At 48.6% G+C, this 45,475-nt stretch carries 39 protein-coding genes; 28 read left to right on the top strand and 11 right to left on the bottom strand.

The features are described from left to right. The 5 genes from ABDK92_04565 to ABDK92_04545 form a co-directional block, all read right to left on the bottom strand. The coding region (locus tag ABDK92_04565; GenBank protein ID MEN3185896.1) for a VOC family protein at positions 1 to 208 on the bottom strand (208 nt) is incomplete at its 3' end. 19 nt (positions 209 to 227) lie between these two features. Then, positions 228 to 1,202 carry an ABC transporter permease gene (locus ABDK92_04560; GenBank protein MEN3185895.1) on the bottom strand — a complete coding sequence of 325 codons (975 nt, stop codon included), beginning with the start codon at positions 1,200 to 1,202 and terminating at the stop codon, positions 228 to 230. Between the two features lie 10 nt (positions 1,203 to 1,212). Then, complete coding sequence (locus ABDK92_04555; GenBank protein MEN3185894.1) at positions 1,213 to 2,232, bottom strand: ABC transporter permease; 1,020 nt, start codon at positions 2,230 to 2,232, stop codon at positions 1,213 to 1,215. A gap of 1 nt (position 2,233) precedes the next feature. Next, positions 2,234 to 3,730 (bottom strand): sugar ABC transporter ATP-binding protein, encoded by a 1,497-nt coding sequence (locus ABDK92_04550; GenBank protein ID MEN3185893.1) that lies wholly within the window; start codon positions 3,728 to 3,730, stop codon positions 2,234 to 2,236. A gap of 67 nt (positions 3,731 to 3,797) precedes the next feature. Continuing rightward, complete coding sequence (locus tag ABDK92_04545) at positions 3,798 to 4,802, bottom strand: autoinducer 2 ABC transporter substrate-binding protein (protein MEN3185892.1); 1,005 nt, start codon at positions 4,800 to 4,802, stop codon at positions 3,798 to 3,800. An 860-nt stretch (positions 4,803 to 5,662) separates the two neighbouring features. Between ABDK92_04545 and ABDK92_04540 the strand changes: the two genes are divergently transcribed. From ABDK92_04540 to ABDK92_04475, 14 genes are all read left to right on the top strand, one after another. Further along, entirely contained in the window at positions 5,663 to 7,024 is a 1,362-nt protein-coding gene (locus tag ABDK92_04540; GenBank protein MEN3185891.1) for a PocR ligand-binding domain-containing protein, read from the top strand. Beyond that, the gene (locus ABDK92_04535) at positions 7,017 to 8,633 is read left to right on the top strand and encodes a response regulator (protein ID MEN3185890.1); all 1,617 of its coding nucleotides are present in this window, start codon (positions 7,017 to 7,019) and stop codon (positions 8,631 to 8,633) included. The genes ABDK92_04540 and ABDK92_04535 overlap by 8 nt, the downstream gene beginning before the upstream one ends. A 119-nt stretch (positions 8,634 to 8,752) precedes the next feature. Next, entirely contained in the window at positions 8,753 to 9,856 is a 1,104-nt protein-coding gene (gene ald, locus ABDK92_04530) for an alanine dehydrogenase (GenBank protein ID MEN3185889.1), read from the top strand. Between the two features lie 60 nt (positions 9,857 to 9,916). Continuing rightward, positions 9,917 to 11,224 carry a DegT/DnrJ/EryC1/StrS family aminotransferase gene (locus ABDK92_04525; protein ID MEN3185888.1) on the top strand — a complete coding sequence of 436 codons (1,308 nt, stop codon included), beginning with the start codon at positions 9,917 to 9,919 and terminating at the stop codon, positions 11,222 to 11,224. A gap of 67 nt (positions 11,225 to 11,291) precedes the next feature. After that, the gene (locus ABDK92_04520) at positions 11,292 to 12,266 is read left to right on the top strand and encodes an autoinducer 2 ABC transporter substrate-binding protein (GenBank protein MEN3185887.1); all 975 of its coding nucleotides are present in this window, start codon (positions 11,292 to 11,294) and stop codon (positions 12,264 to 12,266) included. Between the two features lie 55 nt (positions 12,267 to 12,321). Then, positions 12,322 to 13,821 carry a sugar ABC transporter ATP-binding protein gene (locus ABDK92_04515; GenBank protein ID MEN3185886.1) on the top strand — a complete coding sequence of 500 codons (1,500 nt, stop codon included), beginning with the start codon at positions 12,322 to 12,324 and terminating at the stop codon, positions 13,819 to 13,821. After that, positions 13,818 to 14,789, top strand: a complete 972-nt coding sequence (locus ABDK92_04510) for an ABC transporter permease (GenBank protein ID MEN3185885.1) — start codon at positions 13,818 to 13,820, stop codon at positions 14,787 to 14,789. The genes ABDK92_04515 and ABDK92_04510 overlap by 4 nt, the downstream gene beginning before the upstream one ends. Before the next feature lie 16 nt (positions 14,790 to 14,805). Then, positions 14,806 to 15,783, top strand: a complete 978-nt coding sequence (locus ABDK92_04505) for an ABC transporter permease (GenBank protein MEN3185884.1) — start codon at positions 14,806 to 14,808, stop codon at positions 15,781 to 15,783. Between the two features lie 13 nt (positions 15,784 to 15,796). Further along, positions 15,797 to 16,591 (top strand): glucose 1-dehydrogenase, encoded by a 795-nt coding sequence (locus ABDK92_04500; GenBank protein MEN3185883.1) that lies wholly within the window; start codon positions 15,797 to 15,799, stop codon positions 16,589 to 16,591. A gap of 2 nt (positions 16,592 to 16,593) precedes the next feature. Continuing rightward, a complete protein-coding gene (locus tag ABDK92_04495; protein ID MEN3185882.1) occupies positions 16,594 to 17,355 on the top strand; it encodes an SDR family oxidoreductase in 762 nt (253 codons plus the stop codon). A 20-nt stretch (positions 17,356 to 17,375) separates the two neighbouring features. After that, positions 17,376 to 18,068, top strand: a complete 693-nt coding sequence (locus ABDK92_04490; protein MEN3185881.1) for a cyclase family protein — start codon at positions 17,376 to 17,378, stop codon at positions 18,066 to 18,068. Positions 18,069 to 18,081: 13 nt separating this feature from the next. Further along, positions 18,082 to 19,122, top strand: a complete 1,041-nt coding sequence (locus tag ABDK92_04485; GenBank protein ID MEN3185880.1) for a Gfo/Idh/MocA family oxidoreductase — start codon at positions 18,082 to 18,084, stop codon at positions 19,120 to 19,122. A gap of 438 nt (positions 19,123 to 19,560) precedes the next feature. Then, positions 19,561 to 20,811: a putative DNA modification/repair radical SAM protein gene (locus ABDK92_04480; protein MEN3185879.1), complete on the top strand. Its 1,251-nt coding sequence runs from the start codon at positions 19,561 to 19,563 to the stop codon at positions 20,809 to 20,811. Beyond that, positions 20,792 to 21,553 carry a TIGR03915 family putative DNA repair protein gene (locus ABDK92_04475; GenBank protein ID MEN3185878.1) on the top strand — a complete coding sequence of 254 codons (762 nt, stop codon included), beginning with the start codon at positions 20,792 to 20,794 and terminating at the stop codon, positions 21,551 to 21,553. Before ABDK92_04480 ends, ABDK92_04475 begins: the two co-directional genes overlap by 20 nt. A 318-nt stretch (positions 21,554 to 21,871) precedes the next feature. On the opposite strand, the gene ABDK92_04470 is transcribed toward ABDK92_04475, so the two are convergent. The 3 genes from ABDK92_04470 to ABDK92_04460 are packed head-to-tail and all read right to left on the bottom strand — an operon-like array spanning position 21,872 to position 24,414. Beyond that, entirely contained in the window at positions 21,872 to 23,053 is a 1,182-nt protein-coding gene (locus tag ABDK92_04470) for a hypothetical protein (GenBank protein MEN3185877.1), read from the bottom strand. 20 nt (positions 23,054 to 23,073) lie between these two features. Further along, a complete protein-coding gene (locus tag ABDK92_04465; protein ID MEN3185876.1) occupies positions 23,074 to 23,910 on the bottom strand; it encodes a carbohydrate ABC transporter permease in 837 nt (278 codons plus the stop codon). Positions 23,911 to 23,928: 18 nt separating this feature from the next. Beyond that, entirely contained in the window at positions 23,929 to 24,414 is a 486-nt protein-coding gene (locus tag ABDK92_04460; protein MEN3185875.1) for a sugar ABC transporter permease, read from the bottom strand. A 65-nt stretch (positions 24,415 to 24,479) separates the two neighbouring features. On the opposite strand from ABDK92_04460, the gene ABDK92_04455 reads away from it, so the two are divergent. Continuing rightward, complete coding sequence (locus ABDK92_04455) at positions 24,480 to 24,650, top strand: hypothetical protein (GenBank protein ID MEN3185874.1); 171 nt, start codon at positions 24,480 to 24,482, stop codon at positions 24,648 to 24,650. Positions 24,651 to 24,877: 227 nt separating this feature from the next. Here ABDK92_04455 and ABDK92_04450 read toward each other — a convergent pair whose 3' ends face one another. Continuing rightward, a complete protein-coding gene (locus ABDK92_04450; protein MEN3185873.1) occupies positions 24,878 to 26,119 on the bottom strand; it encodes a sugar ABC transporter substrate-binding protein in 1,242 nt (413 codons plus the stop codon). Between the two features lie 703 nt (positions 26,120 to 26,822). Here ABDK92_04450 and ABDK92_04445 point away from each other — a divergent pair. The 11 genes from ABDK92_04445 to ABDK92_04395 all read left to right on the top strand — a co-directional run bounded on the left by ABDK92_04445 (position 26,823) and on the right by ABDK92_04395 (position 40,159). Then, a complete protein-coding gene (locus tag ABDK92_04445; GenBank protein ID MEN3185872.1) occupies positions 26,823 to 29,078 on the top strand; it encodes an extracellular solute-binding protein in 2,256 nt (751 codons plus the stop codon). A 79-nt stretch (positions 29,079 to 29,157) separates the two neighbouring features. Further along, the gene (locus ABDK92_04440) at positions 29,158 to 30,204 is read left to right on the top strand and encodes a substrate-binding domain-containing protein (protein MEN3185871.1); all 1,047 of its coding nucleotides are present in this window, start codon (positions 29,158 to 29,160) and stop codon (positions 30,202 to 30,204) included. Between the two features lie 53 nt (positions 30,205 to 30,257). Beyond that, positions 30,258 to 31,766 carry a sugar ABC transporter ATP-binding protein gene (locus ABDK92_04435; protein ID MEN3185870.1) on the top strand — a complete coding sequence of 503 codons (1,509 nt, stop codon included), beginning with the start codon at positions 30,258 to 30,260 and terminating at the stop codon, positions 31,764 to 31,766. 7 nt (positions 31,767 to 31,773) lie between these two features. Next, positions 31,774 to 32,712 carry an ABC transporter permease gene (locus ABDK92_04430; protein MEN3185869.1) on the top strand — a complete coding sequence of 313 codons (939 nt, stop codon included), beginning with the start codon at positions 31,774 to 31,776 and terminating at the stop codon, positions 32,710 to 32,712. A 12-nt stretch (positions 32,713 to 32,724) separates the two neighbouring features. Next, positions 32,725 to 33,666, top strand: a complete 942-nt coding sequence (locus tag ABDK92_04425) for an ABC transporter permease (protein ID MEN3185868.1) — start codon at positions 32,725 to 32,727, stop codon at positions 33,664 to 33,666. Between the two features lie 34 nt (positions 33,667 to 33,700). Beyond that, a complete protein-coding gene (locus tag ABDK92_04420) occupies positions 33,701 to 34,963 on the top strand; it encodes a uroporphyrinogen decarboxylase family protein (GenBank protein ID MEN3185867.1) in 1,263 nt (420 codons plus the stop codon). Positions 34,964 to 34,995: 32 nt separating this feature from the next. Next, positions 34,996 to 36,072 (top strand): Gfo/Idh/MocA family oxidoreductase, encoded by a 1,077-nt coding sequence (locus ABDK92_04415; GenBank protein MEN3185866.1) that lies wholly within the window; start codon positions 34,996 to 34,998, stop codon positions 36,070 to 36,072. Between the two features lie 18 nt (positions 36,073 to 36,090). Then, the gene (locus ABDK92_04410; protein ID MEN3185865.1) at positions 36,091 to 37,008 is read left to right on the top strand and encodes a sugar phosphate isomerase/epimerase; all 918 of its coding nucleotides are present in this window, start codon (positions 36,091 to 36,093) and stop codon (positions 37,006 to 37,008) included. A gap of 540 nt (positions 37,009 to 37,548) precedes the next feature. Continuing rightward, entirely contained in the window at positions 37,549 to 38,484 is a 936-nt protein-coding gene (uvsE, locus tag ABDK92_04405) for a UV DNA damage repair endonuclease UvsE (GenBank protein MEN3185864.1), read from the top strand. Continuing rightward, positions 38,481 to 39,689 carry an MFS transporter gene (locus ABDK92_04400; GenBank protein ID MEN3185863.1) on the top strand — a complete coding sequence of 403 codons (1,209 nt, stop codon included), beginning with the start codon at positions 38,481 to 38,483 and terminating at the stop codon, positions 39,687 to 39,689. Before uvsE ends, ABDK92_04400 begins: the two co-directional genes overlap by 4 nt. Before the next feature lie 5 nt (positions 39,690 to 39,694). Next, entirely contained in the window at positions 39,695 to 40,159 is a 465-nt protein-coding gene (locus ABDK92_04395) for a staygreen family protein (GenBank protein ID MEN3185862.1), read from the top strand. 147 nt (positions 40,160 to 40,306) lie between these two features. Here ABDK92_04395 and ABDK92_04390 read toward each other — a convergent pair whose 3' ends face one another. Together ABDK92_04390 and ABDK92_04385 are read right to left on the bottom strand one after the other, a co-directional pair. Further along, the gene (locus ABDK92_04390; GenBank protein ID MEN3185861.1) at positions 40,307 to 40,705 is read right to left on the bottom strand and encodes a bacteriohemerythrin; all 399 of its coding nucleotides are present in this window, start codon (positions 40,703 to 40,705) and stop codon (positions 40,307 to 40,309) included. Positions 40,706 to 40,708: 3 nt separating this feature from the next. Further along, complete coding sequence (locus ABDK92_04385) at positions 40,709 to 42,013, bottom strand: HD domain-containing phosphohydrolase (protein MEN3185860.1); 1,305 nt, start codon at positions 42,011 to 42,013, stop codon at positions 40,709 to 40,711. Between the two features lie 375 nt (positions 42,014 to 42,388). On the opposite strand from ABDK92_04385, the gene ABDK92_04380 reads away from it, so the two are divergent. Continuing rightward, on the top strand, positions 42,389 to 44,662 hold the full coding sequence (locus ABDK92_04380) for a methyl-accepting chemotaxis protein (GenBank protein ID MEN3185859.1): 2,274 nt from the start codon (positions 42,389 to 42,391) through the stop codon (positions 44,660 to 44,662). A 387-nt stretch (positions 44,663 to 45,049) separates the two neighbouring features. After that, positions 45,050 to 45,475: pyridoxal-phosphate dependent enzyme (locus ABDK92_04375; protein MEN3185858.1), on the top strand; the 426-nt coding region annotated here is incomplete at its 3' end.

Genomic DNA, 45,475 nt, shown 5'->3' with positions numbered 1-45,475 from the left:
GCTCGATCTGCACCGATCCAGCCTGCGCTAAAGCGATGCGAAAGGTATGGTCTGAGGGTTTTCCCCAGGCGGTGGAACGCTCCAGGGCTGGTGGAGCAAAGGTGTAAATAGCCCAGGGTTTGATACCCAGGGTTTCCACGTAGAACTTCATGGCTCCCTCTAAATCCCGCACCACATAGGCTACCTGAATGAGATCACCTTCCTGCATACGCACACCTCCTTAAGGATTACACTTTAACACGTTTTCGTTCCCGCCGGGTGTAAAAAGAGTTTGCCACCATGATGGCTAAAAGCATACTTCCATAAATGAGACCTCGGGCATAGGGGGTGATGGCAAAGAGGGTAAAGGTGCTAGAAAGCGATTGAAGGAGAAGGATACTCAAAAGAACCCCACTAATTTTTCCTACGCCCCCATCCGGAGTAATCCCTCCCATAACCGAAACAAGAATAGCCTGCAAAAGATAGGTATCACCGTAGCCGACTCTGGCTGAATTCACCCGAGAAATGAGCACGATCGCCGAAACTCCGCACATGAAACCACCCAGTAAATAGGTGAACACAATGGTTTTCGTAACCCGAACCCCAGAAAAGAGTGCAGCCACGTAATTGCTCCCCACCAGGTATACGCTTTTTCCCCAGACCGTTCGTTCCAGGGCAAGTCCAACCCCAATGAAGACCAAAATCATGAGAAGAAGCGGGGCTGGAATCCCCATCAAGCGAGCATTACCGAAAACCATGAATGCGTCTGGGAAACCCACCACTCCCCGGCCACCGGTGATGGCCATTCCGATACCCGAATAGAGGAGCATGGTGCCGATGGTGGCGAGCATCGGGGGAACTCGGATAAACCCAACGAGCACTCCGTTAAGCATCCCACAGATGAGCCCCACCAAAAGTGCAGTCAGAACAGCGAGAAAAATGACCATACCCACCCCAAGGCGCTCAAGAAGCGACGCATTGGTCAAAAGGAGAGCCGCCAGAATTCCCGAAAGGTTCATATTACCGATAACGGAGAGGTCAATGCCCCCAGTCAACATGGCTAATGACATCGCCAGAGCCAGAAAACCAAACTCGGGAATTTGAAAGCCCATAGAAACAATGTTCCGGGTGTTGAAAAAACTCCCACCCAAACTCAGCGCGATAACCAAAAGCACAAGACTGAAAGCCGCAAGAAGAATTATCGTGTTTACCGATATCCGCATGCGAAACACCCTACGAGAAAATTAAATTCCGTTCGTTCTCCCTCTTATTCCGATACGAAGTCACGCCTACACTGAGGAGAATGATGATCCCAATAAAAAAATCATTCCACGACGATGACAATCCAATGAGAATGAGGGTGGTATTCAAAATGGACACAATGAGTACCCCTAGAACCGTTCCAAGGACCGTTCCGCTCCCACCAGTGAGCTTAGCCCCTCCGAGTACCGCCGCAGCGATGATGCTCAGTTCCTGTCCCACCAGGGAAATGGGGTTCAAAGAGCGCACTTCAGCGGCATAGACAATCCCCATCAACCCCGCCAGAAACCCAATATAAGAGTAGGCAAAATATCGCAAAAAGGCAATGTTAAGACCGGCTCTCTGTGCAGCGACTGGGCTACTCCCCAGAGCATAGATACTGCGCCCCAGTAAGGTATAGTTCAGGATGAACCAGGTCAGGAAAACAGCTATGGTCACAGGAATAAGAAAGGGTGTCAATCCTGCCGCACCTCCTGAAGCCAGGGGTATGGCAAAAAGGGGTCGGGTTCCAAAGCGGACGATGGTTTTGGGCATCTGGGCAACGGGGATGAACTTGGTACCAAAAACCACCGACAAAACTCCGATAAAAATATTCTGGGTACCCAACGTCACAATGAGAGGTCGAAGCTGAAACCGATGTACCAGCACTCCGTTCACAAAACCTAAAAATAGTCCAATTATCGCCGACATCACGAATGCCAAAAGAAGATGGTCCACTTTGTAAACTAGCATGAACCGGATGGTAGTATAACCACTGAAGATGGCAATCGCGGTGAAGGAAACGTCAATTCCTCCAGAAATGAGCACCACCAGAATTCCCATGGCCAGAATCATCATTCCCGCACTACTTTTGACCACGTCGAAGATGTTATCCAGCGATAGAAAAACTGGATTGACCAGAGTCACAAAAACACAGTAGGCAACGAGAATGAAAAGAAGAACCGTTTCCTGTTTTTTTAGCGCCTCTTGGAGCAAAAACCGTTTTCTCCCCACTTCATATCCTTCCTTCGACGAGGTCTCTTAACATCTCTTCGCTTGTTTTCTGAACATCGAGAATGCTCACCACTCTCCCATCTCGCATGACCACCACCCGGTTACAGTTGTGGTAAATCTCCGAAACTTCATCAGAAATGAGGAGTACCGCAATACCGCTGCGGGCCAGATTCTGGATGATCTCGTAGATTTCCGCTTTCGAGCCTACGTCGATACCCACCGTGGGGCTATCGAGAATAAAAAGCTTGGGGTTGGTAACCAGCCACTTTCCTAGCACCACCCGCTGCTGGTTTCCTCCTGATAACGCTTCCGCAACAGTATCAAGGGATGGAGCCTTGATGTGGAGTTCTGCAAAGATTCGTTGGCTTTCTCTTTGGGCCTTCACGAAATCGATGGCCAAAAAGCGTTTTAAGCGTTCCAAAATTGAGGAAATCAGATTTTCCATGATGGGTTTGGTGCGAAAAAGACCCTGAACATGACGGTCTTCAGGCAACAGTACGATACCCATCTCTCGAGCCTGGGCCGGGCTTTCGATAACCACTTCTTTCCCCTGATAGATGACCTTCCCAGAATGGGGCCGATTGAGTCCAAAAAGAGAAAGGGCAAGCTCTGTCCGACCAGCTCCTAAGGGTCCGATAAGTCCCACAATCTCTCCTTCCCGGATACAAAAGGAAATATCGGTAAAATGGGGCTTTCGAGAGAGATTATGCAACTCTAGAACACATGGACGTTCTTTCTCCGGTGGGGTAAACTGCTTGTACTGGATTTCCCTCCCTGTCATATAGAATGATAGCTTCCGTTCATCCAGCTCCTGGGATTTGAAATCCCCAATCTTTACTCCATCACGGATGACCGTGATCACATCAGCAATGCGAAAGACTTCGTCGAGCTTATGGCTCACAAATATGGAGGAAATTCCTCGCCCTTTCAATTCCATGATGGTTTGCAGCAAGGTATCGATTTCTTTCCGGGTCAAAGCGGTGGTGGGTTCGTCAAAGACAAGTAACCGAGCATCAAGCGCCAAGGCCCGAGCAATGGCCACGATTTGCCGCTGACTCATGGATAAGTTACTGACCCGCTCCCTAAGGTCAATGGACACTCCCAGACGCTCTAACTCTTCTTCAGCTCTCCGGAGGTACTCCTTCCGGTTTACAATCCAGCCCGACCGTTCTACCAGCCAGTTGAACATCACGTTCTCTCCCACGGTAAGGTCCGGAAAAAGGGAAAGGTCCTGATAGATGACCTGAATCCCTTCTCTCATGGCCTGGGGAACGGTAAGACCTCTGTAGGAATTACCATTCACGGTAATGGTCCCACTATCCGGCGAATCTACCCCGGAAATGATACGAATTAGTGTGGATTTCCCCGAGCCATTTTCCCCTACCAGACAGTGAACTTCCCCATGGCGGACTTCCATGCTCACATCCTTCAGGGCCTGTACGCCGGGGAAGGTCTTATTAATACGTTCAAGCTTTAAAATGACCCGAGAGTCTGGCATATTCACTCCCTCTGCACCCCAGTTCCCATCCCACATGGTGGGAACTGGGGTAATTGAGGCCACAAACTCAGAATGGATACTCGTCTACGTTGTCCTTGGTCAATACCAGCGGTGCATTTCCATAAATAATGCCATCTTCGGTAACCGTGACACTTTCGTAACCAGGTTTACCTAAATTCATCCCGGTTTCGATGGGTTCACCCTTCAGGATTTTGTAGGCGATCATAGCGCAGACATATCCAGCATCAAAGGGTCTCCAGCACTGACCCTGGCGAAGGGCACCAGACTCAAGGTAGGCCTTCCCCGTGGAGGGAAGTGAAAGCCCCACCACAGCGATTTTGTTCTGCAATCCCAATTCTTCCACCGCCTGAGCTTGCATGATGGTGGAAGATACCGAACACCCAAACATTCCCTTAATGTTAGGGTAAGCACGCAACAACTCTTTGGCCCTCTGGTAGGCAACCTGTTCAGTGTTAAAGTCTTCCACCGGTTCCTTAAGAACAAACTTCATCTTCGGATACTTCTCCTCTACGTATTTGCGACCGGCTCCGTACCACTGCATATGGGTTTGCATGGTCAAAGCACCCACCATCCCCACGTACTCTCCCTCGTAGTTCATCTCCCGGGCCAGGGTTTCAAACATGAGTACCCCAAAATCTTCATTCCGGAAGGCTTCCATGTCGTAATCCACAATTCCTTTGAGTTCTTCTGCTTCATGGCTTATTACTACAATCCCAGCGGCTTTCGCTTTTTGAATCACCGGAATCATGGCCTTGGGGTCATTGGGAACCACGAGTATAGCATCCACACCCTTAGCAATCAGGTCCTCAAACATCTGTACCTGTTTGGCCGGGTCTCCGCCCTCTGGGGCAATCTGGTAGGCAGTCACATCAGGATGTTCCTTACCGAAAGCTTCCACCCCAGCACGCATATCATCAAACCAGGCAATACCTTCGTGTTTAGCCACCATGACAATCTCGTACTTCTTCTCCTGAGCAAAAAGAGAAGCATTCAACCCAAAAACAAGAACAAGCACCACCACTACTCCCAACCAGGACAGCTTTTTCATCATCCTACCCCCTTTCGGCATTCCTTGGAACGCCGCCGATTACTTGCCACCTATACTATCTGAGCGACCCCCCCTTGTCAATAGTTTCGTAACAAAGTATCATGTGTATTTGCTCAAATGTACGAGACTTGTCACGAAAAAGTCGAAAGCAGTCCTGGTTGCGCTTTGAGAAATAAGCAATAAAGCAATATCAAAGTTCAGAAAATAGCTAAACCACCGAGCCCCGTACCAAAAAAGAAGAAAATTTCACCCTTGCCTGGCCAATGTATGAGAAAACGTTCATCCTCAAAAGAAACGAATCTTTCTTTACCCGACGCCCCAAAAAGACAACCAATAAGAAACTTTTCACGGTCAGGAATCAAAAGTAAAAAAACCTGGAATCGTACGTTTTCTAACCAAGTTATGTTCAGCATAGCCAATAGAAAGGCAAATGGGGAAATCGCATTAGCAAGGAGAGTAATACAGCTAAGAAGAAACGCCTTACAAAATGCTTTTTTCGTCACGTTCAGCACCTCGTGTTTGCAAAGGCTCGAAGCCCGACCCAAACCGTCAGAAAACCAGAAAAGACTATAAGGATTTTACCATCGTTTCATCAAAACCCTATTGCTTGAGATCAAAAAGGCATGTGCTCCAGGAAAACGTTCTTTGGATAGACTGTATTCTTCAAATCGATGGTAAAATCTAAAACGACAAAAATGAACACCGCTCGTAACGAGGCAATTCCTGTCTTTCACGAGATTGCAACGCAAAACTGGAATTGACCGCGGTTACTCTCTTAAAGAGAAATCTCTTTTGGGAATAATCTTTGGTAATATAAAATATACTTTCCATAGAAGGAAAAATCGTGTCGTGCGCTGCTTTTATTGAAGATAAGGAGGGGTTGCACTATAAGCCAAGGGAAAACAAATTCGAAATCGGACTTTTTCGGTTTAGTCCGCATTGTCGGTAGTAGCAATTTACTCCAAGAGTTATTGGATGCTTTTTGCAAAACCACCGGCCTTTATACCGCCATCCAAAGCATAGATGGGGAACTCATCATGCCGGCACCCCCAGAGAATTTTTGTCTTTTTTGTCGACGAATGTTTTTTTCTCCAGAAGGTCATACACGATGCATGAAATCTGGTATTGAAGGAGCCCTCAAAGCTTTTCAAGCTGGGAGCCCTTTTATCTACCATTGTCATGCAGGTTTAGTTGACATTGCTGTTCCTATCGTTGTAGAGGGATTACACATTGGTTCGGTCGTTTGTGGCCAAATTTTACTCAAAAGCCCTGACGAACGATACAGGGCGCGGGTACGAAAATGCCTCGCTCTTTTTCCAGAGACCTTCATAGAGGAACAGGTTCAAGCGTTGGATAAAGTACCTATTTTAGACCTGCCCAAAGTAAAAGCCATTGCACGGCTGCTTCACGCAATCGCCGACAAAGTGGTTAATTTAGTCGTTCAGAGTATAAGAGAAAAAGAGCGCAACGCTCGCAACGTTCAAAAAATTGACGAAATGAAGGCAATGCTTCTTCTTGAAAAACGCATTAAAAACGCAGAAATTCGTTTGAAAGAGACAGAATTGAAGGCTCTCGAAGCACAAATCAACCCTCATTTTCTCTACAATGCGTTAGATTCCATTCAATGGTTGGCAACCCTGCACGGAGCAAAAGACATCCAAAAAGTGGTATATGCCTTAGGCAAATTATTGCGTTACAGCCTGGATCGCAAGGGTGGCATTGTTACTCTTCGCGAGGAGCTTGAACATGTGGAAAACTATCTTTTGATTCAAAAAATACGATATGGCGATAAAATATCTTACGTTATTAATGTCCAACCAACGATACTCAGTTTTCCTTTTCCCAAGTTCGTTTTGCAACCGCTCGTCGAGAACGCCATTGAGCATGGAATCGAACCCAAGGGCGTGTCTGGTACAATCACCATTTCCGGGTGGTTGGAAGAAGAAAGTAAGGCCGTACTTGAAATATCAGATAACGGGATCGGAATGTCAGACGCTTTACAAAGATCCCTAATGATAAAGAAGGAATGCGAAGAAGAGGAATTGATTAGCAGAGACCATACCACTCAACGCCGCCGCATTGGTTTGGTGAATATTCAAAAACGAATGGCCTATTATTATGGGAGTAAGTACCAATTTGCCATAGAGAGTATTAAAAATGTGGGTACCACGATTCGACTTTGTATCCCTTTCGCCTTGAGGCGAGGCGGATGGATCGATGGGTAAAACTATCTCTATTCTTGTTGCCGACGATGAAGAGCTGGTGCGGAGAGGTATTCGGTACCTTTTGGCCGACTCGAGAGACTATAAAGTGATTGGTGAAGCTGAAAACGGTCATGATTTAATAGACAAAATAATAGCGCTCCGACCTCAAGCAATCATTCTGGATGTGAGGATGCCAATTATGGATGGGCTAACGGCCCTCGAAAAAATCAAAGTTTCCTTTCCCGAAGTCAAGGTAGTCATTCTGAGCGGGTACAACGACTTCCAATTGCTCAAAAAAGCGATACAATTAGGGGTAACAGATTACCTTTTGAAACCGTGCAATCCGGAGGAACTCCATAGAGTCCTCGAAAAAGTGCGGTCAAGTCTTCTGCGAGAAGAACAAGCTCGCTTGGAACGAAAAAAGTTAGAAATCAGAGTGAAGAACTGCTCGTCCGCGTTTTTAGAAAAAACCTTTCATCAACTCATCAAAAACGAGCTTTCGCCTCTGGATTTCAAGAGAAGAATAAAACTGCTCAATATAAAAACCGAAGAGGCGATCGTGCTCGTTGCGACTATCTATGATTCCTATCAAGTTTTATCTATGGATACACGGCGCTACAGGAGCTTCTGCTCTAAAGTGGAAAACAACATTCGATCTATCCTTGAGCAAATGGGAGGCAAAACGATGTCAATCTTTCAGGAGGATAACGGTACTTTTGTAACTATCCTTTCTCCTCCCTTCCCCAGTTCTATGCCTCTTTTTACGCACATTCTTTGTGATGAGCTGCAGAAGAGAGTGTCTCAGGTTTTTTTAGTAGCTTACAGTGACCGAGTGACACTCTTTAATCTTGACAAAGCGTACCAACAAGCAATGAATTCTTTAAGACCAAAAATCTTTTTAGTTTCCATGGAAACACAGGAATCACCATTGCCCATAATAACCTTCTTCCCGGAAGAAGTGTGGAGGAATTTACTCCATTATGTCCGGCTCGGTAATAAATCCATGGTAATGCAAAAATTAACAGAAGTTTTTGACTGTTTAGACAGAAATCGTGGTGATCCCCCTCAATATGCTCAACTAACATTTTACGTAGCCGCGATGGCATTCCGTTTTGCTCTCGAAGAGAAGGTACCCATACCAAATGCCCTCAACCCTTTTATACGGAGCAGGGAAATTGAAAAGCTCCACACTCGGGACGATCTTTTCATCTGGCTCCAGAAATACCTTGAAGCCATCCTCGAAGTGTTTCAGAAAAACAATATCGGCTCTTCTGTCGTCGTACGCAGGTGTCTTCAATTCCTCGACCAACATTGCTGTGAGAACATGAGCCTGACAAAACTTGCCCATGTGGTTGACTTAAGCCCCGCGTATTTGAGTTTCTTAATTAAGCAAGAAACGGGGAAAACGTTTTCCCAACACCTCGCCGAAAGAAGAATGGCTATAGCCCGAAAGCTTCTCTGTCAAGGAAATTTCAGTGTATCGGAGGTTGCAAATCGTGTGGGATCCGAAAATGTCCGTTACTTCAGCGAGGTGTTCCGTAAGTTTGAAGGCATGACTCCGCAGCAATTTCGCAAAGGAAAAAATTGTTTTTCAAAAAATCAAAAAATTTCTGACAAAATCAAAAGATAACCTCGTTTTCTTCGCTCTTTCCTCCTTACTATACTAAAACACGGAGTTTTGATTCTCCTGTGTTTTTCTGGTACTTCTTGGGAGTCCTGAGCCTGGGCTCAGAAGGAGGAACGCTCATCATGGTTATTGGAGTGCCCAGAGAGATTAAGGATCATGAGTACCGGGTCGCGATGACACCAGCGGGCGTTATGGCTCTCTCAAAGAAAGGACACCGAGTAATCATTGAGAGAGGCGCAGGACTGGGTAGTGGTTTTTCAGACCATGACTTTGTCCGTTCAGGAGCTTCGATTGTCGAGAAAAGAGAGCTTTTTGAAAACGCCGAGTTAGTTCTAAAAGTAAAAGAACCTTTGCCAGAAGAACTTGATTTCCTGCGTCCCAACCAAATCCTTTTCACGTATTTACATTTGGCCTCCAACAAAGCTCTCACCGAAGCCCTCGTAGATAGCCGAATTATTGGTGTTGCGTATGAAACAGTGGAAGAACATAAACGCCTTGTGCTGTTAGAACCAATGAGCGAGGTAGCGGGTCGGGCTTCAGTGTTAATTGGCGCCCTCCTTCTCTCTAAGTTTTACGGTGGAGAAGGAGTATTGATAAGTGGTGTTCCAGGAGTACCACCGGCAAAGGTGGTCATTCTTGGCGGTGGAACAGTAGGATTAAATGCAGCAAAATTAGCCGCTGGCCTTCGTTCACACGTGGTCATATTTGAAATTGACGAAGAGAGAATGCGACAGCTTGAAAACATTCTGCCTCCCAACGTTTCCTTCCGTAAAACCTCAGAGTACGACCTCACAGAGGAGTTGACTGATTGTGATCTTTTGATTGGGGCAGTTCTTCTTCCCGGCGCAAAAACACCGAAATTGGTGACGAAAGAGATGGTCGCTACCATGAGAAAGGGATCCGTCATCGTCGATGTTTCCATCGACCAGGGTGGCTGTGTAGAGACCTCTTTACCCACTACCCATGAAAAACCAACGTATGAAATGCATGGTATCATCCACTACTGTGTTACGAACATTCCTGGCATCTACCCCCGTACCTCTACTCTCGCTCTATGCCAATCAACACTTCCCTACGTTATGAAGATTGCAACGCATGGGGAAGAAATCTTCAAAATTGACCGAGCTCTGGCTAAAGGGGTAAACGTGTACAAGGGGGTTCTCACGAATCGTGCAGTCGCAGAAGCACATCACTTGCCTTACCAAGCGTTGGAAGAGGTTATTTGAGAGATCAGAATCAATGTGTTTGGGACAAAAATCTCGAGAAATAAGAAGGGAGTGAAAAAGATGGGAAGAACACCTTCTGATTTTCGTTATGACACTGGTCCAGCAAAGGTTCCCTGGGCCGCAGTAGGTGAAAACTACAATGCGGATGACGTTATTGAACTGGTTCGATTTCTTCTGCAGAAGAACACCGATGGCTACGATGAAGCCTTTGAAGAAACGAAAAAAGCAATTTACCGGCTCAGCAACTTTAGCAAGGCTCCCGGAAAACTCTCTTTGGGAGCAAAGGTACTCGAGCTTGAGGAAACGGTGAAAAATTACTTAGGAGTAAAGTATTGTGCTTTTCTCACCAATGCAACGGCCGGCTTTGAAATCGCTTACAAATACGCCAACTTAGGACCGGGGGATGAGGTCATAGCCCCTGCAATCACATTCATTGCAACCATTGCCTATCCTCTCTCGGTTGGTGCCAAGGTCGTATTTGCCGATGTCGATCCACGTTCCATCAATATGGATCCCGCGGATGTGGAACGAAAAATTACTAAACGGACCAAGGTCATTATTCCCGTCCACATTGGTGGTTGGCCAGTGGATATGGATCCTATCATTGAATTAGCGGAAAAACACAATCTCGTGGTCATCGAAGACGCAGCGCACGCTTTCGGTGCAGAGTACAAGGGGCGAAAAATCGGCACCATTGGCCATTTTGGCGTTTTTAGCTTTCACGAGGTAAAAAACATCACCTCATTTGGAGAGGGTGGTGTCATCTGTACCAATCTCCCCATTGGTGAGCATTTTGGAAAATGCCGTTTTTTGGGCCTCGATTTGAGTCGAAAAATCAAAAATTGGTTGTATGACGTGATCGCCCTGGATGGCAAATATGGTCCCTTTGTTGCGGGCAATAGTTCTTCAACAGAAATACAAGCGGTTGGACTTTTACAACAAATGAAACGCCTGGATGCTGTCATTTCGGAAAGGCGCCACAATGCTGAATATTTAGTGGAAAGGTTCAGAGCAAATGACGCAATTATTCTCCCCCCTATGGATACCATTGAGACCCGTTCCGCACACCATTTGTTCCTGCTCCAAATTGATCCCAGAAAAGCCGGGGGAGACGTGCAAACTTTGAAACAGAAACTGAACGAAAAAGGTATTACCAATATTCCCCACTTTGCACCCCTTTATAAATTTGAAGTCGTGAAAAGAATGGGATATCCGATAGAAGAAATCGAAGCCAGTTGTCCGGCAACCGAAGAAGTTTTTAACCACCGTTTTACCCATCTTCCGTTGTACGGCCTTAATGAAGAACAAATGCAATACATGGCCGATGGGGTACTCGAAGCCGTCTCCGAAATGCAACGTGGTGTGTAAATAAGGAGAGGTGGGATGGTCGTCACACCGACGATAAAGTCGGGACTAAAACAAGGAGGTGTTCGGTATGAAGAAAATCGGGTTTGGTTTGGTGACGGTGATCCTCTGTTTAGGTCTTGTGTGGACAGTGGGAGCAAAAGACGTTGAAATTGCTGTCATTCCCCTTTCTCTAGGACATCCTTGGTGGGTTCGATGTGAAGAGGGAGCAAAAAAAGCGGCTCAAGATCTCGGTATCAAAGTTGTTTTTACGGCACCGGAACGCGAAGACGCAGCCCGTCAACTTGACTTTTTTAAAGACCAGGTAAATCGGGGCGTTGATGCGATTGTCTTAGCTGCTGTAGATGCCGAAGCAATGGCGAAGCCGATATCAGATGCCATTAAAAAGGGTATCCCCGTTTTTGGTTTCGATATCGGTGCCCCTGGAACGGAGGTGATTTGGACTGCATCTGGTTGGGAACCAACCCAGAGTGGGATCAACATTGGAAAAGGGCTAGCAGAAGAAATAGGATACAAAGGGAAAGTAGCCATTTTGACCGGCGGTTTAGGTTCGCCGTTCTTAGCCAAAAGACAACAAGCCATAGAGAAGGTGCTGAGCGAATATCCTGAAATCAGCATCGTGGGAGTTTTTGCGAATGATAATGATTACGAAAAAGCACTCAGCCAGTGTGAGTCAATCCTCCAGGCCCATCCTGATCTTGCCGGTTTTGCCAGCACCGTTACGACCGGTGTCCCTGCCGCCGTGCAGGCATTAGTGAATGCCGGCTTAGCGGGGAAGGTCGCTGTTTGGGGTGTTGCACTTCCAAAACAAAACGCAGAAGCAGTGAAGAAAGGCTGGGTGAAAGGAGCGTTGGCGCTCGACCCAGCTCAAATGACGTATCTCGGCGTTCAAATTGCCTACAATTACTTAATCAGCAAATCTCTCCCCGAGCCCGGACAGGATTTCGGTTGGGCAGGCGTCCCGGTTACGATACCGGAAGAACGCTTCTCATACGTTCCTGATACTCTGTTAACCCCGGAGAACGTCGACATATTTGATTTTTGAGCATGAGGTTAGCGTGTAAGGGAAACATTAGACCTCCCTTACACGCTCCACGCTTATGGCAAACATCATGATCGCGTTCGACCACATTTCAAAAAGCTTTCCCGGTGTACAAGCACTCAACGATGTGTCTTTTTCAATTGCAAAGGGCGAGGTCCACGGCTTGGTCGGTGAAAACGGGGCAGGAAAAAGTACTCTCATCAAGATATTGTCGGGGATAATCACCGATTACGAGGGGCGGGTTTTTATCGATGGCCAAGCTGTGGCATTCCGTTCGCCCCACCATGCTCAGAGTTTGGGTGTCGCAACGATTTTTCAAGAGCTCACCATGATTCGAGAACTCCCTGTTTTTGAAAACATTTTCTTGGGCAGAGAACCAGTGCTTCGAGGAGGCATAATCGATCGGAACTCTATGCGTGAGCAAAGTCAAAAGGTTTTGCGTTATTTGGACTCAACGATCCACCCGGATGACCTCGTTGGGCGGCTTTCGATTGCTAATCAACAAATAGTGGAAATCTGCAAGGCATTGGTTCTCAACGCCAAAGTCATCGTCATGGATGAACCGACCTCATCCTTGACGGAGCACGAGGTGGAACAACTCTTCTCGCTTATTCAACGTCTTAAAGATTCAGGAATCACTGTCATTTACGTGTCACACAAAATAGAGGAAATATTCCGCATTTGCGATATGATTACAGTGCTCAGAGACGGGAAGTACATCGGGTCAGTTCAAAAGAATGCCTCCAATCCTGACGAAGTCATCCGAATGATGGTAGGTCGCTCAATGAACGAACGTTTTCCCTTTCGGGAGAGAAAACGGGGACAAAAACTTCTGGAGGTACGGAATCTCTCGCGAAAAGGCGAATTTGAAGAAGTCAGTTTTTCCCTTTACCAGGGAGAAATTGTCGGTTTCGCAGGATTAATAGGAGCTGGTAGAACTGAACTAGCTCGAACCCTTTTTGGAGCCACGTACCCACATGCTGGAGAAATTCAGGTGAAACAAAGAATATTCCCCGGATTTTCAAACCCTCGAGAAGCTTTTCAAGCTGGAATCGCCTATCTTCCTGAAGATCGAAAAGGAGAGGGTTTGGTACTGTGTCTTCCTGTACGAGAAAATATTGCTCTCTCAATCTTGCGTAGGCTCTCTTCCCGCTTGTGGGTTGACCGTCAAACCGAGTCAAGGGTAGTTGACCGATTCATCAAAGACTTGCAAATCAAGGTGTACCATCCAGACCAGATAGTGGAAACCCTCTCTGGAGGGAATCAACAAAAAGTTGTTATATCAAAACTCCTTGCGACAAAATCCGAAATTTTCATTTTTGACGAACCGACCCGTGGCATCGATGTGGGGGCCAAATACGAAATCTATAAAATCATGAACGACCTCACCCAGGAGGGAAAGGGTATAATCTTTATTTCGTCAGAGCTTCCCGAAATCATGGGAATCTCGGATCGCATATACTGTATGAGGGGTGGACGCCTAGTGAAAGAATTTCGGCGGGAAGAAGTAACCCCAGAAAAAATCATGTATATTCTTACCGGAGGAAGGGAGCAATGACTGGAAAAAGAATCGTTCTTTGGCATCTATTCGACAGGGCCAAGTTTCGTGAACTTCCTATTTTGCTCTACATTCTTCTTATGGTTGTGTTCTTCTCGTTCACTACATCTGGTTTTTGGGCTGTGAGAAATTTTGAGAATCTCTCCAGACAAATTGCGGTGGTGGGAATCATCTCTACAGGTATGACGCTTGTAATCCTCACCGGTGGAATCGATCTTTCTGTAGGCTCAATCCTTGCCTTTTCGATCAGCATTGGTGGAGCAGGAATTCCTCAAGGGAGGCCAATCTGGCTGATTTACCCCCTGATTCTCTTCCTTGGAACTATACTGGGCTTCACCAATGGTATCCTGATTACCAGGATTTCGGTCCCGGCACTCATCATTACACTCGGTACAATGAATATCTTCCGCGGAATCACTATGGTGATTACTCGAGGAATTTATATTACCCCCATTCCCGCAGCGTACACAATCGTTGGAAGAGGTTACCTCCCTTTCCTCTTCCTCCTGGTCGTTATTTTGGTATTTATGTTTATCACTCTGCGCACCCGTTTCGGAAGAAATATATACGCCATTGGAGGCGGTGAACAGGCAGCTCTCTACTCAGGCGTACCGGTAATAAAATACAAAGTTATCGTCTACACACTCTCCGGATTTCTTTCCGCTTTCGCCGGTCTCATTTTAATTGGTCGAAGTGGTTTTATTCAGCCTCAAGCAGGTGTGGGATATGAGATGAACGCGATCGCAGCAGTGGTGATTGGTGGAACGAGCATCTTTGGGGGCACAGGAAGTATTTTAGGAACCTTTTTTGGTGCGACCTTAATGGGTCTCATTTTGACTGGTCTGACCATGCGAGCAGTCGATCCGTATTGGCAAGGTCTGGTAACCGGCATTCTTGTGGTGTTGGCTATTTCCCTTGACTCGCTACGGCAGATGAGAAGTCACGGTCAACCCTTTGCGGAACGATAGCAGGAGAAACGAACCGATGAGATACGCATTGACCAGCCAGACAAAGATCATTATTGCACTGCTTTTGGTAAACGTGGTCATTATGTTTTCGCTCTCTTTTCTTTCTCCGACCTTTTTGACCTATGGGAATATCTCATCCCTGCTCACTCGAATGAGTGAACTCGGAGTGTTAGCTACGGCAGTGACAGTGACTTTCATTAGCGGTGGCTTTGACCTTTCAATCGGAGCGGTTATGGCTTTGAGTGGTATGATTGCAGGTTATTCCGTACTCTCAGGTCTACCCCTCTTTTTTGCCATTTCCTTCTCGCTTTTAGCGGGGGTGTTGGTCGGCTTGATGAACACTCTGTTCATCATTAAGCTTCGTTTACAACCCTTTGTGGTCACTTTAGCGACGATGACCATGGTGCGTAGCATCGTATACGGGTTTATGCGGGGTAAGACCATCACAGCCTTTCCAGAATCTTTGCTCAGTCTGGGAGACATGTATGTTTTTGGGATTCCCTCTCTGTTTATCATTTTAATCATTTGCGCTGCATTTACCGCTCTCCTCCTAAAAAGAACGATTCTGGGCCGATACATCTTTGCCCTGGGGGGAAATGAACGCACTGCGTTTCTCTCTGGAGTACCAGTGAATACAATAAAGTGTTTTGTGTATATCTTCAGCGGGCTCTTGTCGGCTCTGGCGGGCCTACTCCTAGTGATTCGAATTCGGGCAGCGATTCCTGACGCCGGTTTAAATGCTCCTCTTGAGGTGATCACTGCAGTCGTCATTGGTGGTACATCCATTAAAGGTGGCAAGGGTTCCTTACTCGGTTCGCTTTTGGGTATTTTCGCCATGTTCCTCTTGATTAACGGTTTCAGCCTCTTAGGCTTGAACCCGTTCTGGTCCGTCATCGTATTAGGAATTATCCTCATCGTCGTGGTTGGTCAAGAAGGAATTATGATGCCTCTTATTACTTTTTTTCTTGGGAAAACTCGCCATCGAGTGGATTAGGGGGGATGCAATTGTGATAAGGCGTTTTATCCATAAGGTAGTTCTGGTAACTGGCGCAGGTTCCGGCATCGGTCAGGCCATTGCGGTGCGTTTCGCCCAAGAGGGCGCCATTGTGGGTATTAACTATCATAAAAACAGGGATGGAGCGGAAAAAACCTTAGAAATGGTGTTTACCCAGGGAAGCGAGGGCATGATGCTCCAAGCGGATGTAAGTGTGGCCCGTGAAGTCGACGAAATGGTATCGGCGCTCATTGAAAAATATGGCGTAATCGATGTGTTAGTGAATAACAGTGGAATAGGAAGTCCCTCTTCTCCAGACAGGGTACATGAAATTACAGAGAAAGATTGGGACCGGGTAGTCGAAGTCAATTTAAAAGGATATATGCTCACTGCCAAAGCGGTGCTGCCCCACTTCATTGCTAGAAAGAAAGGATCGATTGTTAACATCGCCTCTATCCGAGGATTATTGGGTAGTCCAATGTTAGCCTCCTATTGTGCCTCAAAGGGGGGAGTAGTTCTTTTAACCAAGGCCATGGCCCTTGATTACGCCAGTCATGGAATCAGGGTGAATTGTATCTGCCCAGGCTTTATCGAGACCGAGATGTTCCGCAACTATCTGAGTCTTCAAAAGGATCCGCATGCCACCCGAGATAAGTTTGCTAAGATGGCCCTAATAAATCGGATTGGACAACCCGAAGAGATTGCCTCAGTATGCGCTTTTTTGGCATCCGATGCTGCTTCGTTCATCACCGGTGTTGCCTTACCGGTTGACGGTGGCTATACTGCAAATGGTGTAAAGGAGATATGACGATGATTTTCAATCAAAAGGTAATTGTAATCACTGGAGCAGGGTCAGGGATCGGGAGAGCGACTGCTCTCCTGTTCGCGTACCGAGGGGGGAAGGTGTGTGTTCTTGACAAAGATTTTATCCGTGCGAAAGAAACCGTGCATTTAATCCAGCAAGAAAATGGTGTGGGCATACCCTTGGAAGTTGACGTCTCGAATTGGGATACGGTCATGGAAGCCGTGAATGCAGTGATAGAACACTTTGGCAGGATTGACGTGCTGGTCAATAATGCTGCTTTAGAATTCAGCGCTGATTTGTGCCATACTCATGAAGAGGAATGGGATAAAATTATGGCGGTCAACCTCAAAGGGTGTTTCCTGGTGGCAAAAGCAGTTTTACCCCTCATGATGCGCCAGCGCAGCGGGGTAATCATCAATATTTCCTCCATTTCTGGTCTTCTCGGATGGCCGAACTCAGCGGTATACTGTGCTTCCAAAGGTGGCGTGATTCAATTGAGTCGTCAGATGGCAGTCGACTATGCACCATACAACATCCGCGTCAATTGCGTGTGTCCTGGTACGACCCTTACCCCGATGATTGAAAGGCTATTCCGCCTGGAACGGGACCGCGAAGAAGCCATGCGAAAGATCGCCGAAATGCATCCCTTGGGGAGGTTTGCCCAACCTGAAGAAATTGCCGAAGCCATTTGTTTTTTGGCTTCTGAAGACGCCTCTTTCGTAACCGGAGCGGTACTGCCGGTCGATGGTGGATACACGGCAAAATAGAGATGATGGGAGGGTTCTTTATGGGAAAGTTGTTTGACCTCACCGGTCCCATTGAGAATGGTCTGTGGGGATACCATGAGTTACCAGGCTTAGAACACATCGTCCCACGTGTCGAGATCAACCATATTGCCTCAATCGACAATAATGGATTTTTTGCCTCAAAGGTGGTGCTGTCAACGATTTCTGGGACCTACCTTGAGGCTGGATCCCATATTCTCAAAGATGGAAAAACTCTAGACCAATATCCGCTTGAACGTTTTTATCTCTCTGCAAAAATTCTCAGGTTACCAACGCAACGAGAAAAAAGCATCATTGGCCGCCAAATTTTAGAAAAAAACACTCCCCCAATTTCTCCAGGCGAGGCACTTTTGATTGACACCGGATGGGGAACACGATGGAATACTCCAGGGTATGTGTTGTCTTGCCCCAATTTTGATGAAGAAGCTCTCCTCTGGATAATTGAACAGAATATAAGCCTTCTCGGCGTCGATGTGCCCTGCATTGAATCCGCCTGGTCAGATGATGAGGAAGGCGAAAAAGGGAGTATGTTAGGTAAGCTTTTCGCTCACGACATTTTACTGCTTGCCCCTCTGATCGGATTGGAGAGGATCTCCTCTCCACGAGGGACGTTAATTTGTTTGCCCATCAACCTCAAAGGAACGTCCGGGGCGCCATGTAGAGCGATTTTTATTGAAAATGATGACCACGTTTGAGGAGGTGAGTGCCTTGTCAGTCCGCTGGGGAATCATTGGGGCAGGAGGAATTGCCCGACGAAGGAGTATTCCAGAAGTTGTGCATTATGCTAAGGAGAGTACCGTCGTTTCAGTAATGGACGTCGAAGAAAGAGTCCTGCGGGAAATAGCGCAAACTTTTTCCATTCCTTACGCGACGACGTCTGTTGAAGAGCTTTTACGGAGTGATTGCGAAGCGGTATACATTGCTTCTCCGGTTTTTGCCCATTCAAAGCAGTGCAAGGACGCCCTCAAAGCAGGGAAACACGTGCTGGTGGAAAAACCGATGGCGATGAAAGTCGAGGAAGCTGAGGAAATCATCGCCCTGGCAGAGGAAAAAAGGCTGAAATTAGGCGTTGCTTTTATGATGCGTTACAATGTCTACCATCGTTTGATTAAAAGGATGATTGGAGAGGGAAAACTCGGAACCGTGGTTGGTGCACGGGCCCAACTCACCTGCTGGTATCCTCCTTTACCCGGGGCATGGCGTCAAAAAAGAGAGCTCGGGGGTGGAGGGTCACTTGCCGACATGGGTTGTCACTGTATCGACCTTTTAGAGTGGTTCCTGGGCGAGGCGCAGGAAGTCATTGCCTCCACTGCTTCCACAGTTCACCCTTATGAAGTCGAAGACACGGCGACGGCTCTGCTCCGTTTTCCAAACGGTGCACAGGGGATAGTCGATACTTTCTTCAACGTTCCCGACGAAGCCTCACGCAATGTCCTCGAAATTTATGGAACCCTTGGTGCGGTACTCTGTCGACGAACCATCGGCCAGGATGGGGGCGGAGAAATGGAAGTCTTTCTCAAAGAAGCGGAGGGAGGGTACAACGCCGCTCAGGTACGGACTGCGGATGGATTTTACAAAGTAAATCTTGACCCCAAACCCCTGTACGCCGAGGAGTTTGACGCCATGAGCGTCTGGATCCAGGGAGGAGAAAAGCCACTCATCCACTCCGAAATCGGTTTGCGAAACCTGAAAGTCGTCGAAGCCGCGTATACCTCTTCCCGTACGAAACGGTGGGTAGAGATACGATGACAAGATGCGAGCATCGATGAACACAGAGCAAGCGTGCGCGTGACTTTGCCACCCATCGGGAGCAGCAAAAACTTTTCCTTTTCCAGAGCTTCCCCAGCGATGTACAACGTTCCTTGGGATATCCAGATTCCTTTAGTGTATCACACTCGATGTTGACCGTTAATCGCCCTCTTAAAATTGCCCGAGAGGATTGTCGTTGTACCAGGATTTTTTCACCATAGGGATGAACGCCGCGAACCGTTATCTATGGCTTTTTTGAAAACGTGTCTCGCGTTCTTGACGTACAGACGTAGCCCGTAGCCGAGCTTTAAAAAGCTCCATTTTCTTAATCTGGTCAATTGCGCTCGATTTTTTCTCTTTTTTAGCAAACATGTTGAGTCAACACGACTTATTGACCGGTAAAAACCTTTGGGATACACTTTTGGGGTGGTGTCGTCAATGGCAGAAGCGCGCTCCCAGGGTCCTTTGATTTTGGTACCCAAAAGTGACCTTTTGACCCGGCTTTCGGTTCTGGCGATGTCTGCTCGCTACGATAACTCCTGCAGTAGTTCTGGAGGAAGGCGAGAAACCCATCCTTACGGATTGGGAAACTCGCACCTCAGCGGAATATGCCATACGTTCTCTGCGGATGGACGGTGCGTGTCGCTTCTCAAAATCCTCATGACGAACTTCTGTGTCAATGACTGTAAATACTGCCTCAACCGGGTTTCTAACGACGTCCCCCGAGCCATGCTTACCCCTGAAGAAATTGCCACCATCACGGTTGAATTCTACCGCCGCAACTACATCGAGGGTCTTTTCTTGAGTTCCGGAATGCACCGACACCCCGATGCAACCATGGAGCTGATGATTCGGGCAGTCAAAATTTTGCGCCAGGCGTACCGGTTCCACGGCTACATCCACCTCAAACTCATCCCTGGAACGTCCCGGGAACTCATCGAGGAAGCCTTTCTCCTCGCCGACCGGGTGAGTACCAATATCGAGTTTCCGACCGAAACCTCACTGAGACGACTGAGCCCTCAAAAAACGCTTCCTGAGCTCTACAGGCCCCTGCAGATTGTGCGAGAAATTTACCGAGAGCGGACCCGTAAAGCTCCAGCGTCGACCCAGATGATCGTGGGAGCCACACCAGATACCGACAGAACCATGCTCTCCTTCGCAGAAGTCCTCTATCATAAGCGCTTCGTTCGACGGGTCTACTACTCTGCCTACATCCCGGTTAATCAGGACGAGACCCTTCCAGCCCTGGTTGAACCACCTTTCTTGCGTGAACATCGACTCTACCAGGCGGATTGGCTTCTTCGATTTTACGGATTCACCACGGAGGACCTCTTCGAAGAGGGAGAATATCTCTCCCTTGATACGGATCCCAAAATAGCCTGGGCCCTGAGGCACCCGGAACTCTTTCCGGTTGAAGTGACCACCGCTTCGTACCAAAAGCTCATTCGGGTGCCGGGAATTGGCCCAGTTTCAGGGAAACGAATCCTTCAGGCTCGCCGTTACGGAACCCTCTCGGAAGGGGTATTGCAAAAGCTTGGGGTGGTTCTCAAGCGAGCACGTTACTTCCTCACTCTACGAGGAAAACCCCTTGTCACGCTCTCTGGTTCACGAAGAAAAGCCCTGGAAACGCGGCAACTCTCGCTTTTCCCGGAACTTATGGAAATACCCCATGTCAGTGGTCACCTATGATGGGACATTTGAAGGATTCTTGACCCTTCTGGCCACTCTTTTCCCGAGGGAACGGTCCCTGGAAGGATTACAGGTAGTGAACGAACGACTTAACCCAGAGAACGGTGACTTCTTTGCTGAACCCACCACCACTCAACCTCAACTGGCGCAGGAGTTCTATAGACAGCTTAAGGTCATGCTGCCCCGAGAAATCTTCCTCAAACTTCCGCTCTTTTACCTCTGTGACCAAGCCCTGGTGGAAATTTCCCTCGTTCGGCTTCTCAGAGAGAGCGTACAACAACCTCAGGTCTGGAAAGACCTGACCAATGAACATGTCCTCCATCTTTACCGGGCCGAAAGAGCCTTCCATCGTGAGCATCACCGCTGGTTGGGGCTTCTGCGGTTTGTGGAACTCAAGAATCGTTTTCTCTTTGCCCGTTTCGAACCGTCTTTAAACGTCCTTCCCCGGCTTTATCAGCACTTTGTCCGCCGTTTCCCCAACGAAAATTTTCTCATTTTCGACTCCCGACGAAGGCTCCTCTTTTCCTTTCAAGACAAGCAAACCGCCCTACTGTGGGTGGACGCCATACAACTCGACCCATCCCCTGGAGAAGACCCTTTTTTAACCCTCTGGCAAGCATACATCACCGAAATCGCCGTTCCCGAACGGAAAAGCCATTCCCGACAACGGATGAGGTTACCTCTTCGAGTCAGACCATTTCTAACCGAATTCTGGCCCAAAAACCCATTCCCCTTCCTGTGAAATCCCCTCTCAGGGTTTTAAAGGGGTAAAGTATTTGCCATCGTTCAAAAGTATTTCCTCCTCAGGAAGGAAACTCTCGCCCTAACTTTTCTCCAGAACCCAGGATTAGAAAGAGCCCTATTCAGAGCTTCTTACTCTGCACCGTCTTTGTTTTGGACAGTACCAGGGAGTACTCCCTTTGACGAATCCATCCACCGTTCGCACATCCAGAAGGTTCACAACCGCTCTTCAGAGAAAAATACCCAACTCCTTTCACCCAGGGAAGGTCCTCTTGCGCAAAGAACCGCTCTTTCTGACCATTTTAGTTCGGAAAGGGTTTTACTCTTCCTGAAGCCACCAGTATACTCCTTCCCATCCGTAGTGACCGAGGAGTTCTTTAGCTTCTTTCTCGCTCTCGCAATTGACCGAGATGAGAAGTCCTTCGGGACGAAGCGCGCTTACCACGAGCTCAACCTCTCCTGGAGCACAGTACACGATGATTGCTTTGCTCCTCGACTGGATTTTCTGATAGAGAGGAATCCACTTGGCTACCCCGGTTGTGCTTTCCCCCGCACCAGCGACCCACTGAACGGCGTTCAGTTTAGGAATGTCAAGAATCATCTCCAGGTGGTGGAGGGCTCCCTCTCCGTCCAGGTGGTAAATCGAGTAGTCTAAATAATTGATTTCGTTCACCAATTCCTCCAGGAAGAATTCTCGGTATAGGTCGGTGGAAATCAAGAGCGAGAGGTCATTTTCCACTGGGTAGAACTTCCCTGGCGCCCAGAGGTTAATCCAGGCAGTAGTTCCCTCTTGTTGGCCGAGAATCAGACTGTAGTAAGTCTCCTCATAAACCCTCACCCAGGCGTTCCAGAGGAAAACCATGGCTTTCTTAACCCCCTCCGGGTTATCGACAAGGTCGAGGCAGAGGTTTTGAGGGCTCCCGCGCAAGACCGCCAGAGCATCCATACTGGGGTGGATGTCGGTGGCACCCACAAAGAATTCCCCTCGTGAAATTTCTAAGACCCGAGTAACGAACTCTTTGGTCTTCTGCCAGTACACACCGTCTTCGTGGATGCGCAGTTGGGAGAGATCGGTATAGTCAGTGAGCACAGGGTGACCCCACTTTGCCCAGGAAACTGGGATGACACCCTCCTTGATGAACGAAGGTCCAGTGGAAACGGGTGGAAAGGAATCGGAGAACTCAATTTCGGCCCCTAAGTATGCAGAGAACACATCAGTCCCAAAATTTGGAAAGTAGCAGGGAAACGCCAGACCACCATAGAACGTTGCTCGGAGTATTTCTTGGGCGTTTCGAATGACTTTTTCACTGTCGAATCGTTCTTCCTTACCGACCCAGAGACTTTTCCCAGTGAGGATTTCCAGCGATTGGGGATCGTCCCTAGGAGCAGTCACCCAGAGAGGAATACGATCCAAGAAGTCATTATTCCACCAATAGAGGTAGTACCTCTTGATGGTCTCCCAGGCCTCTTTATTGACCCTTCCTTCTTTTTCTTCCTGCATACTCTTCACCCCCTCAACAATTAGCCTTTCACCGCACCAGCAGTAAGACCCCTTACTAAGTACTGCTGGGTAAAAAAGGTGATGATGATAGAGGGAACCACCAAAAGAGTGGCCATGGCGGTGAGCCCCTGCCAATCCACCTGGACAAAACCAATGAACTCGGAAATGACCACCGGTAACGTTTTAGAAGAAGCCCTGGTGAGGACCAGAGCAAAGAGAAATTCATTCCAGGACCAGACGAAGGAGAGAATGGCAGTTGCGGCAAGCCCAGGGGCAACACTGGGAAGCATGATGCGGTTAAAGAGAGCGAAATAGGAGCAACCGTCAATGAGCGCTGCTTCATCGAGGTCCCTCGGTATTTGTCTGAAAAATCCAGCCAGCATGAAGATAATAAAGGGTAAGCCATAAGTGGAATGTGCAAAGATCACAACCTGGCGGGTATCGATGATACCGAAGCGTGAAGCAAAAAGGAAGAAAGAAGGGAGCAAGGCAATGGGAGGAAACATCCGGGCAGCAATGATGGCCAGAGAAACCCAATTGTAGCCACGGAATTTCCACCTCGTCAGGGCATAGGCTCCAAGGGCGCCAAAGTACATGATGATGAAGGTGGTGCTTGTGGCAACGATGAAACCATTCAAGAGATATCGGGAAAAATCCTGGAGTCGGAAAACTCGCTGGTAATTCTCCAAGGTGGCTCGGAAAAAGAGCACCGGTTTTTCGGTGTATACATCGATTCTTTGCTTAAGGGAAGTCGTCACAATCCAGAAAATGGGAAAGAGGACAAAGAAAACAATGATGCAAAGTGCGCTGTAGAATCCTATCCACCAGAGCAGGCTTTTCGACTCAGGGCCCTTCACGCTTTTCCATCCCCTCTCTCATTTGACCTGTTCAAGAAATTGCAATTGCAAGACTTTGATGAAATACCAGGATATAAGAATTACCGCACCAAGAATGAAAATGGCTATTACTGAACCTCTTCCCATATTGAAGTGTCGGAAAATCCATTCATAGCTTAAGAATCCTAGCGTCGCCGTTCTTCCCCCCGGCCCTCCATTGGTCATCACATACACAAGGTCAAAGACCCGAAACGTATCCACCAGACGAATGATGAGGATAAGAAGGAAGCTCGGGATAAGGAGCGGGAAAATAATCCTCATGAATATCTGCCATCCTGTCGCTCCGTCGATACGGGCTGCTTCTAAGGGCTCATTCGGAATAACCTGGAGGCTAGTATACAGAACCAAAAAGACAAAGGGAATATAGAGCCAGATATCAGCAACTGCGACAGCATAGAGGGCAAAACGCGGATCCGCAAGCCAAGCCTGCCTCGTGCCTCCAAAAAACTGGACAAAGTAGTTCACTGCCCCCCCACTGCCCATCGAAGAGGAATTTCCAGCAAAGAGCCGAAGCGATCGGAGCAACCATCATGGGAAGCAGAATCAGGGAGAGGAAAACATTCTTCCCCGTGAAATCCCTATTGAAGAGGATGGCAATGATAAGGCCCATAAAGATCGAGAGCACAGTGGAAACGAGCATAAAAATCAAGGTATTTTTGAGGGCCTGCCAGAAGTCGGGGTGGGAGAATACGCTCACATAGTTTTTGAGACCAATAAACTGCATAGGAATATTTGGCTTATTCAAAAAATACCTCACAAACGATAAGAAAAGAGTGCTAAGGAGCGGAAAATACACCAGTATGAATAGACCGACTAATATGGGTAAAAGCATTATGTAAGGAGTAAGCCTTTTCTCAGCCATGGCATTCAATTTTAAACGGGAAAAACAGTGGCACCGTCTGTTTTTCCCGTTTCTTTAGATTAGGGTTTATTTGTAGTAACCGGCTTCGTCGAGAATTTCTCTCACCTTGACCGCTGCTTCGTCCAGAGCATCCTTGACACCGGCCTGCCCTGTAACCACCTTAGAAACGGCAAGTCCCCACACATCGATGATGGAAGAGATTTCAGGTATTCCAGGTCTTTCTTTGGTATCCTCAAAACTGATATTTACTGCTCTTTGCCAAGGAATTTGCGATTCCAAGGTTTGAATGATTGAAAGGCGACATACCGGAACTCCTTCAGGAACGTGGATTTTCTCCACCATCTCCCTGGAGTTGAAGAAAGCCAACCACATGTACGCCCATTCTTTGTTCTTGGAGAATGCCGACACCGTCCCTCCCCACGAACCCAACCGTGGAACTCGCTTCACCTTTTTGGGCATCGGTGCATAACCAACTTTTCCGACTACTTTAGACTGGGTGGGATCCTCCATCGCAGCTCCCAGGTAGGGCCACATCTGGAGCATGGCCAAACGCCCTTGCTGAAAGGCTGCACCAGATTCTTCGTTACCCCAGTTCGGCGCATCAGGAGGAGAGAATTTATTCACTGCTTCCGCGTAAGCTTTAAGAGAATCGACTCCAACCTGGTCATTAAAAATGGGATTCCATTGCTCGTCAAAGTACTCTCCACCCCACGACCAAAGCCAGGTGCTCCAGGTGCTTGAAGCCCACTCTCCCTGTTTTGGAGTCGTACCAAAGCCCCATACATCGGGAAAATTGGGGTTATTGGTGAACTTACTTGCTAAATCAAACAAGTCGTCGTATGTCGCAGGCAGCGTTGCCCCTGCTTGTTCAAAGAGATCCTTACGATAAAAGAGGACTTGGGTGCTTCCGTGATGGGGAATCCAATAGGTGTTCCCCTGGTAGGTAAGCAGGTTCACAATGCTTTGGGGGTAGTCTTCGATGTCAAAACGCGGGAGATTAGGGTCGTTCCAATACTTATTGAGAGGTTCGATATAGCCTGCATAGATGAACTCCAGAGACCACAAGCCTGGGATGAAAATAATATCGTACGTTCCCGTCCGAGCAGTAAGGTCAACGATGATTTTTTCGTGGAGATTTGCCCAGGGAATAGCATTCACTTCCACCTTGATTCCAAATTGCTGCTCAAAGAGCTTGCTTACTTCCAGGGCAGCCTTTTGCTCTACTGGCTCGTAGAGAACCACGGTGAGTTTTTCTGGCTTGGGTGCAGCAGGAACTTTACTGAAGTCGGGTTCTGCGGCAAGGACCATCCCCACACCGAGGGAAAGCAAAACAACACAAAAAAACCCAGTCCACCAAAGCTTTTCCTTTCATATGTATCCCCCCTTAAATATATAATGAATTAATTTTAATGAAGACTATTAATGTTTGTCAACATTAGATGTTTTAGAAATAAATCGGACTCCGTTTCCAGTGCTTCAAAAAGGAAAGATCAGCAAAAAGCGGGGTCCCCCCGATTACCATCGGTACAAGACCGAAGGGGTCGGCCTTGAAGAATATCCATTCCATGAAACATTACACGGATCATTCTTTCCCCTCATCATTTCACAGGTGAGTCGATTCTGGAAAACTTTCTCACGGATATGAAAAGAGGAACCTCTATTTCTCTATACTGCACAAAGAAGCAGTGAAAATTCTGACAAAGCTCAAAAAATTAAAAGGCGCACAGGTATCCCGAACCAGACCAGTAAAGATGGTTGTAAAGAGACTTTTCCCTCAATAAATCGATACCAGCGCAATCGTTTAGATAAAGACATGCTCACTGCGATAAAAATGAACCTTTAAACCAAAGAACTACAAGCCCCTCGGCATCGTTGAAAACTTACTATAATCATTTCAAAATCTCGTGAACACCTTTTATTAATTATTTGATTTTTTAAATACTCCTTGACAAAAATTAATCTCCTTTATACTATTTTAAAAACGAAGTATAAAACGGTTTTAAAACGTTTTATGAAGAACTCTGGTCGAGTAACCATTCGAGATATCGCCAAAATAGCCGGGGTTTCTCCGGCAACGGTTTCCAATGTTCTGAATAATCCGAAAAAAGTGAGTCTTGAGAGTCGTCGCAAAGTTGAAGAAGTGCTCCAGCAATGCGATTTTCGGCCCAACGTTCATGCTCGAGCCCTAAAATCCCAGCTGACTCCTACTTTTGGTCTGATTGTACCGACGCTCGAAGAACCGTACTATGCCCAGATTGTTCAGGGATTTGATGACTTTCTTAAAAACCACGACTATGGCTTTACCCTGTTTCTTACCCAGGACCTTTGGGTAAACGAGGAGCGAGCGCTTCAGGAAATTGTTCAACAGAGAATGGCCGGTATGGCGAGTATCCCTTCCTCAGTCCAGGAAACTCTCTTTTTCGACCGCTTACAAGAGACTTCTCTGTCTTGGGTATGCATCGATCGGGTACCGCTCGATGCCCTCGAACATAGAGGAAACTTCCTTTCGGCTGATTATCAGGCGTTAGCCCTATTCACGGCTTCTCTGCTCCGCGCAGAGAAACATGTTCGTCGAATCCTTTTCCTTACTGCAAGCCGTGTTTTTTTCTGCGAGCAGATCTTCTACGAAACTTTTCTCAGCGAACTCGATACGTTAGCCTCCTTGGTAATCCATGTTGACGCTCCGTTAGGGTGGACAGCTGCATTTCAAAAATTCTTCCCGATTTTGCGGGATAACCCTGATGTCAGCCATGTCGTCGCAACCAATCACGTTCATGCCAGGGCAATCATTGACGCTTCAGATTACTTGGGTCTCGCCACTAAAGTCTACTATTTAGGCCGAGAAAATTGGAAAGCCGTCAAAGAGAGTCGCAACGTAGTAGAAATCAGTCGTCCTGGTCTTAAAATTGGACGCCGGGCTGCCGAAATGCTGGTGCAGGCAACCCAGAGTCTGGTGGACCGCCCTCGCCGAGAGGTAACCCCGGTATATCTGGAACGCTTTTTCGTCCAAAAAGATTCTCTGAGCATAAAACGACCAAGAAAATCGACTGTGTCGATTCGAGTGGCTATGCTGTCTGACCCCTGCTACGATGCCATCCAGTCTCTGATCCAAGATTTCCTTGCTCGTTCTAAAACCAAGGTGTTTTTACAAGCGTTCCCTTACGAAGAACTGTATCAAGAAGTGATGAAAAACCCGGAAAGCGAATTCGATGTGTTTATGGTGGATGTCTCTTGGCTACCAGAGTGTGTGTATGCCAATCGTCTCTATGACCTCACACCCATGATTTCCCTGACTTCCGAACCCTTCTACGGCTTTATTCCTGGAGTCTTAGAAAGCTACGCCTTGGTCAACGGGCGCTACTTTGCGATACCGTTTTATTTTGGAGTGCAACTCCTCTTCTATCGACGCGACCTTTTCGAAGATGGTCGGATGAAAACCCTATTTTACGATCAATATAAAAAAGAACTGGTACCCCCGGGTGACTGGGACACCTACAACCAGGTTGCTCGTTTTTTCACCCGACAATTCAATCCTCATTCTCCGGTAGAGTACGGAACCACAGTCGGAGCACTGAACGACACCGCCATCATGTGTGAATTCCTTCCCCGTCTTTGGAGTTACGGAGGGGAAATTTTTGACCGCACTGGTCACCCCACGATTGCGTCCCCTCAGGGAGTCGAAGCCCTACGGGCGTACCTTGAAACATTCCACTACGCGCCACCACCCAGTAACTGGTGGGGAAAACAGGTTGAACATTTCGCCAATGGCAAAGCAGCCATGATGGTGATGTTTACGTCCAACGTGAATCTGGCGTTCCATCATCAGTCATCCAGAGTCTACGATCGAGTCGGCATTGAAGAAGTTCCTGGAAGGGTTTCGGTGCTCGGTGGCTGGTCACTGGGAATTCATGCCAAGAGTCGATACGTCGACGCTGCTTTTGAATTCATTCGCTGGGGATGTTCCTCAGAGCTTGCCATTCCTTTCTCACTCCTTGGTGGTTGCACCGCCCACTTCAGCGTGTACCAGTCTGCAGAACTGGTTCGTGCCCTCCCCTGGGCTCGGTTAGCAGAAAAGGCTTTCGCCAAAACTAAGAAAAGAGCGGCAGTTCCGCATCTGGGAATTGAAGTTGTGGAACAGAAGTATTTAGAGCACGTGATTGGGTGCTGTATTCAAGAAGCCCTCCATGGGCAGACGAACCCAAAACAGGCCCTTCAAAAGGCACAGGAGATGATGAATGCCTTTTCCTTCCACTACGTAAGGAGGTGATGTGCAGCGTAACGTCCAGAGCCAGGTCTTTCAGTCAGTTTTGGTGGTCAATCAACAATCAAAAAGGGGGTAGGGTCACGTGGTAAAAAAGCAAAGTGGAATGGTATGGTTCCTGGGAATTTTCCTCACCGTCACGCTTTTCACAGCGGTGGCACTGGGAAAGGGGTTTGTGATTGCAGTCAGTAACGGGTATATTGGAAATAGCTGGCGAACCCAAATGATCGCTGCAATCGAAGAGTTGGGAAAGAAGTACCAGGAAATGGGTATCGTGGACCGAATCATCGTCAAAAACTCTGGCCTCGACATTCAGGCTCAAATTGCTGACTTTCGCAACTTGATGAACATGCAACCCGATGCAATTCTTTTAAACCCGAACTCTCCAGATGCATTGAACCCAGCCATTGAGGAAGCCGTCTCTCGAGGAATTCTGGTTTTGGCAATTGACCAGCCAGTGACGAGCGAAGAAGTGGCCTGTAACGTCACCATCAATCAGTACGAGTGGGGGAAGAAACTTGCCGAGTGGACGGTTGAAAAACTCAATGGTCGAGGAAAAATCATTCGTATTGACGGGTTAGCCGGTCATCCGGCAAACGTGGAAAGAGTCAAAGGAGCGACCGACGTTTATAAGAACTATCCGGAAATTCAGATTGTGGCCACAGCAAACGGTGATTGGGATCAAGCCAGGGCACAACAGGTGATGTCCAACCTCCTGGCTGCGCATCCGGACGTTGATGGAGTTCAGTCCCAGGATGGAATGGCCCTGGGAGTGATCCGTGCATACTTAGCTTCGGGTCAAACTTTGCCAAAAGTGCTCACTGGAGAGACCATGGTGGCCTTCCTGAGAGAATGGAAACGGCTCAAGGATGAAATGGATTTTGATACCATCGGTATTACCAATCCTCCAGGTGCGGCTGGAGCCTTAGGGCTGGGTTTTGCCGTGCGGCTTCTCCAGGGAAAACAATTCAAACCCGGTGTTCTTCGGGACGGGAAATACTACTATATCCCGGTCATGGTCGTGACTAACGAGAACTTTGACCAGCTCTACGAGACGGTGAAGGATAAAGAGGATTCGTATTTCTTGGATCAGATTCCTACCGAAGAAGAACTGGACGCCCTTTTTCAGTAATCGATTAAGGTTCTCCCCTCTCCATTTCCGGAGAGGGGAGAGGGAGGAAAAAAATGAGAGAATTACGCATTGATGGGATAGAGAAGAGTTTTGGAGCAATCAAAGCTTTAGGTGGGGTTTCCCTCTTTTGCCAAAGTGGTGAAATTTTGGGACTGGTGGGCGCCAACGGTTCAGGGAAAACCACCCTGTCGCGTATTATTACGGGCACCATTCGTCCCGATTTGGGAAACATCTCGATCGATGGACAGAGGGTACAATTCCATCATCCTCGGGAGGCTCGAGCACTGGGAATCCTTATGGCCCACCAAAATTTGAGCTTGATTGAAAGCATGAGCATCTGGGAAAACGTCGTGCTGGACCACGAATTCCTCACACCGAGAAAATTACTCGACAACCAGCAATCTCGGGCCTTTACGGCAAAATGGCTACAAAAATTTGGCTTATCAATCGATGTAAACCTCAAAGTCGAAAAACTATCTCCCGACCTTCGTCAAATGGTGGAAATCATCAAAGCCATGTCCTGGGACCCAAACGTTCTCCTTTTGGACGAGCCCACCGCCTCTTTAGACCATGAAAAGGTGAAACAAGTATTCGAAGCGATTCGAGAAGAGAGAGAAAAGGGGAAACTCATCATTTTTATTTCCCATCGTATCAATGAAGTTATCGAGATTTGCGACCGAGTAGCGGTGCTCCGAAATGGAAAGAACGCAGGAGAAATCGATCTTCGAAACAACCACTGCGACCAAAGAAAAATCGTGGAACTCATGGTCGGTGAAGTGGAACAGAGCGAGCAGAAAAAATCTTGTCCCGAGCCTGGAACAACCAAACAAACTCCAATGACGATCTTAGAAGTCATCCATCTCAAGGTGGGCGATAAAGTCAAAGATATTTCTCTGACCCTCCGTCAGGGTGAATTCCTAGGCATCGGTGGTTTACAGGGTCACGGTCAAGAAGAGGTTCTGCTAGCCCTCTTTGGAGCAATATCCAAAAGTTCAGGAACCATAAAGCTCAATGGTCAGGAAACTCATTTCTCCCATCCGTCTGAAGCCATCAATGCCGGCATTGTTCTCATCCCCGGCGATCGACAAAAAGAAGGGCTATTTCTGGAACAGAGCATCCTCTTTAACTTTTTCTATCCCTCTTTGAATACTTCGAAAAAACGATGGGTCCCATACACCGACCATAGGCAAAAAGCGAAAGAAACCTTCGAACAACTTCGCCTTGTCTATGCCCATTTAGACCAACAAGTCCGTTACCTGAGTGGAGGAAATCAACAAAAAGTGGTTATCGGCAAATGGCTTACACTTCAGCCCCGCATCATCCTTCTCAACGACCCAACCAAAGGAGTTGATGTTGGAGCAAGAAAAGAAATTTACGACCTCATCCACACCATGCGGGCAAAAGGTTTAAGTGTTATCCTTTTTGCCAGTGATAATCGAGAACTAATTGAAAATTGTGATCGAGTGCTCGTCATGTACGGTGGCCGGATCGTAGACGAAGTTGATACCGAAGAAATATGCGAAAGTCGGCTCATTGCATCGAGTTTATGTGTGGAATGGTGAGAAAAACATGAAAAAATCCTGGCACTTTTCAAACTATCCTGCTCTTTCCAGTTTATTCGTTTTTCTGGTCATTTTTTCCATTAACGTGTACCTACAACCTCGTGTCCTTACTTATCGTGTTCTCTACTCCAATCTCAGCACCTTCACGCCTCTTGTGCTCGTAGCGATGTCCCAGGCAGTAGTCATTTTGAGCGGTAACATCGACCTTTCGACCGGGGCAATGCTGTCGCTCCTCAACGTCGTTATGGCAACCCTTTTCCAAAACACACTGGGCAGCGTTCTTGCTGGTATCATCATCGCCTTTGCGATTGCCCTTCTAGGAGGCATGGTCAACGGGTACTTCGTGGGATACTTACGCCTTCCCCCTATCGTGACCACCTTTGCCACCGCCTTCGTTTGGAGCGGTATAGCCCTCCTCATCATGCCTCAACCGGGAGGACACGTCCCAAAATGGCTCTATCGGCTCTTTCAGAGCGGACGTCTACAATTCCCCTTACCTCTTTTTCTTATCGTTGTAGCACTTCTCATCTGGTGGTTGACGGTGCGAAAACCCTTAGGGAGAAAAATCTATGCAGTTGGTGGAAATCGCATCTCCAGCGTTCTCTCGGGAATTGATCACCGTCAGGTCATCCTTATGACCTACATGTTGAGCAGTTTCTTTCTGGCCCTGGCGGCTGTAGCATTGACCGGTCTTGTTGCTTCGGGAGATGCTCGAGTGGGCACACCAGTAACCTTAACCTCCATTGCGGCTGTGGCCATCGGTGGCAATTCTCTCCGCGGGGGAAGAGGTGGTGTGATTGGACCAATGCTGGGAGCGATACTTCTCTTTTTTATCAGTAACATTATTCTTTTGGTGGGTGTACCATCGCTTTATCAGGACTTCATCAAAGGAACGATCATCGTTGGAGCCATTGGTCTTGCTGTGCTGACCCAATATCGACGTTAGGGGGGTACAAAGGTGTTCAAGAATGCGTTCAAACAGTATTTTCCGGTTTTTCTGCTCATAGTTTTGCTCTTTCTGCTCGGCTCTTTCATCAATCCCGGTTTTTCTTCTTTTTCCAACATTGGCAATATTGTAGGAATATCGGCCTTTCTTGGCATCGTAGCCATGGGTCAGACTCTGGTGGTGATTTCGGGCAACGAAGGAATTGATCTCTCCGTTGGTTCTCTGGTTTCCCTAAGTGCAGTCTTAAGCTCGCAACTCATCGTGGGAAACAACCTTCGCCTTCTCATCGCACTCCCAGTCGTTTTGGGAACTGGAGCCTTTTTCGGTGTTTTGAACGGTATTGGCATCGCCTACGTTCGAATCCCTCCGGTGATCATGACACTCGGCATGGGGAGTTTGGTGCAGGGTTTTGTGCAGATTGTATGCGGAGGACAACCCACCGGAAGGGCAAGTAACATCCTCCTTGCTCTGGGTACCGGTCGTAGCCTGGGTTTTCCCAACATGCTCTTTTTTTGGTTGGGGCTTTCTCTCCTTTTCACCATGGTTCTCCGTTACAGCCGTTTCGGGCAACGGATTTATGGTATCGGTGCGAACCCGGTCGCGGCTTTTTTCTCTGGTACACGCATTGCTCCACAGCTTGTACTTGTATACACCCTGAGTGCTTTGATGGCCACCGTCGCTGGGTTTCTCCTTCTTGGATACACGGGAACATCCCACATGGACCTTGGCGCCGCTTACACCTTTCCTTCCATCATTGCCGTCGTGATTGGTGGTATTTCTCTGCAGGGCGGAAAAGGTTCTTATGGAGGAGTTTTGCTAGGAGCTACTTTTCTCACCGCTCTTTCCAGTTTGCTGGTCACCCTCAATCTGGGAGAAGGGGGACGACAAATTGTTTACGGTATTGCTCTGCTCATTCTACTTTTGGTGTATGCTCGAGAAGAGAGTGTAATATAGACCTCGAAAGAGGGAGGAGGATGGCAAAATAACAATGAAACCAAGAGAAAGGATCATAAGAGCGCTTAACCACGAGGAAACCGACAAGTTACCCGTTGATTTAGGATCGACGATGATTACTGGTATCCACGTTTCAAGCCTGCATAAAATAAAAGTGGCCTTAGGACTCATCGCTCCCGAGGACCCCGTCAAAGTCGTCGACCCGTACCAAATGTTAGGTGAAGTGGACAACGCCCTGCGCGAAGTTTTAGGGATTGACACCGTGCCGTTAATGCCCCAGGCAAATTTTTTTGGGTACCGGAATGAAAATTGGAAGCCCTGGACATTTTTCGATGGCACTCCCCTCTTGGTCCCTGAAAAGTTCAACACCGTTCCTGAAGCCCATGGAGACATCTGTCAGTATCCTCAGGGAGATATGTCATGTGCTCCATGTGCCAAAATGCCCAAAGGAGGATTTTACCACGATGCCCTGATTCGCCAGGAACCATTTGACGAAACTAATCTCCGCGTCGAAGACCAAATTGAGGAGTACAACCTTCTTACCGAAGAGGAACTCTCCTACTTTGAGAACGAATCCCGACGACTTTTTGAAGAAACTGAGTATGCGATCGTTTCTTCAGGTGTTCCTGGCACCAATTTGGGAGATATCGCCTTCGTTCCTGGACCCTCCCTGAAAGCACCCAAGGGTATTCGTGACATCGAAGAATGGTACATTTCCTTGGTGAGCCGTCAAGCATTTCTCCAGGAGGTTTTTGCTCGCATGACCGAAATTGGTCTCAAAAACCTCGAAACGTTCCACCAGGCGGTGGGAGAACGAATACAGGTAATCGTCATATCTGGAGCTGATTTCGGGTCACAACACGCGTCCTTCATCTCTCCCAAACTTTACCAAGCTCTGTTTAAACCTTTCCACACCAAGATCAACGCCTGGGTCCATGAACACACTACCTGGAAGACGTTCATCCACACCTGCGGAGCGGTATATGACCTCCTTCCAGACCTCATGGAAGCCGGATTCGACATCCTCAACCCAGTACAAATTTCGGCTGCTTCAATGAACCCAGAAATCCTAAAGCGCGAGTTTGGGCACCACTTTACCTTCTGGGGTGGAGGAATCAACACGCAAACCACTCTCCCCTTTGGAACACCTGAAGAAGTACGAAACGAAGCTCGACGACTCATCGAAATTTTCAAAAAAGGGGGAGGATTCGTGTTCGCCAGTGTCCACAACATCCAGGCGAACATTCCAGTCGAAAATCTTTTGGCACTTTTTGAAACGGTAGCCGAGTACCGATAGAGTGAAAACGAAGATGTAAAGGGGGTTTGTGTATGGATGTCCATTTTGAACTGCAGTACATCCCGGAAATGGGGAAAAAAAACGACTTTGGCATCGGAATTATTGGTTCGGGATTCATCGTGAGGAGCTGCCACCTTCCAGCATACCGGGAAGCAGGATACCAGGTGGTGGCCATCGCCACTCGTCCTGAAGACATTGCCCAGGCGGAGGATCTGGCTCGAACGCACCAAATTCCTCAGGTGTATGACGATATCCGGAAACTTGCTGCGAATCCAGATGTGGAAATCGTGGACATTGCTTATCCACCTCACCTCCAACTTGAAGTGATTGAACAAATTCTTCCTTACCGGAAAAAGGGCATTTTAGCCCAAAAGCCACTGGCCACTAACTATCAAGATGCAAAAAAGATTGTGGATCTTTGCCAGCGACACGGAGTGACGTTAGCGGTGAACCAGAATGGACGCTACGACCCTGCGGTTCAGGCCACCCGTTTCCTGTTACAAAGAGGGCTTCTGGGAAAACCGGTGATTGCCACTATTGAACTCCGTTTCAAACCTCACTGGCAACATTACATACTCGATTACGAACGACTCATGTTCCTTAACATGAGCGTGCACCACCTTGACCAGTTTCGTTACTGGTTTGGTCTCCCCGAGCGGATTTATGCCCATGGCACGACCTACCCGGGTTGTCCATACAAAGGGGAGTATCTCGGAGCCTATATCCTGGAGTACAGTGACGGACTGCTGGCTTCGGCCTGGGATGATGGTTTCACCTGGGATCCACCTGGTTTCGGCGTTTTTTACAAAATTGAAGGCACGGAAGGCGTCGCCAAGTTGAGTATAGGCTGGCCCTCCGGGGGACCGAGCACCATGAGTTTCTACTCTAAAAAAATTGGTGAAGCGTGGATTACCCCTGATCTCAAAGAAACCTGGTTTCCTGGAGCTTTCAAGTACACCATGGGAGAACTTATGAAAGCCCTGGAACAAGGCACTGAGCCGGAAAATAGCGGCACCGATAACCTCAAAACCATGGCCATGGTGGAAGCGTGTTACGTATCTCATCGTGAAAAACGGGCTGTACCGTTAAGGGAAATTCTCGAATCGTAGATTTCGGAGGTGATATTGATGATTCACGTGGGTATTTTCAACGGGTACTTTCCTTATTCGCTCCACCAAACCATCCAACGCATTAAAGAGCTGGGCTTCACCACCGTTCAGCTCGACCTCACTTTCCGGGATTTTGACTTTTCCACTCCGGAGGCCATTACCAGGGAAAAGTGCTGGCGGATTCGTGATGCCTTTCGAGAGGCAAATTTACCGATTTGCGTGGTTTCAGGGTACACCAATATCGTCCATCCCGATCCCAAAGAACGAGAGAAACGCCTCGCCTACTTAAAAACCCTGATACGTCACGCTCGTGACCTTGGTTCACCGTACGTGGTCAGTGAAACCGGAACGTTTAATCCAGAGAGTGACTGGGTACACCATCCCAAAAACAAAACTGAAGAAGGATACGAGGAAGCACGGGGAATAATCCTCGAACTTGCGCAACTCGCCTACGATTCTGGAGCTGTTTTTCTGGTGGAAAATTACGTCAACAACGTCATTGGATCCATCGATGAAGTCATACGACTTTTCGCTGACATTGGTTATCACCCTGGCTTGGGAATGCTTTTAGACCCCACCAACTTTTTCGATGAATGCACCATTCAAGATGTCGACGGTACTCTCAACCGGATCATGGACCTTGTGGACATCTTTCAAAACAAGGTGAAGATTGCCCATGCCAAAGACATCAAGAAGGCCGAAATCCTTGAGGAGAAACACGCTGCACTGGATGCTCCAGAATCTCACACCTTCCGAGGTGCGGGGGCGGTGGAGTTACCAGCTCCCGGACTAGGCATCCTCAACTACGAACTCTACCTCGGAAGATTGAGTAAAAATCATCCCAATATCCCCCTAATTATCGAGCACCTTGATGAAGCCGATGTTCCCCGGGCCAAGCAGTTCGTGGATGGGATACTCAAAAAAGTGGGTGTTTGATGAATTCCTAAAAGCAAAGATCTTTAAAGCCAAGCCCTACAGGGCTTGGCTTTTTCATTAAAGCGACCGCATACACTCTTTTTTTTCGTGCTCTTCCTACACGTATTGAGAAGGCCTCAGGGCACCCTCAAACGGTACGCATTGGCAAAAACACTTGCGGGTTTCCGGCTAAGGAAAACAAGATCGTAAACGGTGTGGACCAAGTCAAACCACCTGGAATTCCCTTTCTGGAGAACCCCGTGTGCCTATTTTGGAGTTTTTGCGTTCTCACTGGGGTATGTGATTATCCACTCTCATCGTATCCGCTCGGCTATCAAAAGCCATCCTCCACCATCCTCAAGACCCCAGAAGGTCATTGTGTTTTTTAACCCTGTTATCTACAATAAAGGGTGGACCTTACTCCAGTAAGGACCAGGCCAGTCGGGGAACGAAGCCCATGCGGGAACTCAAGGAAACAGGGCTTTGGGCGAAAGACAATTTGGGAAGAGACAAGACAGAAAGAGGGATAGTGAAAAGAGGGTAGAAGGAGCGGAGAACCCGATGCGCATCGGTTATCCCTGTATCAATCTGGGTCTTTCCTGCCGCCCTGACCGAACCTTTCGGTTAGCCTCCCTCTCCTGGGAGCGCTTGCGGGAGACGGTGGCTCAGAATTTAGCCTGCCTTGAGGAAATCATCCGCTGGAACGCCCAGCGGGGACTCCTTTTTTTACGTATCACCTCTGACCTCGTTCCTCTTGCCTCCCATCCCAGGAATCGGTATCCCTGGGAAGAGGAATTCGCCGAAACGTTCAGCCGAGTTGGAACCCTGGTTCGTCTTTACGGTATGCGCATTTCCATGCACCCAGGGCAGTACACCGTTTTAAACTCTCCCAGGAGAGAAACGGTGGAAGCAGCCATCGCCGACCTTGTTTATCACAATCGGGTTTTGAACCTGATGGGCTTCGACCAAACGGCCAAAATTCAAATCCACTTAGGAGGACAGTACGGGAATAAGAAGGCCGCTTTAAGCCGTTTTATCGAAACATTCCGTTCCTTAGACCCAACCATTCAGGAACGGTTGGTGGTGGAACACGACGAACGACTCTACACCTTGGACGATTGCCTCTCTGTGAGTGCCGTTCTGGGGGTGCCGGTGGTGTTCGACGTGCTCCACTGGCGCTTGAACCCCGACCATCACTCCTTTTCGAAAGCACTTGAAGCGGCCTCTAAAACCTGGAAAGAAGGCGATGGCATCCCCATCGTGGACTACTCGTCTCCACTTTTTGCAGGTCGCACGGGACGTCATGCCCTCACTCTGGATGAAGCCGATTTCCAAAGGTTTTTGGAAGAAAGCCATCCTTACGACTTCGATTTAATGTTAGAGATCAAAGACAAGGAGCAAAGCGCTCTCCAGGCGTTAGCGATCGCCCGATCCTTCGGCGATGAACGCCTTGTCACTCAGTTTCGGGACATATCCAAAAAGGAGGAAGAGTTATGAAACGAGAAAAACTCCCGCTGGTGCTCATTACGCTTTTTGTTTTTGTAGACGTACTGGGTTTCAGCCTGATCTTACCCCTCTTACCCTACTACGCCACCACGTTTGGGGCGACTGCTGAAGTGGTGGGGCTCATCTTAGGGGCCAATGCTTTCGCGCAACTTGTAGGAACCCCAATCATCGGTCGCCTTTCCGACCGTTTTGGGCGAAAACCGCTTCTTCTTCTCTCCCTTGCCTCCACGGTGATTGGGTTTCTCTTACTGGGTTTGGCTCGCTCATTGCGGATGATTTTCCTCAGCCGCATCGTGGATGGTCTCTTTGGAGGGAATATCTCTTTGGCCCAGGCCTACGTGAGCGATGTTACCCAGGACAGGGAACGCACGCAAGGGTTTGGGTTACTCGGCGCGGCGTTTGGTCTGGGTTTCATCTTTGGCCCCTTCCTGGGAGGGGTTCTCTCTTTCGGGGAAAACTATGCTCGACCAGCTCTCTGGGCAGCGGGTCTCTCGCTCCTTAACCTTATCGGCGTATTCCTCTGGCTCCCGGAGTCGCTGCCCCAGGAAGAGCGAAAACGACGGGCTCAGGAACCCCGAGCGTCTTTTTCCCTCAAAGCCCTTTGGGAAGCCCTGCGATTACCCTGTGTAGGACCGCTTTTACAGGTCCAGCTTCTCTATAGTTTAGCTTTCACCATTTTTGAGACGGCTTTTGCTCTTTTTGCCCGCGCTCGTCTGGGTCTTGATGCCCGAACCACAAGCTATGTGTTCACCTATGTGGGGATTCTGGTGGTCGTGGTGCAGGGCGTGGGCATTCGGTTTCTCACTCGGCGACTCACCGACAAACAGATGATTTTTGGTGGAAGCGTGCTTTTGGCCCTCTCACTCCTCAGCTGGGCCCTGACCCCTTCTTTGCCCTGGTTACTCCTGGTACTTGTCCCCCTATCTTTGGCCGGAGGTACCGTGAGGATCGCCATCAACAGCGCTCTCACCCGTTCAGTGTGGCCGGAAGAGGTGGGAGGTACCCTCGGTCTCTCCGCAGCACTGGGGAGCTTAACCCGAGTTCTCTCTCCCACCATCGGGGGATTTCTCCTGGGTCGAGTTGGAACCGTAGCACCTGGAGCATTGGGAGCAGTGATAATGGGTTGGCTTGCCTACTATAGCTGGCGGCGAGTCCTCTTTGTCCCAGATGTAGCCTGCCCAGAAGCACAGAGATAAAAACCATGGGGCGACTCCGAACAGAGAAACTCCATGTCCGCTTCATCGGCGTGACCGAAAGGGAACCAGTTCTGCCCCGTCGCTACACCTTGACCCACTCTGATGCCACCGGAGACCTTTTCCTCACCATAGGAAAGGAGTACAACCATAAAGCGCTTTCTTCCCTCAAGAGTAAATTCATGCGTGACGAAGTGCTGGGAGAATGGTTACAGGACTTGGAAGGCTTGGCCCTCCATCTCTACTGCCACGTAGGCGGAGGGCTGGTTTTCGGTTCCTTAGCCCTAAGGGATGCCATATTCCGCCGGGAGTTGCCTTTAGTCCTAGAAACAATCCGTTTCGGCGACCGGTTGTTTTTCGAAGAGCATTCAGATTTGGACCATGCGCCCATTCTCGTCCATTTCCAAGCCCCACACCCAAAGTATCGGCGTGTAGAGCTCTGGGGTACTCCTCAAGCATACAGATGGGATTAATCCGAAAACTCTCCCTCCGCTACGGGAAGGATCTCCATAACCACCGCGCATCAATGAAGTTACTACCGAGGCACTCCAAAGAAAGAAAACCCGGAGTGGTTTATGGTATACTCAGTCGCTTTCCCCCAGAGGCAAAGATGTGATGACCTATATCTTATCCCGGATGAATTCAGCCATTTTTTTGTCAACTCGATTGATGTGGTTAATCCACCAATCAATCAAGAGGTTATTCATTTTAACGGTCAGGCTCAGACTGGCCCCCTCCTGGTCGATACCCTCTTTCAACGTTTTGAACTCTTGCGAGTACTGATCATGGGAGTGTTTGTGGTTTTCATAGTCAGGGTAGTGAGACTTGACCATGAGCTTCTGTTCCGTTTCGAAGTGCGTGATGATATAGTTTTGCAAAAAGGTGGTGATTTCCCGTACCTTTTCTCGACCCTTTCCTGCAGAGTCTAGAAGTTCATTGATTCTCCTAAAAAGTTCCCTGTGTTGGTCATCGACAATGCTAACTCCAGTCAGTAACGAATCGTTCCACAGTAACGGCATATTCTACACCTCCACGTCAGAATAAAAAGCATCAAACCTCTTTATACTTTCTTCCTTTATGGAAGAGAGCTTTTCTACGATGTAGTCGCTTTCTGCCTCCAGGACTGAAAAGACGTTTTTGTCGATTTTGTCATCCCCAACCAGGCCTTTGATGTATCCGAGTGCATCACTTACGCTTAACCCGCTCCGATAAGGACGATCCTCGGTTAAAGCGCTAAATATATCAGATACCGCCATAATTCTCGATCCCAGCGGCAAATCTTCTCCTTTAAGGCTAAAGGGATACCCACTTCCGTCCAGTTTTTCATGATGGAAAGAACCCCAAATAGTGATCGTTTCCAAGTCCTTGATTTGTTGAAGAACCCGGTAGGTATAGTACGCATGACTCTTAACCAAGGTGAATTCTTCTTCAGTTAGGGTATCGGGTTTTTCCAAAATCTCTATGGGAATGGCGACCTTACCAAGATCATGGAGATTACCCGCGATTTCCATGAGTTTGAGCGATTCTTCTGAAAAACCAAAATGCCTGGCCAGCTCGACCGCAACCCCGGCAACTCCACACGAGTGCCAAGCGGTGAATCGACTCCGAAAATCGATAATGACATGAAGGATAGAGGCAAAAGAACGTAATTCCTCTAAGTCCATATCCACCGTGGTATCCAAACCATTCTCCTCGACGAGTACATCCAACGGTACACGCTCCATACCAGGCCAGAAATGTGCACTTTGAGAAATATCCAGAAATACATCGACGACATCAGGGTGAAACATTCTGGTCCGCTGGGCATACACTTTGCTCTCTATTTCCCGCACCGGAATCTCATCGCCACTTTTGGCCAATACCGCTACCCGATCAGCCAATTGAAGAATGCACGCTCCAGAGGGAACGGTGTTTCTCTCCATATCCCTATAGTAGGTATGATGGTGCTTGATGAGTAACGCTGGGCCAAAGAAGGGTTCAAATTGTTTGAAAAGGTGATGCCCTGTTGCTGCATGTCCGTGAGGATTGTTGAATTCAAAATCGGCTTCAAAAGCTAAATATTGCAGTCTTTCCTCGGTCGAAAGTGCACCCACGTCATGGAGAAGGCTCGCGATAACCAGATCCCGCTTTTCATCCAAAGGCAGGTTCATGCTTTGCGCAATATTCAGGGCAATGTAAGCTACCTTTGCGTGGTGTTTGGAAAAGGCCGGATTGACCAGATCCACACATTCGGAAATACCTTTAACCATATCGATGAGGTTGAGCGACAACTTTTGGACCACGCCAGTACCCCGGTTCAGTTCACCAATCCGTTTTGGCCAAAACATCCTGCAAACTTAACCTTCAAAACGATACCCCCTTCGACCCTCGCTGAAAAGGCCAAAAGTCCATTTTTCCAGGGCTCTGAATTCAATTTTACCATAGAATCAACTGACAATACATACAAGAAACCCTTCTGCTCCTGCTGGTTTTGCTCGGTCTTGCGATTACTTTACCTTCATGCTCCTAACCGCCCTATCAAGAACAGAAGAAAGGCGAACTTTTGTGGAAGCATTTCCATTCCTTACACCAAAACATCCACAAACATTTAAGATTTCAACAATACTACTTTAATCGGCGCTTAATCCTCTCCCTTGACAGAATGGACATACCAAATTTAGGATAAAAAAAGGAAAAACAAACATTCTGGGGAGGAACAAACGATGGGTTCGCTTCGCTCTATTCGAGGTAAGCTGTACCTGCAGATTCTTCTTCCGGTGGTGGCGGTGCTTGCGGGCGTAGTCCTCTGGCAGAATTTCACGAATCGCGAGAAAGCCTATAGCGACGCCCGGAGGTTGATGGAGGCCACCTCCAAGGAATTCGCAAACCGGGCAGAGGCTATCCTGAGTGTGGCCATGGATGCTGCCCGGACCATGGCCCAGGTGTTCTCCAGATTTGAGACGATTCCCGCAGAACACCGGCGGGAGGTTTTCTTGGGAATGCTCCGCCAGGTCCTGGAAGGAAATGAGGACTTTCTCGGGGTGTGGGTGTGTTTTGAACCCAATGCCCTGGATGGAAAAGACCAAGAGTTTCGGGGCCAAGAGGGCCATGACGATACCGGTCGCTTCATCCCCTACCTGTATCGGCAAGGAGGGTCCATCTTCCTTGAACCCCTGCGTGATTACGAAACCCCAGGAGCGGGGGATTACTACCTTTTGGCTCGCAACAGTGGAAATGAAGTGCTCCTTGAACCATACGAGTACGAGATTGCTGGAAAAAAGGTGCTCATGACCACCTGTTCGGTGCCCATTAAAAGAGAGGGCAAGGTGGTGGGGGTAGCAGGAGTGGATATGGCGTTAGAAAGGTTTCAAAAATACGTGAGCACTACGCGTATTTTCCAATCTGGCTTCTTGCGTCTTTCCTCTTTTAAGGGAATTGTAGTAGCCCAGCCTCAAATCGAGCGGGTTGGCCAGATCTGGGGAGAAGCACAGAGTAACGCTTCCCTCATTATGGAGACGATGCGAAAAGGCCAAACCTATATCGGAATGGAGTACTCTGGAGCTTTACAAAGGTATGTACTGAAAGCCTATGCCCCCATTTTCGTGGGGCAGGTCAAAGAGCCATGGGTGGCTACCGCCGCAGTTCCCCCCGAAGAGGTCTTCCTGGAAGCCAACCAGAATTTCCTGCGCTCTCTTCTTTTCCTCTTGGCCGGAGTGGCGGTGGTGGTCCTCATCATCTTGTTCGTCTCTGGTTCTCTCAGTAGACCCCTCCAGGCCTTAGCCCAGGGAGCAGAGAAGATGGCCCAGGGTGACCTGCAGGTGCATTTTGCCGAGGTGCGGGGCCAGGATGAAACCGCCCTCCTCAGCCGAGCCTTCAGGGTGATGACCGAAAACCTGCGGGGGATGGTGGTCCAGATTACCAACGTGGCTTCCCAGTTAGCTTCCTCCGGTGAGGAGCTTTCCTCATCCATCGGGGAGATTTCTAAAACCACCCAGGAAATCGCCCGCACCATCTCCCAGGTGGCCGAGGGCTCAAGCTCTCAAAGCCAGGACTTAGAGCGTATCACCCAGGAGGCAGGGCTCATCGCCCGGCGAGTCGATGATCTGGCCAAAGCCACCGAACGGAATCTCGCTGCCCTGCAAGAGATGGTCCGGAGTGTGGAGGAGAACTTCCAAGCCCTTCAGGAAATCGAAAGGGCCATGAACCTGAGCCTTGCCCAGGGGAAAGAGAGCCGGGAGGAAGCCCAGCGGGGGCAGGAGCTTCTTCGGGTTCTCTCCGGCAACATCCATGCCATCGCCGATGTGGCCCAGGACGTCTCCCAGGCCATCGAGACCCTCGACCAGCGTTCCCAGGAAATCGGGAAGATTGTGGAAGTCATCACCGGGATTGCCGAACAGACTAACCTCCTGGCCCTCAATGCCGCCATTGAAGCCGCCCGGGCAGGAGAAGCCGGACGAGGATTTGCGGTGGTGGCCGAAGAGGTGCGCAAACTCGCCGAGAACTCCGCTCAGGCTGCCCAGCAGATTGCCCACCTCATCAACCAGATTGGCCAGGATACCCGCAATGCCGTGGAGCGGATGAAACGAGCCACCCACCAGGTGGAAGAGGGCGTGGCCCAGGGGGAGAGGGTTACCCAGAGCTTCACCCAGATCATCAAGGCTCTGGAGAGTTCCACAAGCGGCCTGGAGAACCTGGCCTCACGGTTTGACCAGGCTCGCAAAAGTCAGGATTTCCTCCAGAAACGCTCCAGTGAGGTGGAGTCCCTCTCCGAAGACGCTGCCCGGGGAATCCAGGAGGTGGTGCAGGCGGTGGCCAGCATCACCGAGCGCATCAATGCCGTGGCCGCGGTGGCTGAAGAGAACGCCGCTTCCAGCCAGGAAGTCTCCGCCTCCACCGAAGAGGAGAGCGCTTCCCTGGAGGAGCTCACCTCAGCTGCCGAATCCTTGGCCAAATTGGCTGACGAGCTGCGGACCCTGGTGGAACGCTTCAGGGTGTAGTGGTTTTCCCCCGCTTCTTCCGGAAGAAGCGGGGGTGAGGACACTCCCCCAAAGCAATTCAGGTACTGGGACTCGGTGGAAGTAAGAGTTTGCGCCCCAAACCTGGTTCCGTCTGCGCCGGCGTAAGGAATCCTTCGGGAACCTTGACATCGGAAAAGTTTTACCTTATAATTCTACCAAAATGATAGTTTTTATAATCTTTAGGGAAGAGAATTCAAATGCTAATTGCATAGCAAAGGAGGTAAGACCATGGTGGGGATGGAAATCTGGTATCCTGCGCCCGGTGTGGAGAGCTCCAGTGGATTTGTGATGGACTGCTCTCGGTGTGCTTTTTCTGTGGGGAAGTGCTCAATCCCTTTGTAACTCTTGGCGAGAGGGAGGAAACCCATGCACATCGCTGAAAATATCACCAAACTCATTGGTAACACTCCCCTTGTGTACTTGACGAAACTTGCTTCAGGGCTTCCTGCAAAAGTAGCGGCAAAACTCGAATTCTTCAATCCATGTGGGAGCGTGAAAGACCGTATAGCCGTCTCTATGATTGAAGAAGCAGAAAAACAAGGGCTTCTCGGTCCGGAATCGACAGTCATTGAACCCACAAGTGGTAACACCGGTATCGGCCTGGCTTTCATCTGTGCTCAACGAGGATATCGCCTTATCCTGACCATGCCAGAAAGCGTCTCGGTTGAACGACGGAAAATCCTCGCCCACTTTGGCGCCGAAATCGTCCTTACCCCGGCAGAGAAGGGTATGCGCGGAGCGGTGCTGAAAGCCGAGGAGCTCTATACCCAGACTCCCGGTGCTTTCATGCCT

The sequence above is a fragment of the Atribacterota bacterium genome, from assembly GCA_039638595.1.
Lineage (GTDB): Bacteria > Atribacterota > Atribacteria > Atribacterales > Caldatribacteriaceae > Profundicultor > Profundicultor thermophilus.
This window is presented reverse-complemented; position numbering and strand designations above follow the sequence as displayed.

Excerpts from the sequence above, each read along its gene's own strand:
- ABDK92_04560 (MEN3185895.1), bottom strand. The coding sequence starts at position 1,202 with ATGCGGATATCGGTAAACACGATAATTCTTCTTGCGGCTTTCAGTCTT.
- ABDK92_04550 (MEN3185893.1), bottom strand. The coding sequence starts at position 3,730 with ATGCCAGACTCTCGGGTCATTTTAAAGCTTGAACGTATTAATAAGACC.
- ABDK92_04545 (MEN3185892.1), bottom strand. The coding sequence starts at position 4,802 with ATGATGAAAAAGCTGTCCTGGTTGGGAGTAGTGGTGGTGCTTGTTCTT.
- ABDK92_04535 (MEN3185890.1), top strand. The coding sequence starts at position 7,017 with ATGGGTAAAACTATCTCTATTCTTGTTGCCGACGATGAAGAGCTGGTG.
- ald (MEN3185889.1), top strand. The coding sequence starts at position 8,753 with ATGGTTATTGGAGTGCCCAGAGAGATTAAGGATCATGAGTACCGGGTC.
- ABDK92_04525 (MEN3185888.1), top strand. The coding sequence starts at position 9,917 with ATGGGAAGAACACCTTCTGATTTTCGTTATGACACTGGTCCAGCAAAG.
- ABDK92_04520 (MEN3185887.1), top strand. The coding sequence starts at position 11,292 with ATGAAGAAAATCGGGTTTGGTTTGGTGACGGTGATCCTCTGTTTAGGT.
- ABDK92_04515 (MEN3185886.1), top strand. The coding sequence starts at position 12,322 with ATGGCAAACATCATGATCGCGTTCGACCACATTTCAAAAAGCTTTCCC.
- ABDK92_04510 (MEN3185885.1), top strand. The coding sequence starts at position 13,818 with ATGACTGGAAAAAGAATCGTTCTTTGGCATCTATTCGACAGGGCCAAG.
- ABDK92_04505 (MEN3185884.1), top strand. The coding sequence starts at position 14,806 with ATGAGATACGCATTGACCAGCCAGACAAAGATCATTATTGCACTGCTT.
- ABDK92_04495 (MEN3185882.1), top strand. The coding sequence starts at position 16,594 with ATGATTTTCAATCAAAAGGTAATTGTAATCACTGGAGCAGGGTCAGGG.
- ABDK92_04490 (MEN3185881.1), top strand. The coding sequence starts at position 17,376 with ATGGGAAAGTTGTTTGACCTCACCGGTCCCATTGAGAATGGTCTGTGG.
- ABDK92_04480 (MEN3185879.1), top strand. The coding sequence starts at position 19,561 with ATGGCAGAAGCGCGCTCCCAGGGTCCTTTGATTTTGGTACCCAAAAGT.
- ABDK92_04475 (MEN3185878.1), top strand. The coding sequence starts at position 20,792 with ATGTCAGTGGTCACCTATGATGGGACATTTGAAGGATTCTTGACCCTT.
- ABDK92_04470 (MEN3185877.1), bottom strand. The coding sequence starts at position 23,053 with ATGCAGGAAGAAAAAGAAGGAAGGGTCAATAAAGAGGCCTGGGAGACC.
- ABDK92_04455 (MEN3185874.1), top strand. The coding sequence starts at position 24,480 with ATGGGAAGCAGAATCAGGGAGAGGAAAACATTCTTCCCCGTGAAATCC.
- ABDK92_04450 (MEN3185873.1), bottom strand. The coding sequence starts at position 26,119 with ATGGTCCTTGCCGCAGAACCCGACTTCAGTAAAGTTCCTGCTGCACCC.
- ABDK92_04445 (MEN3185872.1), top strand. The coding sequence starts at position 26,823 with ATGAAGAACTCTGGTCGAGTAACCATTCGAGATATCGCCAAAATAGCC.
- ABDK92_04435 (MEN3185870.1), top strand. The coding sequence starts at position 30,258 with ATGAGAGAATTACGCATTGATGGGATAGAGAAGAGTTTTGGAGCAATC.
- ABDK92_04430 (MEN3185869.1), top strand. The coding sequence starts at position 31,774 with ATGAAAAAATCCTGGCACTTTTCAAACTATCCTGCTCTTTCCAGTTTA.
- ABDK92_04420 (MEN3185867.1), top strand. The coding sequence starts at position 33,701 with ATGAAACCAAGAGAAAGGATCATAAGAGCGCTTAACCACGAGGAAACC.
- ABDK92_04415 (MEN3185866.1), top strand. The coding sequence starts at position 34,996 with ATGGATGTCCATTTTGAACTGCAGTACATCCCGGAAATGGGGAAAAAA.
- ABDK92_04410 (MEN3185865.1), top strand. The coding sequence starts at position 36,091 with ATGATTCACGTGGGTATTTTCAACGGGTACTTTCCTTATTCGCTCCAC.
- uvsE (MEN3185864.1), top strand. The coding sequence starts at position 37,549 with ATGCGCATCGGTTATCCCTGTATCAATCTGGGTCTTTCCTGCCGCCCT.
- ABDK92_04400 (MEN3185863.1), top strand. The coding sequence starts at position 38,481 with ATGAAACGAGAAAAACTCCCGCTGGTGCTCATTACGCTTTTTGTTTTT.
- ABDK92_04395 (MEN3185862.1), top strand. The coding sequence starts at position 39,695 with ATGGGGCGACTCCGAACAGAGAAACTCCATGTCCGCTTCATCGGCGTG.
- ABDK92_04390 (MEN3185861.1), bottom strand. The coding sequence starts at position 40,705 with ATGCCGTTACTGTGGAACGATTCGTTACTGACTGGAGTTAGCATTGTC.
- ABDK92_04385 (MEN3185860.1), bottom strand. The coding sequence starts at position 42,013 with ATGTTTTGGCCAAAACGGATTGGTGAACTGAACCGGGGTACTGGCGTG.
- ABDK92_04380 (MEN3185859.1), top strand. The coding sequence starts at position 42,389 with ATGGGTTCGCTTCGCTCTATTCGAGGTAAGCTGTACCTGCAGATTCTT.